Here is a 56307-nt window from a genome sequence, read left to right as displayed (position 1 = left end):
GAATAGCGGGAAGTGTTGTGGGGCTTGCGGTTGGCGATGCGTTGGGTGCGCCAGTAGAGTTTACACCAAGGGGCCAGTTTCCCTTCGTGCAGGGCTACCAGGCGGGAGGTCGGTTCAACCTTCCAGCCGGAGCATGGACTGATGACACAGCAATGGCACTTTGTTTGGCAGATAGCCTTATTGCAAATGGCGGCTTCGACCCTGCCGATCTACTTCAGCGTTTTTGCAACTGGGCTGAGCATGGTGACAATACAAGCACAGGCGTCACAGTAGGAATAGGGCAAAACACCCTTCGAGCCCTGGGCGACTATCGGCGCACGGGGCGCTTAATGGCTGAACCTTTCGGGGCGAAAAATGACGGTAACGGTTCGCTCATGCGCCTCTCACCTGCAGTGTGTTTTGCATCACATCATCTCGAAACAGCGATAGATTTTGCCGTTGAGCAGTCTCACACAACCCATGCTTCCCCCATAGCTGAAGAGTGCTGTAGGTTTACGGCTGCACTGATCTACAAGATTTTACGTGGAGCGGCTTACGGGTCGGCCAAAGAAGACAGCTTAGCGCTCGGCTGGAGTGATACGTTAATGTCAGCAGTCGCAGCACCCCTAGCAGGAGTTGATGATGCTCTCATCCCATCAGGTGGATATGTGCTCGACAGCCTGCGAGCCGCCCTTTGGTGCATCGAAAACACGAATTCGTTCGAGAACGCAGTTCTGCTTGCTGTGAACCTGGGCGATGACGCTGATACCACAGGCGCCATCACAGGACAGATCGCTGGTGCTATGTACGGCTACAGTTCAATCGATCCAGAACTGAAAAAGGGACTTTTTGGGGAGCGCCGCATCTACGTGACCTCCCAGTTCTTGGGTCGATCCTTCGCCGATTCACAGTGATCCAAGTTTATAACTGTTTATAACTTTTCGTTATGCACAAACCAGCAAGGTCGTGCATCATAAGGCCTTGAAAAATATGGGAAAACTGGTGAGCCCGACAGGATTCGAACCTGTGACCAATTGATTAAAAGTCAACTGCTCTACCAACTGAGCTACGGGCCCACTCAGGGGCGCCTACCTACGGACGGGCCGAAGACTCGTCAAGCCAAAAACCGGGGCGGGGGATTTCCATGTTTGCGCACCCGGCGTATATGGCGCGGATGATGGATAACACGCCCCTCTCCGGCCTGCCCTTTCTCAAGATGCATGGGCTTGGCAATGATTTCGTGGTGATCGATGCGCGCGTCACGGCGATGCCCGTGACGGCGGCACTTGCGCGCACGCTGGCTGACCGTCACCGCGGTGTGGGCTTCGACCAGTTGGCGGTGATCGAAGAGGATGCCGAGGCCGATCTCAGGCTGACCTTTTGGAATGCTGATGGCTCGCTCTCGGCGGCTTGCGGCAACGCCACGCGCTGCATTGCCCGCCACGAGATGGACCGGCGCGGGATCGCTGCGCTTCGCCTGCGCACCGAGCGGGGGATTTTGCACGCCTTCGATGCAGGCGGTGGGCTGACATCCGTGAACATGGGCCAACCGATGACAGATTGGGCCGATATCCCGCTCGCCCATGCGATGGATACACTGCACCTGCCCATCGCGGGCGATCCGGTCGCCACCGGCATGGGCAACCCGCATTGCAGCTTTTTCGTCGCTGATGCCTGCGCGGTCGATCTGGCCAAGATGGGCGCGCAGATGGAACATCATCCGCTTTTCCCCGCGCGCACCAATGTACAGTTTGCCCATCTGTTGGCACCCGACCATCTGCGCATGCGGGTCTGGGAACGCGGCGCTGGCGTCACGCTGGCCTCTGGCTCATCCTCTTGCGCCGTGGCGGTGGCCGCAGTTCGGCGGGGGCTGACGGGGCGCAAGGTCAAGATCACGCTTGATGGCGGCGATATCTGGATCGATTGGCGCGATGACGGTGTCTGGATGACCGGCCCCACGGCCACGGTGTTTTCCGGCGTGCTGACGCCCGAATGGCTGGCAGCGGTGCGATGAGCACCAAGCCGCCCGTTTTCCACACGCTGGGCTGCCGCCTCAACGCCTATGAGACCGAGGCGATGCGCGAGATGACAACAGCGGCGGGGCTGTCGGATCTGGTGATCGTCAACACCTGCGCCGTGACGGCCGAGGCGGTGCGCAAGGCGCGCCAAGACATCCGCCGCCTGCGCCGCCAGAACCCCGACGCCACGCTAATCGTCACCGGTTGCGCCGCCCAGACCGAACCCGAGACCTTCGCCGCCATGCCCGAGGTCGACCGGGTGATCGGCAATACCGAGAAAATGCAGGCCGGAACATGGGCCAGCATGGCCGCCGATTTTGTGGGCGAGACAGAGCGGGTGCAGGTCGATGACATCATGTCGGTTACGGAAACGGCGGGCCATCTAATCGACGGCTTCGGCACCCGTGCGCGCGCCTATGTGCAGGTGCAAAACGGCTGTGATCACCGCTGCACCTTTTGCATCATCCCCTTTGGTCGCGGCAATTCGCGGTCCGTGCCTGCCGGTGTCGTGGTCGATCAGATCAAGCGGCTGGTCGAACGCGGCTACAACGAGGTGGTGCTGACCGGCGTTGATCTGACAAGCTGGGGTGCCGACCTGCCCGGTGCGCCGCGCTTGGGCGATCTGGTGATGCGCATCTTGCGGCTGGTGCCGGATCTGGCGCGGCTGCGGATTTCCTCCATCGACTCCATCGAGGCCGACGAGAACCTGATGGCGGCGATTGCGACCGAGCCGCGTTTGATGCCGCATCTGCACCTGTCTTTGCAGCATGGCGATGATCTGATCCTCAAGCGGATGAAGCGCCGCCATTTGCGCGACGATGCGATCCGTTTCTGCGAAGAGGCGCGCCGCCTGCGCCCCGATATGGTCTTTGGGGCCGATATCATCGCGGGCTTCCCGACCGAGACGGAAGCCGCCTTTGAAAATTCCCTCAAGCTGGTCGAAGACTGCGGACTGACATGGCTGCATGTCTTTCCCTATTCGCCCCGGCCCGGCACCCCCGCCGCGCGGATGCCGCAAGTCGCGGGTGCCGCGATCAAGGACCGCGCCGCGCGGCTGCGCGATGCAGGGGCCGCCGCCGTGGCGGCGCACCTTGCCACGCAACAGGGCAAGACCCATCACATCTTGATGGAAAACCCGCGCATGGGCCGGACCGAGCAATTCACCGAAGTTGATTTCAGCACCGATCAGCCCGAGGGTGCGATCATCACCGCCCAGATCACCGGGCATGCAGGCGCGCGCCTGACGGCGTGAACAAGGGGATAACCGATGCATCCCAACCCAGCCTTTCGCGGCGAGGCCGAGGCGCTGAACATCGCCTTTGCGCGAACGCGCGGTTTTGGCACGCTCTGCGTCAACGGCGATCAGGGGCCGATGCTGGCGCATGTGCCGTTCTGGCTGAATGACGATGCCACGGGGGGCGAATTGCATCTGGTGCGTTCGAACCCCATCGCGCGCGCGGTCCTTGGGCCGACCCCTGTGGTGATCGCGGTGATGGGTCCAGATGGCTATATCTCGCCCGATTGGTATGGCGACCCGGCGCAGGTGCCGACATGGAATTATGTCGCCGTGCATCTGCGTGGGCAGCTGATGCCCGCCGATGCAGGCGATATGCGCCGTCATCTCGACCGCGTTTCCGCCCATTTCGAGGATCGCTTGGCACCGAAAAAGCCGTGGACCGTCGACAAGATGCCTGATGAGACGCTGGAGCGGATGATGCGGGGGATCTTGCCCTTTCGCTTCACGCTCGAAAGCGTCGCGGGCACATGGAAGCTAAACCAGAACAAGACCGAAGGCGCACGGCTTGGGGCCGCCGCACAGGTCCGCGCCTCGCAGATCGGGCATGAGGTCGAAACGCTGTCGCGGCTGATGGTCGATGGCCCGCCCGCGATGGACAGCGACACGCCCTTCCCCTATCTTTAAGCGGAATTCCAGCCGCAAGGGAGGTCGCAGCTTGGCTCTATCACTCGTCCCGATTGCAGGCCTCGTGTTGCGTTACGGCGCGGTCGCGGCCCTTGCCTATGCTGCGGCAACCCGCGCCCGGCCAAGGCGGCTTGATCCCGCCACCGAAGACGCGCTTGACCAGACGCCCGAGGGCGCAGCCATCGGTCATGCGCCGGGGCAGTTGAATGGCACCGCGCGTTGGTGCCGCAACATTCGCCTTGGGCCGAATGGCCCGGGCATGGAGATTGACCTATCCGCGCTGGCGCGGCTGCGCATAAGGAAAATCGCATGAGCATGGAACTCTTGGGTTCGCCCGCCTCCCCCTTTGTGCGCAAAGTTTGCGTGATGATCGCCGAGGCGGGGATTGTCGATGTCCCGCTGGTGCAGGTGGCCGCGTCACCGCTGGGCGGCGAGGATAGGCTAAACACGGCCAACCCTTTGGGCAAAATCCCGGCACTGATCCGTCCCGATGCGCCAACGCTTTACGACAGCCGCGTGATCACCCGCTATCTTGATGCCACCTACGGTGCAGGGTTCTACCCCGAGGCGCGGCTTTGGGATGTGCTGACGATTGAGGCGACCGCCGATGGCATTATGGATGCGGCCGTCAGCCTGACCTATGAAAGGCGCTTTCGCGCGCCCGAGATCCAGTTCGCACAATGGATGGATGGGCAGTGGACCAAGATCGCCCGCGCGCTCGATGCGCTGGAGGGGCTTTGGCTCAGCCATTTGAACGGGCCGCTTGATATGGGCCAGATCGCGGTGGGCAGCGCGCTGGGCTATCTTGATTTCCGCCATGATGATCGCGGCTGGCGCAATGGGCGCGACGGGCTTGCCGCATGGTATGCCGCCTTCGCCAACCGCCCCGCGATGCAGGCGACCCAGCCCGGATGAGAATAGCGAAAGCCGAGGACGAAACAGCACGCGCGGCGTGCTTTGCCGTGCGGCGCGCCGTGTTCATCGACGAGCAAAACATCCCCGAGGCCGAGGAATGGGATGAGGCCGACAAGACCTGCACCCATTTCTTGGCTGAGGACGACAGCGGCCCCATGGGCTGTGCGCGGCTGATCGCGCAGGGTGACACCGCCAAGATCGGCCGCGTCGCGGTCATGGCACCGGCGCGCGGCACGGGGCTGGGCCGCGCGATCATGGAACATGTGATGGCTTCCGCCCGCGCGGCGGGTTTCACCCATGCGCTGCTTGAGGCGCAGCTTTACGTCATCCCCTTTTACGAAGGCTTGGGCTTCATCGCCGAAGGGCCAGAATATGACGATGGATCGGGTATCTTGCACCGCGTGATGCGCCGCCAACTCTAGCGTGCAGCACCCGGCCTGCGGGCAGTGTGGCGCGCACCCTACCGCGTGGGTTGCGCCCTTTGCCCTTTTGGCCGGAAAATGCTGGTAAAGCTGCGACATTTCGGCGTAGATGCGCGCGTTTGTCCGCTGGACGCCTATAACCTTAACCCATAGACAGCGTGCCAGCCGGGCGTGGGGAAGATTCCCTTCGTCCTTTCGGGGTTTGAAGGTCCGGCAACCCACGGACCGAAAGCAAGGGGAGACGCGAAACCGTGTCACACGCCGAAGACCAAAGCGGTGATCGCCGCGATTTTCTATACTACGCAACGGCCGGCGTTGGTGCCGTCACCGTCGGTGCCGCTGTTTGGCCGCTGGTCAACCAGATGAACCCATCGGCGGATGTGCAAGCGGCCAGCCAGATGCGTGTTGATGTCTCTGGCGTGTCCGAAGGCACGCAGTTGACGGTGCTTTTCTTGGGCAAGCCGGTGTTTATCCGCCGCCGCACCGCCGACGAGATCGAAGCCGCGCGCGCCGTCGATCTGGCCGATCTGGTCGACCGCGACGCCCGCAACCCCAACATCGGCCCGATCGAGGCCGCCGATGAAAACCGGTCCATGCCGGATTATTCGGGCGAGAATACCGGCGAATGGCTGGTTCAGATCGGCGTTTGCACCCATCTGGGCTGCGTTCCCATCGGTGATGGCGCTGGCGATTTCGGTGGGTGGTTCTGCCCCTGCCACGGTTCGCATTACGACAGCTCGGGCCGCATCCGTCGCGGACCCGCACCCGAAAACCTGCCCATCCCCATGGCATCGTTCGTGGATGACACCACGATCCTGCTCGGCTGAACGAGGGAGATATAGATATGTCTGGAATTCCCCACGACCATTATGAGCCGAAAAGCAACGCTGAAAAGTGGTTGCATCGGCGTCTGCCCATCGTGTCGCTGATGTATGACACGCTGATGATCCCGACCCCCAAGAACCTCAACTGGATGTGGATCTGGGGCATCGTGCTGACAGTTTGCCTTGTGATGCAGATCGTGACCGGCATCATCCTCGTCATGCACTACACACCGCATGTCGACATGGCCTTTGCCAGCGTCGAGCATATCATGCGCAACGTAAATGGTGGCTGGGCGATCCGTTATATTCACCAAAACGGCGCATCGCTGTTCTTTATTGCCGTGTATCTGCACATCTTCCGCGGTCTTTACTACGGCTCGTACAAAGCCCCGCGCGAGATTACGTGGATCATCGGCATGCTCATCTACCTGATGATGATGGGCACGGCCTTCATGGGCTATGTGCTGCCTTGGGGTCAGATGTCGTTCTGGGGTGCCACCGTGATCACCGGCCTGTTTGGCGCGATCCCCTTCGTGGGCGATGCGATCCAGACATGGCTTTTGGGTGGACCTGCGGTCGATAACGCAACGCTCAACCGCTTCTTGTCGCTGCATTACCTGCTGCCCTTCGTGATCTTGGGCCTTGTGATCTTGCATATTTGGGCTTTCCACACGACCGGCAACAATAACCCCACGGGTGTTGAAGTACGCCGGACGTCGAAGAAAGACGCCGAAGCCGACACGCTCCCCTTCTGGCCCTATTTCGTGATCAAGGATCTGTTCGCGCTCGCCGTGATCATGGCCGCCTTCTTTGCGATTGTGGGTTTCATGCCGAACTTCCTCGGCCACCCCGATAACTACATCGAGGCGAACCCGCTGGTGACACCCGCATTCATCGTGCCGGAGTGGTATTTCCTGCCCTTCTACGCGATCTTGCGCGCCTTCGACGGTGAGGTTTGGCTGGTGATCTTGGTCGATTTCCTGACCGCGGGCATCGTTGACGCCAAGTTCTTCGGCGTTCTGGCGATGTTCGGTGCGATCGTCGTAATGGCGCTGGCACCGTGGCTTGACACATCATCGGTGCGCTCGGGCCGCTATCGCCCAATGTTCAAGTGGTGGTTCTGGATCTTCATCGTGAACTTCTTTGTTCTGATGTGGGCCGGGGCAATGCCCGCCGAAGGCATCTACCCGTATATCGCCCTGGTCGGTTCGGCCTATTGGTTCGCCTATTTCCTCGTGATCTTGCCGCTGTTGGGCGTGATCGAAAAGCCGCTGGCCCAGCCCGCGACCATCGAGGAAGACTTTAACGCGCACTACGGCAAAACCGGCGGGCAGGGCGGCGCGACTGCCCCCACCCCGGCCGAGTGAGAGAGAGGACACTGAGTATGCTCAGGAAACTTATCATCAACACGGCCATGGCGGCAGTGCTGGCCCTGTCGTCTGGCGTTGCCTTCGCAGCGGGTGGCGAACGCTATGTGGAAAACTACGCCTTCCCGCATGAGGGGCCATTTGGCCGCTTTGACCAGACCCAGCTTCAGCGCGGTCTGCAGGTCTACACCCAAGTCTGCGCCGCCTGTCACGGGCTGCGCTACGTGCCGCTGCGCACCCTCTCAGATGAGGGTGGCCCGGGCTTGAGCGAAGAAGAGGTACGCGCCTATATCGAGCAGAACTACATCGAAGTGTATGATGCAGAACTGCAAGACTGGCGCGCGGCCACACCAAACGACCATTTTCCGCAATCGTCGATGGAAAATGCCCCTGACCTCAGCCTGATGACCAAGGCGCGGGCCGGCTTCACCGGGCCCTACGGCCTTGCGCTGAACCCGCTGTTCAAGGGCATGGGCGGTTCGGAATATGTCGCCTCGCTTTTGACCCATTACACCGGGTCCGAGAAGGAAGAGTTCGGCGCAATCCTTTACGGCAACGAGACCTATGGCGGCTATTTCGCCATGTCCCCGCCGCTGTGGGATGGTGCCGTGGAATACGGCGATGGCACCGAGGCGACTGTTGAACAGATGGCGCTTGATGTGGCGTCTTTCCTGACATGGACAGCAGAGCCCAAGCTGATGGCACGCAAGCAGATGGGCTTTACCGCCGTGTTGATGCTGAGCTTGTTGGCCGTGCTGCTCTATCTGAGCAACAAGCGGCTTTGGGCACCGGTCAAGGCACGCGCCAAAGGCTACCCGGCCGAGTAATCTTGGCCTATCGCTAAGACAAAACGCGCCCCACGGGGCGCGTTTTTCGTTTGCGCCGATGATGGTGCGCCGTCACAGCCATGGCTGCAAGATAGGATCGGGCGCATCGCGCAAGCCCGCCATCGGCGTATCCAACACCAATTTGCCATCTTCCAAGAGCCAAAGCCGGTCGCACAACCGCTCGGCATCGCGCAGGTCATGACAGGCCATGAGAAGCGTCAGCCCGCGCCGCTCAGACATAGATTTGAGCAGCGCCAGCATCTCGGCCCGCAGACCGGGATCAAGGGCCGCAAAGGGTTCATCCAATAACGCCAATGGCCGGTCACGCAGCAGCATCCGCGCCAGACCCACCCGCGCCTGTTGCCCACCCGACAGCGTGGCGGGCCGCCTGTCGCCCATATCGCCCAAGCCCACATCGGTGAGGCTTTGGGCCACGCGGTCGCGCTGATCGGGCGATAGGCGCAGATCGGGGCGGAGCCCGAGCGACACATTGTCGAAGACACTCAGATGCGGAAACAGATTGCCGTCCTGAAACAGGATCGACATCGGCCGCGCGGCGACGAGCGCCTCGGTGATATCGGCACCATCCCACAAGATGCGTCCAAGGTCGGGCTGCAAAAAGCCCGCGATCAGTGACAAAAGCGTGCTCTTGCCACTTCCCGATGGGCCAAGAACCGCGACCCGCGTTGCCCGATCGACCACTGCCGAGAGCGATAGCGTAAAGCCATCTTGTGTCAGCGCCAGATTATCGAGTTGCAGCATCCAGCCGTCCCCCACGGTCAAACAACCAAAACAGCCCAAGCGTCAGCACCATGAGCAGCAGCGCCGCCCCTTGCGCGTCATCGGTGCGATAGGCCCCCATCAGCCGGTACATCTCAAGCGGAAGCGTGCCCTGCCCCGGCATGGAGAACAGCGCGATCACGCCAAGATCGCCCATCGAGAACGCCGCCGCCAACCCCGCGCCAAAGCCCAAGGGGCGCGCGAGACGCGGCAAGATCGCATGGCGGAGCCGCGCCAAGCCGCGCATGCCCAGCGCATCGGCCAAGCGGCCCTGCGTCGCCTCGGCCATGATCGCCGCAGGCACCAGCGCGCGCAGGATAAAGGGCAGCGCCACCAGCGCATTGACCAGCCCCGTGATGGGCAAGGCCAGCGCCACCGGATTGGCGATGGACCTGATCACGATGAAAAGCCCTGTTCCGATCACTAAAGGCGAGACCGCGATTGTTAGAAAGGCCAGCATCTCGACCAGCCCGGGCCGGGCCAGCCGCGCGGTCAAAAGCGCGATGGGCAGGGCCAGTGCCACCGCCAGCGCGGTCGAGGCCAGCGCCAAAAGGATAGACCGCAGCGCCGCCGCCCAAACCTGTGGCGGCAAGCTGGGCAGCGCGGGCAACCCCTTGAGCGCTACGGCCAGCATCGGCAAAAGCAAGAAAAGGGCTGCGGCTATGATCGCGGCCACATCAAACAGACGCGCCCATGCGCTGTCACCGGGCCAAGGCAATGCTGGCCGGTCAAGGCCCGCGCCCACCTCTTGGCGGCGGATCGCGCCGAAGGCCAGCGCGCCCGCTGTCACGCAGATCGCGACTTGGATCAGCCCCAAAAGCGCCGCGCGCCCAAGGTCGAAATCGAAGCGAAAGGCTTGGTAGATCGCAAGTTCGACCGTGGTGGCGCGCGGCCCGCCGCCAAGGATCAGCGCCACCGCAAAGCTCGTGGTGCAGATCAAAAAGATCAACAGCCCCGCCCCCGGCAGCACCGCGCGCAAAAGCGGGCGCTCGAAATGGCGGCGCATGTCGCGGGCGGAAAACCCCAGCGATGTGGCAAGCCGCATCCGTTCGGCGGGTATCACCTGCCAGCCCTGCAAGATGAGACGCACCGCCAAGGGCAGGTTCAGGAACACATGCGCCTGCACAACGCCCTGTAGCCCGTAAATGTCGACCCGCCCCAGCCCGATCCCCGCCAGCGCGTCATTCAACCATCCGGCGCGACCGAACACCGCCAAAAGGCCCAGCACCGCGACGATGACCGGCAAAAGAAACGGCGCGCCCATCAAGGTGACAAGCGCACCGCGCCCTGAGAACGACCGCCGCGCCAGCGCGCGCGCCACGGGGATGGCCAGCGCCACGCTGAACAGTGCCGACAGCGCGGCTTGCCAGAGCGTAAAGCGGATCGCGGCCAGATCGCCGGGGCCGAGCGCGGGGGGCCAATCGGCGCGCGCCATCACCGCGCCCAGCGGCACCAGCACGCAAAGCAAGACGAGCGCGACACTTGCCGCGCCCGCCCATTGGATCACGCTCAGCGGGCGAGCGCGGCTTGCCATATCGCCAAGGCCGCATCCCGCATCGCGGGGGCGTCATCCGGCGCCACCAGCAATGCCGTTTCGGGCTGGATCAAGGTATCAAACCCATCGGGGAGCGCTGCGGGGTCAAGGGCTGCGGGATACATCCAGTTGGTCGTTGGGATCACCTCTTGAAAGGCGGGCTGCAGCATGAACTCCAAGAAAGCCGTGGCAAGTTCCGGCTGGTCGCTGCCCGCAAGCATCCCGGCCACCTCGATCTGCATATAATGCCCCTCCTCGAAGTGGGCGGCGGCATAGCCTGCATCCTCTTCGGCGATCAGGTGATAGGCGGGCGATGTGGTATAGCTCAGCACCATATCGGCCTCGCCTTCCAGGAACAGGCCATAGGCCTCGGACCAGCCGGGGGTGACGGTGACGATATTGTCTGACAACCCCTCCCAGATCGCGGCGGCATTGTCGCCATGCGCGGCCTGCACCCACATCAAAAGCCCAAGGCCGGGGGTCGAGGATCGGGGGTCTTGGATCACGATGGAGATATCCGAGGCCGCAAGGGCGCCAAAGGATGTCGGCACATTGGCCAGATCAGCGCGGTGGACAAAGGCGAAATAGCCCCAATCAAAGGGCAGGAATTCGGCGTCATCCCAAGCAACCGGCAGGGTCAGGCCTGTGGGCGTAATGCCATGGGGGGCAAATAACCCCGTTTCGCGCGCGGCAGCCGTCAGGTTGGTATCAAGGCCCAGCACGATATCGGCCTCGGTGGCGTCGCCCTCCAGCCGCAACCGCGCCAAAAGTGCTGCGCCATCGCCTGCACCCACGAATTGCAGGTCACAGGCGCATTGCGCCTCGAACGCCGCCTCAATCGCGGGGCCGGGGCCCCAATCAGAGACGAAGCTGTCATAGGTGTAGACCGTCAGCACCGGGGATTGCGCGAACGCCGCCCCCGCAACAACAGACAGTCCCGCAGCCATGATGGTGTGTTTCATTTCTCACTCCTCCATTGCGACGGGCGAAGTGAGGTCGGTCATGTCGTCATGACCCGCAGACCTTCCCTCCGCCGGTCCTAACCGGTTCAGGTTCAACGGGTTCACGCAACGCGCGCATCTCAGGCCAAACAGGCCACCCCGAGGTGTGACAACATCTAGTCTTGGCCATGGACAGGTGCAAGCGGCTTGGCATTTTCTTCGCTTGCCGTTACGCCCTTTGACACGGCAGCAAGGGATGATCGCGCGATGAGCCTCAACAGTTTCGGCCACATGTTCCGTGTCACGACCTGGGGCGAAAGCCACGGGCCAGCACTGGGTGCGACGGTCGATGGCTGCCCGCCGGGCGTGCCAGTCGTGGCCGAGGCGATCCAGCATTGGCTGGACCGGCGCAAACCGGGGCAGAACAAATACACCACCCAGCGCCGCGAACCCGATGAGGTGGAGATCCTCTCGGGTGTCTATGAAGGGCAATCGACCGGAACGCCGATCCAACTGATGATCCGCAATACCGACCAGCGGTCCAAGGATTACAGCGAGATTGCCGAGAAATTTCGTCCGGGTCATGCCGATATCACCTATTGGCAAAAATATGGCATCCGCGATCCGCGCGGCGGTGGGCGGTCCAGCGCGCGCGAAACGGCGGCGCGCGTGGCCGCAGGTGGTGTGGCGCGCGCCGCACTGGCGCAGATGGTGCCGGGGCTGAGCATCACAGGCTATATGGTGCAGATGGGGCCGCACGGCATTGACCGCGCGCGTTTCGACTGGGACCAGATCGAGGAAAACCCGTTTTGGACACCCGATCCGCAAGCCGCCGCCGATTGGGCCGATTACCTTGATGGCTTGCGCAAATCCGGCGACAGCGTGGGCGCGGTGATCGAGGTTGTGGCGCGCGGCGTGCCCGCTGGGCTTGGCGCGCCGATCTATGGCAAGCTCGACAGCGATTTGGCATCCGCGATGATGTCGATCAACGCGGTCAAGGGTGTTGAAATCGGCGATGGCATGGCCGCGGCGGCCCTGACCGGCAGCGCCAATGCCGATGAGATCAGCATGGGTGCGGATGGGCCAATCTATCGCTCGAACCACGCGGGCGGCATTCTTGGTGGGATATCCACAGGCCAAGATGTCGTGGTGCGGTTCGCGGTCAAACCAACCTCATCCATCCTGACGCCGCGCCAGACCATCACCAAATCGGGCGATCCGGCTGAGATCGTCACCAAAGGCCGCCACGATCCTTGCGTGGGCATCCGCGCGGTCCCCGTGGGCGAGGCGATGATGGCCTGTGTTCTGCTCGACCACATGCTGTTGCATCGCGGGCAGGTCGGACAGAATCGTGGCAAGATCGGCTAGGATTGGGCGGGAATTCCGAATTCGAAAAAGCCGTTCTGCGATCAATCCCTCTGGGGTGGCGCGGATTGTCGGTGGGCTGAAAACACTGCTTTGAAAGCACCAAAGCCTTGCCCCTTTTTCGCCATACTTGGCCGCGATTGCGTCTTAGCTGGGGAAGAAGTTGGATGTTTGCTCATGGGGGTTTCGGTGCGCCCACGATATTTGCTGCGCGTGGTCAAACTTGACTGGCTGCTGGTCACAGTAGGGCTGATGGCTCTCGCGCTTTTGGTGGCGAGTTTGATCCGCAGTGCGCCAGCCTATCCGGTCACAGCGTTTGGTACCAAGATTGGCGGCCTGCGCGCCTTGGGCGCGACCGAGCGTTTGGTTCTTTTCGAAGATCTCAGCACTGGTCCCGCGCCCGATTGGTCGGGCGGAAAGCGCGATGACACGCAGGTCGGGCTTGGCGCGATCTGGTTGGCCACGCCCGGCGATGCACCGATGACGCGCCGGATCGCCCTTCCACCACAGACGCAGCGCAGCATCGTGACCATGGATCTGATCGCAATCGACGCTTGGGCGCTGGAGCGGCTGGAGCTTTCCGTGAATGGCGCACCGGTCTTGCGACAAAGCTTTTCCTCCCAACCCGATCTGATCGCAGCCCAGCATCGGGAGGTTTTGGCCCAAGATGGCATCACCTTGCGCAGCCGCTTGACAGGGCCGCAGGAATTGGGCTTTGCCGCTGGGCCGGGCCTTTTGGAAACCCGGCTATCGGTCGAAATGGCGATCACGACCACCGCGCCAGAGTTGCAGCTTTCGATCACGCCGCTGCCTGCGGCGGCGGGCATGGCCGATGGCGAACCGCCCCGTTGGGCGATTGACAATCTCGTGGTGATTGCCGTCACACCTTAGCGCGCGCAAAGCGCCGGTCAGCCAAGGGCGCGATCAAGCCGGACGCGCCCTTACCAATTGCACGGCCAAGATACCTGCTGCCACGATGGCCACGCCCAGCGCATCGACCCAGCTTAGCCCCTCGGCCAAAAGCAGGGCTGCGATGGCGACACCGAAGACCGGGTTGAGAAAGTGAAAGGTCGCGGCCCGCGTGGCCCCGATGCGGCGCACCAGCCAAAACCAGATCAGTGTCGCCACAAGCCCCGGCATCAAAGTGGTATAGCCAAAGGCCAGCACAAGCCGCGTGGACCAATCGACCGACCAGCTTTCGGTGAGCAGCGCAAATGGCGCAAGCGCCGCTGCACCCACCAGCATTTGCAGACCCACGACCATCAACAAATTGCCATTGCCCCCTGTCGCGCCTCGCATTGCCAAAGTGGCCACCGTCAGCGCCACCGCCGCGATCAGGCACAGCACGATACCCGTCGGATCGGCCCCGCCGCCCAAGCGCTGCGCCATGATCAAACCCACGCCACAAAAACCCGCCGCTAAGCCTACTACGCCCAGTAGCGGGAGCTTTTCGCGGAAAATCCCCCAATTCGCCGCCGCGACCAACAAGGGCATGGTCGAGGCGATGATCGCGGCAAGCGAGGCCTCGATCCATTGCATCGCAACGAAATTGAGCCCGAGGTAGAGCGCGTTCTGACAAATGCCAAAGATGATCACCGCGCGCCATTGGCCCGGCCCAAGGCGGAAGCTTTGACCCAAGGCCCGCGCGATGGCGATGCCGATCAACCCCGAGATCAAAAAGCGGATGGATAAGGCCGTGACCGGCGGCATGGCCTCGACGATCATCCGCGCCGAGGTAAAGGCGGACGACCAAATCAGGGCAAAGACGAGCCCGGCAAAAAATGCGCGGAAATCCATGGGGTCAGTCGGCCTCGGCCCAGAAAAGAGAAAGGGCCGCAGCCCATCTTGGGCGCGACCCTTTCACGAAAGCTGCATCAGGGCAATCAGCCGTTGACGCTGTCCTTGAGTGCCTTGGCAACGGTGACTTTCACCTGCTTGTCGGCATCTTTCTTGATCGTCTCGCCGGTGGCGGGGTTGCGCACCATGCGCACGGGGCGCTCGCGGCAGTAGATCTTGCCGATGCCGGGGAGGGTGACAGCGCCGCCTGCGGCGACTTCCTTGGTCACGATTGCGGAAACCGCATCGATCGCTGCTGCTGCGGTTTTCTTGTCCGCGCCCATTTCTTCCGCGAGTGCGGCGACGAGCTGGGTTTTGGTCATGGGTTTTTGTGCCATTGGTTTTTCTCTCCTGAATACTGCCCGAGCCCTAGGGCCGGTTGGCGCAAAAGTAACCGAATATTGTGGCTCCACACAACGCTTTGCGTGCAGAAAAAACCCAAAAACATGGCCGCGATGTCGTTTTTTTCCTCTAAAGAAAGGCCGTTTCCTCAAAAGATCGTAATTTCCGGCTGTGAAGGCGTTCCAGCGGCATATCACGCAGCGTTTCCATGGCGCGGATGCCGATGAGCAAATGCCGCGAAACTTGGGTTTTATAAAATTCCGACGCCATGCCGGGCAGTTTCAGCTCACCATGAAGCGGCTTATCGGACACGCACAGAAGCGTGCCGTAAGGCACCCGGAAGCGAAAACCATTGGCCGCGATGGTCGCACTTTCCATATCAAGCGCGATTGCGCGCGACTGGCTCAAGCGTTGCACGGGGCCGGTGTGGTCGCGCAATTCCCAATTGCGGTTATCAAGGCTGGCGACCGTGCCGGTGCGCATGATGCGTTTAAGCTCATAGCCCGCAAGCTCGGTCACATGGGCGACCGCGTTCTCAAGCGCCACCTGTATCTCGGCCAAGGCCGGCACCGGCACCCAAACGGGCAGATCATCGTCCAGCACCTTATCCTCGCGCAGATAGGCATGGGCCAAGACGAAATCGCCAAGCCGCTGGGAATTGCGCAAGCCCGCGCAATGGCCGACCATGATCCACGCATGCGGGCGCAAGACGGCAATATGGTCGGTCGCGGTTTTGGCATTCGACGGCCCCACCCCGATATTGACCAAGGTGATCCCGTTCCCATCCGCGCGCTTGAGGTGATAGGTCGGCATCTGCGGCATCTTTTGGGGATGGGCGATAGGGGCGGCGGGGTCGGTGATCTCGATATTGCCGGTGGCGACAAAGCTGGTGTAGCCGCTGGCCGGGTTGGCCAACATGGCGCGGGCATAGCCTTCGAACTCATCGACATAGAATTGGTAATTGGTGAACAGAACATGGTTCTGGAAATGCACCGGGTCGGTCGCGGTGTAATGGGCGATGCGCGCCAGTGAGTAATCCACCCGCTGCGCGGTAAAGGGGGCCAAAGGATGGGCGCCATCCTCATAGGTAAAGCCAAGCCCGTTGACGATATCGTCATGCGTCGTGGAAAGATCAGGCACATCGAAAACATCGCGCAGAATGAAATCACCCGCCCCTTCTTGCGGCACGGTGATCGCGCTGTTGCTTGCCACGGCGAAATGCACGGGCATCGGTGTCAAAGACGGGCCAACCTCGACCGGCACACCATGGTTCTTGATCAAAAGCCCGATCTGTTGGCGCAGGTAATTGGCGAAAAGATCGGGGCGCGTGATGGTGGTGGCATAGCTGCCCGGATCGGCCACATGGCCAAAGCTCAAGCGGCTATCGGTCAAGGCGTAGCTTGTCGTGGTGATGCGCAACTCGGGGTAAAAGGCGCGAAACCGCGTCTCATCAGGTGCGCCATCGCGCAGCGTCGCGCTGAACTGATCGCACAAGAACCGCACCGCTTGCGCATAAAGCGCCTGAAGATGGGCAACGGCGTCATCGGCGTTCTCAAACAGCTTGCGCTGCTTTTCTTGATCGGGGCTGACGATGCGGGCGGATTTGTTTTTCATCTCATGATCTTTATGTACAAGGGGCGCGCATGGGCAAGGCGCGCCGTTACGGCTTTTCCCCCACGACCAGATCGGTCAGGGCGAAACGGGTCACATCAACCAGCCCCAAATCGGAAATCCGCAAAGCGGGGATGACGACAAGCGCCAAGAGCGAGTGTTGCATATAGGCGTTGTTGAGCGTGCAGCCGCAGGCGGCCATCGCCGCGACCATGGCTTGGGCCTTGGCCGCCACCTCGGCTGCTGGGCTGTCGGACATCAGCCCGGCGATGGGCAATTCCACCAACGCCAACTCCACGCCATCGCGCCAGACCGTGACGCCGCCGCCCACTTCGGCCAGTCGGTTGGCGGCCTTGGCCATCATCGCGCGACAGGTGCCAACGACGATCATATGGTGGCTGTCATGGGCAACGGTCGCGGCCATCGCCATGCCGGGACCATAACCAAAGCCCGAGACAAAAGCATTAACCACCTGCCCCGTCCCGCGATGACGTTCGACCAGCGCGAGATGGGCCACATCGCCTTGCGCTGCGATCACGCCATCGACGACCGGCAATACGGCCTCAAGCGCCTCGGTCGGGGCTTGGTTCTCGACCACACCGATAACGCGGACCTTGACCGCCCCCGTAGCCAAGGGTGCCTTGGCCGCGAAATCATCGGCCACCAGCACCCGGCCAAGATGCACCGTGTCGCGCGCATCATCCGGCCAATCAAGATGCGGACAATCGACCAAGCAGCGCCCGCTTTCGGCCACCAGCCGCCCGCGCGCATAAACGGCCTCAATCGGCAGGCTGGCTAGATCAGAGGTCACGATCATATCGGCCCGCCGCCCCGGTGCGATCTGGCCGATCTCGCGTTCCAGCCCGAAATGGGTGGCGGTGTTGATCGTGGCCATTTGCAGCGCCACCAGCGGGTCGCAGCCGCAAGCAATCGCATGGCGCACCGCGCGGTTCATATGCCCTTCATGCACCAGCGTGCCGGAATGACAATCATCGGTGCAGATGATCATGTTGCGCGGATCAAGCCCGCGCTCGGTGATCGCGGTGATCTGTGCCTTGATATCGAACCAAGCCGAGCCGAGCCGGATCATCGACCGCATCCCTTGGCGCATGCGGGCCACGGCGTCATCCTCGGATGTGCCTTCGTGATCATCAGCGGGCCCACCGGCGGCATAGGCGTGAAACGCTGGCCCCAGATCGGGCGAGGCATAATGCCCGCCCACGGTCTTGCCCGCCTTTTGCGTCGCCGCAATCTCGGCCAGCATTTGCTGGCTGCCCGCCACCACGCCGGGGAAATTCATCATCTCGCCCAAGCCCACGATACCGGGCCAACCCATCGCCTCGGCCACGTCATCGGGGCCAATCTCGTAGCCCGTGGTTTCCAAACCGGGGGCGGAGGGGGCGCAGCTTGGCATCTGGGTCCAGATATTGACGGGCTGCATCAGCGCCTCGTCATGCATCAGCCGCACACCGCGCAGGCCAAGCACATTGGCGATCTCATGGGGATCGGTGAACATGGAGGTCGTGCCATGCGGGATCACGGCGCGCGCGAATTCCGCAGGCGTCAGCATGCCGGACTCGATATGCATATGCCCATCGCAAAGACCCGGGATCAGGTAGCGGCCGCCCAGATCCACCACCTCGGTCGCGGGGCCAATGCAATGGCTGGCATTGGGGCCGACATAGGCAAAGCGGCCATGACGCACGGCAACCTGCCAGCCCGCCATCACCTCGCGCGTTTGCACCAGAACGATACGGGCATTGGTCAACACCAGATCGGCGGGCGCGCGCCCCGCGGCTGTGGCGACCAGATCGGCGGCCACATCGGGCCAGCTTGGAAAAGGGATGGGCATTTGCATGGCCCAATCTTGCCCATTGCCGCCAAGCTGGCAAGTGACGCTTGGGTGACGGGGGCGTTAAAGCAGGTCTTCCTCGACATCGGTGATGTCGATGCCCATTGCTTCGGCACCCGCCTCGAGATGATCGGCGAAATGTGGGCTGCCCAGCAGGTAGTCGGCGGTGGGCGTCGTTGCCTCGGCCAATGCGGTTGCCACCGCCTCTTCCCAATCCTCGGGCTCGAAACTGCCGCGTCCGACCCAGTAAAGCGCCACCAGTTCGGCGCGCTCATCCTCGGGCATGGCGGCGATAAAGGCGCGCAGCTCGCCCTCGGCGCGGATCAGCTCATGGCCCATCAAGACGATCTGCGCCACATGTTGCGGTGTTAACTCCATGCCGAACCCTCCCTATCTGGGGCCATTGGGCATGGGTTTCGCGCTTGCGTCCTTGATCGACATCAACCTAGCGCTGGAAGAAGATCGCCTCGTAAAGACGCATTGGTAGCAAGCGCGAAAAGCGAAACAACAGGCCGAAGCCAAAGGGAAAGGCTTTGTGGAAGATATCGGTGTTCATCTGTTCAAACACCTCTTGCGCGGCTTTCTCGGGCGACATGATAAAGGGTTTGGCATGGGGGTTGTCATCTTGCATCCGCGTCTGAATATAGCCCGGATTGGCAAGCTGGACGCAGATATTGCTGTGCCGCAGATCGCCATGCATCGATTCCGCCAAGGCCATCAGCCCCGCCTTTGACGCGGAATAGCCGATCGATCCCGGCAGGCCGCGATAGGCCGAGAGCGAGCCGATCATCACGATATGGCCCGCATCCCGCGCCACCATCGGCCCGATCACCCGCCCGATCACCCGGGCCGCACCCGTCAGGTTGATATCCAACATCTGCTCGACCTTGTCGGTATCCCACTCCTGCGCCTTGAGAAGCGTGGCGATGCCCGCAAGAAACACCAACCCGTCGATCTCGCCCACCTCTTGGGCGGCCTTTTGCACGCTGTCGCGATCGGCAACATCCATCGCAACCACATGACAGCGCCCCGGCAATTCGGCGGCGAGCGCGGCAAGCCGTTCGGCAGAGCGCGCCGACAAGATCACCTCGGCCCCTGCACGGCTGAGCTTGAGGGCGAGCGCGCGCCCCAACCCCTCGGATGCGCCAACCAGCCAATAACGCTTACCTTTGAAATCCCGCATCACATCACCCCTTCAAATCGGATTGGCCACGCCTTGCGGCAACGGCGTGCTCGCCAGAACCGCCATCGCGCCCAGTTTCAGCACGCATGGCACCAGCGCATAAAGATAGGTCAAAAGATCAAGCGCGCCTTGCGGATTATCGCTGCCCGAGCGGAACCCGGCCAGATCAAGCGCGGGCAAAAGCACCACGGCGGCAAAGGCCAGCGTCAGCTTGGAGACAAAGGCCCAAAGGCCGAAACCCGCCGCAGCCTCGGGGGCGATCTGCTCTAGGCGGCGCGCGAAGAGCGCAGGCAAAAGGGCGAAATCCGCCCCCAGCGCCGCGCCTGAAATAAGACAGACCAGCGCGAATGCGACCGTGTCGCCCGGCCCCAAGAAAAGCACCCATGAAAAGGACGCAATCGCCAAGGCCATCGCGGCAAGCAGCATGGCGCGCGGACCGAACCGCACGGCTGCACGCGACCAGATGGGCGCAGTGGCGGCGGCGGCAAGGAAGAACAAGAGCAACAGCGGCCCCTCCATCCCCGGGGCCAACAGAACGCTTTCGACATAGAATAAAAACAGTGTCGATGACACGGCGACGGGGGCCGCATTCATCAGCGCCACCAGCAAGAGCCGCCGCGCCACAGCGTCGGCCAGCACGATGCGAAAGCCGCTGTCAGCGGGCACAAGGCTGGCCCCCCATTGCGCCCGCATCAGCCACAAGGCCAGCGCGCAAAGCCCGGCAAAGCCCAGCGCGAAATTGCCATAGGGATTTCCCGTCGCATCCAACAGCGTCGGCGCGACGGCGGCGGCGCAGACGCCGAGGAGCGCGCCCGTCTCACGCCATGCGGCCAGCCGCAGATAGCCTTGCGGGCCAAGCCGTGGGGCGGCGGCGACACCTTGGGCGTACATGCAGATGGTCAAGAATGAAAAGGCCGAGAAGAGCCCCGTCATCATCAGCGCAAACCACCAGATCGGCGCGATGGGCGGCGTCACCGCGAAAAGCCCGAACATGGAGGCCGCCAGCACCGCCACACCGCCCGCGACGGCCAAAGCCCGCGCGCCGCGCAAACGTTGCGCCAGCCAGCCCAAGACCGGGTCTTGCACCACATCGAACAGGCGCAGCGCGAACAAAACCCCCGCCAGCGCGGTCAGCCCGACACCGAACTCATCAACATAGACCTTGGGCGCGTGGATATAGATGGGCAGGCCAGCGGCCGCCAACATCGCGGCAAACACCGCATAACCCGGTCGCGAGGGGGCGGGTGCCATCTCAGGAAACATCTTGCTCCGGCGGGGTGGGGCGTCTGTGAAACGGCGCACCCTTCCACCAGAGCTTGAGCGCCTGCCAATGGATCAGCGCCAGCACACGGCGCGCGCCAAAGGGGCGGCGCAGCACCGAGCGCAAGATCGCCCCCGTGGACAGCGCGCGCCGCTTGCCGGTCAACGTCGCCAAAAGCCCCTCGCCATCGGTGGAATAGTCAATCCAGATGCCCAGCCGGTCGGCCCGGATATCGAAGCGAAAGCTGTAGCCGCCTTCGATGGGCTGAAAGGGCGAGACATGAAAGATTTTCTGTGCGCAGAGCGTGTCTTCGCGCGTGATGGGCCGCTGATCGGGATGGACACACAGATAGCTGTGCCTGTCGCCAAAGGTGTTCGAGACCTCGGCAATCACCGCGCGCAATTGGCCCGCATCATCATGGGCGAGCCAGAATGAGACCGGGTTGAACACATGCCCCAGCATGCGCGGCTGCGCCAAAAGCTGTAGGGTGCCGCCCGTCGCATCGGCAAGCCCGTGACTGTTCAAAACCTCGCGCGCCCAAGCCGCACCGCGCCCTTGCTTTGGCGGGCCACCATGATCGCTGTCATGCAGCGATGTCAGCCCGGCGCGGTTGCGCGCAAAAAGCCACGGCGCGCGCGGATGCGGGTCTTCGGCATCCACCAGCACATAGTCGATGGAATAGGTGAAAGCATTCTCCACCGCGCCACGGCGTCCGTGAAAGGTCGCGGCCGCGATATGCGCGACATGGCTCATGCCGCCATGCGCGCCCTATCGCGTGCCGCCATCGCGTCAACCACATCAAGCGCGCTTGCATATCCATCTTCGTGAAAGCCGTTCTTCATCCAAGCCCCACAGAACCATGTGTTGTTTTGACCGTTCATCGCCCGCACCGTGCCTTGGGCGGCCAGCGCTGCAAGATCATAGACCGGATGGCGGAAGGTGGCCGTGTCATAGATCAATGTCTCATCAATCGGCCCACGGCTGTTGAGCGTGACGAAAAGCGGGTCGCTTTCCGGGATCGGCTGAAGGCAATTCATCCAATAGGTCAGGTCAATCGGCCCACCCTCATAGCCGGGACGCTCGGTGTAATTCCATGATGACCATGTCACGCGCCGCTTGGGCATGGCGCTGGCATCGGCATGCAGCACGGCGGTATTGGGCTGGTAGCGCACGGCACCCAGCGCCGCGCTCTCGGTCGGTGTGGGGTCAGCCAGCATGGCAAGGCTATCATCGGAATGGGTGGCAAACACCACCTCGTCAAAGACATCCCAATGCCCTTCGCGCAAGACCTCAGCCCCAAGGGCACTCCGCTTGACCGTCGTGATCGGGGTGGCCACGCGGATATCGACACCCTTGACCAGCAAGGCTTGTTCAAGCCGGGTCACATATTCGATGGACCCACCCTGCACCGTCCACCATTGGTGCTGGCCTGTCGCCTGCATCAGGTGATGATTGCGGAAAAACCGCACGAGGGCCTGTGCCGGGAAATCCATGATCTCTTCTTTGGGGGTGGACCAGATCGCGCCCGAGATCGGGGTGAGGTAATAGTCGCGGAACCAGCGGCCCATCTGCATCTGGTCCATCAACTCGCCCAGTGTGATGGTGGCATCGGTCGCGACCTTTTCCGCCCCGGCGTTGAAGCGCAACAGGTCACGCACCATCCGCAAGAAAGCGGGGTTGGCCAGATTGCGCTTTTGCGCAAACAGCGCCGAAAGGCTGCGCAGCCCGTATTCGATCCGCCCACCGCCGATGGAGGCGGCAAAGCTCATATCCGATTTCGTCACCGGCACATCGAGGGCCGCGAAGAGCTTGGTCAGATTGGGATAGTTGGCGTAGTTGAACACGATAAAGCCGGTATCGACCGGCTGATCGCCATGTTTGCCCGCGACGATGGTCCGCGCATGCCCGCCAAGGCGCGGCTCGGCCTCGAACAAGGTGACATGATGCGAATCAGCGAGGTGATAAGCCGCGCCCATGCCCGAGATTCCGCCGCCGATCACGGCAATGCGTTTCGGCGCGGCGGCCGGTTGTTCGAATGGCATCGGCAATGTCCCCATAAAAGCATCGAAAAGCGCGTTAATTAGGTTACGCGTATCCGGTCTCGCTAGATCAAAGAAAATAGTTTTGATCCAGTCTAGGGATAATCCCGTAAACGCGCTATGCTGTCGTTGAACGACCACGCTGAACAGCCAGCTGACGCCCTGTGGGGATGGTACCGGCCATCTTTTTATGCGTCAGCGAGAAAGGCGTGACCCGACCGTGACGGCAATGGAAAAGACAGAAGCGCATTGGGTGGCCAGTATGACCTCCATCGCGCAACACAAGGATCAAAAGGCCTTTGCCGAAGTGTTTCGACACTTCGCCCCAAGGGTAAAAGCCTTCTTGATCAAATCGGGGGCGGACTACGCCCTTGCGGAGGAGTGTATGCAAGACGTGATGGCCACGCTCTGGCATAAAGCGCATCTTTACGACCCGTCGCGGGCATCCGTCGCGACGTGGATCTTTACGATTGCGCGCAACCGCAAGATCGACCTGTTGCGCCGCTATGCGCGCCCCGAGCCCGAGGATCTCCCTTGGGGGCCCGAGGATGCGCCCGATCAGGTTGACGCAATCGCTCTGCAACAAGAATCCACGAAACTTGTCGACGCCGTTCGCAAGCTTCCCCAAAAACAACGTGACCTGATCGAACGGGCCTATTTCGGCGACCTCACCCATAATGAAATCGCTGCCGAAACCGGATTACCCCTTGGCACGATCAAGTCTCGCATTAGGTTGGCGCTAGAAAGGTTGCGCCACGCAATGAATTGAGGAGGCCGGATGCCTGCCATTCGCCATCATGTTCCTGACGATCTCTTGATGGGCTACGCCGCTGGCGTATTGCCCCAAGCCTTCGATCTGGTCGTCGCAGCCCATGTCTCGCTCAATGATGACGCGCGTGTCCGCCTTGCGGGCTACGAGGAATTGGGCGGCGCGGTTCTGTCTGACCTCGGCGAGGCTGAACTGGCCCCTGATAGCCTTGAACAGACGCTTGCCAAGATCTCGCGCATGCAACCGACCGAGCGCAGCGCGCCGACGGGCGGCGTATTCCCCGCCCCCCTGCGTAAAATGATTGGCGGTGACGCCAGCGCGGTTAAATGGAAATCCATCGCGCGCGGCACCAAACAGGCGGTGCTTTGCGCCGATGGCGACGCGACCGCGCGGCTTTTGTATATCCCTGCCGGTCAAGCCATGCCGGAACATAGCCACCGTGGCACCGAGATGACGCTGGTGCTTCAGGGCGGGTATAGTTCGGAAGATGGGCATTTTCAGCGCGGCGATCTGGAAGTGGCGGGCCAGCAAACCCATCACACGCCCATCGCCGATGATGATGGTGAAGATTGCATCTGCTTGGTAGCGACCGATGGGCGGCTGCGCTTTGACGGGCTTTTGCCACGGATCGCGCAAGTCTTTTTGCGCATTTGACCCAGCGGCCATTGGCCGATGCCCAATCACAACAAATTTGGCCCTTCGCGCGGTGAGTTGAAGCTGCGACTTGCCATCAGCCTTGGCGGGATGGCGCTGTTGATCGGCGCCTATGCCACAAACGGCATCGGCGGCATTGCCTCGCTTGAAATCGGGATCATCGGCACGGCGTTTTTCGGCGGCTCCGCGATCTGGTGCGCCCTACGGCTGTTGCGCGACCGATAGCGGATGGACGGGCTGGCGGACGGGCCTTCCAAGGCCCGTGTCACGCGCGTTCCAACGCGCGTTTCCCTGCCCGGTTCAAGCAGCGCTTTGTGATGCGGCCTCTGCACTGCGCAAAAAGGCCGGTTTATCCGCCGTGCTAAGATCGGCGGCATAGGCATAACCGCCCAGATCGAAATCCAAAATCCCCGCCGGATCGGTCAGCCGCCGCTCGATGATAAAGCGCGCCATCGCGCCGCGCGCCTTTTTCGCATGAAAGCTGACGATCTTGGGGCCACCCGGCTTATCCTCAAGAAATTGCGGCGTGATCACCTGCAAGGACAGCGCGCCGCGATCAACGGCCGAGAAATACTCGACCGAGGCACAGTTGATCAGCGTCTCGCTTTTCATCGCGGCTGCTTGCGCGTTCAGCGCGCGAGCAATCTTGTCACCCCAATAGGCATAAAGATTTGCACCCTTCTCATTGGCCATGCGGCTCCCCATTTCAAGGCGGTAAGGCGCAATCGCATCAAGCGGGCGCAACAGGCCGTAAAGCCCTGACAAGATGCAAAGCCGATCTTGCGCAAAGCGCAGATCATCGGCGTCAAGGCTGCTCGCCTCAAGCCCCTGATAGGTGTCACCGGCAAAGGCAAGCGCTGCCGGGCGTAGGTCATCTTGCCCCTCATCGAAGCGCTGGAAGCGTTCGACATTCAGCGCGGCCAAGCTGGGTGAAATATCCATCAATGCGGCGAGATCCGCCGCGCTCAGGCCACGGGCGGTTTGCGCCAAGGCACGCGCATCGTCTTGAAAACGTGGCGTCGTCATCGCGACCGCGCGGGCGGCCCAGTCAAGGCGTTTGGCGGGGGAAATCACGATGAGCATAGGCCATCCTCCGGTTCACTCTGGGTCAGTGGTGGACCTAGCGCCATGGGCCGGGCGGGGCAACCCGCGCGGGCCGTATCAGCGCTTGTGATGGCCAGCCAAGGTTTCATCCGACCTCGCGCAGCACCTCGAGAAAGGCATCGCCAAAGCGTTCGGCGCGCCGGTCACCCAACAGGCGCACGATCCCTGATAGATCGGCAGGGCGTGCCTCGGCCAGCTTGGCCAATTGCGCCGAGGAACAGGTCACAGGCTTGTCGATGCCGCGTTCGCCGCGCGCCAGATCGGCCTGCACCGCCAAAAGCCGGTCATAAAGCGTGCCTGCATCGCGCCCCGCAAGCTTGCGCCGTGCCGGGTGCAACTCTGCGGGTGCATCGCCCGTGATCACGGCCAGAAACTGCGCGCCGTATTTTTCCAGCTTGCTGGCCCCCACACCGGTGATGCGCGCCATCTGGTCCAGCGTTTCGGGCCGGGTTTCGGCCATCTCGATCAGCGTGCGGTCGGTGAAAATGACATAGGCTGGCACGCGCGCGCCCTCGGCCAAGGCGCGGCGCTTGGCCTTGAGCGCCGACAACAGCGGCGCATCCTCTTCGCCCACCAGCATCTTGACCTGTGGGCGGCGGGGTGCCGCTTTGATCGTGTCATGGCGCAGCGTGATCCCCGCCTCGCCGCGCAGGATGGGGCGCGCGGCCTCGGTCATGCGCAGGGCACCGTGGCGGGCCGGGTCGGGGCGGACCAGATCATGGGCGGCCATCTGGCGAAACACCGCCTGCCAGCCGCGGGTGTCAAACTCGGTCCCGATGCCGAAAGTGGGCAGGGTGTCATGACCGCGTTCGCGCATCTTGTCGGTCAGATTGCCGGTCAGGATATCGATCAAATGCCCCGCGCCGAACCATTCGCCCGTGCGCAAGATCGCCGATAGCGCCTTGCGCACCGGGGTGGTCGCGTCAAAGGTTTCGGGCGGGGTCTGGCACAAATCGCAATTGCCGCAAGGCTGGGCCGCCTCGCCGAAATAGCCCAAAAGCACCTGACGCCGGCAGCCCAACGCCTCGGCCAGCCCCAACAGCGCGTTCAGCCGCGCGTGATCGGCGGCCTTGCGCTCGGGCGGGGCCAACCCCTCGTCGATTTGCGATCTGCGAAAGCGGATATCATCGGGACCATAGAGCGTCATCGTATCGGCGGGTGCGCCATCGCGGCCCGCGCGGCCGATTTCTTGATAATACCCCTCAATCGATTTTGGCAGATCGGCATGGGCCACCCAGCGGATATCGGGTTTGTCCACGCCCATGCCAAAGGCGATGGTGGCCACCACGATCAGCCCATCCTCGGTCGCAAAGCGCCCCTCGACGATGCGGCGATCCTCGGCCTCCATCCCGCCGTGATAGTGGCACGCGCTATGGCCTGCCTCGCGCAGTGCCGACGCCAATGTCTCGGTCTTGGCGCGGGTGCCGCAATAGACGATGCCCGACTGCCCCTTGCGCGCGGCGGCGAAGGACAGGATTTGCCCGCGCGGGTTTTGTTTCACCTCAAAGGCCAGCGCCAGATTGGGCCTGTCAAAGCCGCGCAGAAATGTCTCGGGCTGGGCACCGTCGAACAGCCGCGCGATGATTTCTTCCTGCGTCTCGGCATCCGCCGTGGCGGTAAAGGCGGCCAGCGGCACATCCAGCGCGCGGCGCAATTCGCCGATGCGCAGGTAATCGGGGCGGAAATCATGGCCCCATTGGCTGACGCAATGGGCCTCGTCCACGGCGATCAGCGACACGCCCGCACGCCTGAGCATACGCTCAGTGCCAGATGCCGCCAACCGCTCGGGTGCGATATACAATAGCTTAAGGCTGCCATCCTCAAGCGCGGCCCAAACCGCATCGGTTTCTTCCGCCGTGTTGCCGCTGGTCAGCGCGCCCGCGACCACACCCGCCTCGTGCAGACCGCGCACCTGATCGCGCATGAGCGCAATCAGCGGCGAGATGACCACCGTCACGCCCGCGCGCATCAGCGCAGGCAGTTGGAAACACAGCGATTTGCCCCCACCCGTCGGCATGATTGCGAGCACGTTGCGCCCCTTGGCCACGGCTTCCACAATCTCGGCCTGACCGGGGCGAAAGGCGGAAAAGCCAAAGACCGAGGATAAAAGCGCGTGCGCGTCCTGCATGGGGGTCGCCTGTCGGGTCACTCGAAAAATTTGCTCGATTTTTATGGACTCTCCCATGTTGAGGCGGGGTTAACAAGGGCTTGGGGCCAGATCAGGGGGCCGAATTTCGAACATCCACAGGATATTGTGGCGCACAAAGGCTTGCAGCGACCGCCAGAGTGGTTACATCGACGGCCTAAGCGCGACGGGGAACGAAACCCGCGCCTGTGTTCTGGGGGAAAGACCAAGATGCGTATTCTATCTGCCCTCTCCGGCGCGTTCTTTGGGCTGATGGCCGCGGTCGCCGCGACTGCGCAACAAGCCCAGCCCGAGGTGACGCTGCGCTTTCAGCATTTCGTCTCGCCCGCCAGTGCCAACCCCACGCATTTCATGCAGCCTTGGGCCGACGCGATCGAGGAACAATCGGCGGGCCGCATCAAGATCGAGATTTACCCCTTCATGCAGCTGGGCGGGTCGGCCACCGATCAATACGACCTGATCCGCGACGGTGTGATCGATGGCGGCTGGGTCATCCCCGGCTACCAGCCCGGCCGCTTCCCCGAGGCCGAGGCGCTAGAACTGCCCTTTATGACCACCAAATCGGCGGAAGAGGCCAGCCGCGCCGCTTGGCTTTTCACCCAACAAAACCTGATGGATGATTTCGCAGATGTGCATCTGATCGCGGTGCATATGCATGGGCGTGGGTTGGTCCATCTGCGCGGCGCACCGATCGAGGTGCTGTCCGATTTCAACGGTCTCCGCCTGCGCGGCCCCTCGCGGCCTGCGACGCTTTTGCTGGAACGGCTGGGTGCAACACCCGTGGGCATGCCTGTGCCCGCCTTCCCCGAAGCACTGTCGCGCGGTGTGGTCGATGGTGGCGTGATCACTTGGGAACAGGCCCCCTCGCTCGGCTTTGCCGATCTGATCGAAAGCCACACCGATGTGGCGGGCGATCAATCGCTCTATAACCTCTATTTCCTTTGGGCGATGAACCGTGGCGTCTATGAGGCGCTGCCACCCGATCTGCGCGCGGTGATTGATGCCAATTCCGGCCTCATGGCGTCTGCTTGGGCGGGGCGGGCGCATGACACGGGCGATGCCGAAGGGCGCATCGCGATGGAGGATGCAGGCAATACCATCGCCGAGATGTCCCCCGCATTGACCGCCGAGATTGCCACATTGGGCGAAGCGGTCATCGCCGATTGGATCGTGGAAATGGAGGCACGCGGGCTTGATGGCGCGGGTCTTGTCGATGCCGCACGCGCCGCTGTCGCCCTTGAGACCGGAAGCGCACCCGGCCCCTATGCCGACTGATCAGCCAAGGCCGCGCGCAACAGCGTGATGACCGTGCCGCCATAGCTGCGCTGGTCGATCAGATCGAACCCCGGCGGGGCAAACGGTGGCACGGCTTCTTCCCACACGATCAGCGCATTGGGTGCGACCCAGCCCCCAGCCTGCGCACTGACAAGCGCCCGCTCGCCCAGACCCTTGCCATAGGGCGGATCGAGGAAAATCAGATCAAAGGGCGCACCCGTGACTGGACCCAGATCGGTCGCATCGCGGCGTACAAGGGCGCTGGTCCCCTGTGCGGCACAAAGCGCAATGTTCTGGCGCAAAAGCGCCTGCGCGGATTTGCCGTCATCGACAAAACTGACATAGCCTGCGCCCCGGCTCAGCGCCTCGAGGCCCAAGGCCCCCGTGCCTGCGAACAGGTCCAGCACCCGCGCGCCCGTGATCGGGTCGCCATGCTTACCGCTGGCAATGATGTTAAACAGGTTCTCGCGCACCCGGTCGGTCGTGGGGCGCAAATGGGCGGCTGCGTCGCCCGCCCCGATCTCGGCCAATTTCTTGCCGCGCAAACGCCCCGCGATGATGCGCATCGCCCTATCCCTGCAACAACGGTTTGAGGTCTTGGGCCGGGTTGGCCACTACGACAGGGTCAGGCGATATCCCCGCCGCGATCAAGCGCTTGCCGATCATATAGCCGCGCGGATCGTTCATCGCATCGACCGCCAAAAGCCTGTCACCGGCATAATACCAATGCGACCGCGCCGCGCCCGCGTCGCGCACGACGACACGATCATAGCCCGTGTTCAGCCCCGCGATCTGGAGTTTGACGTCATATTGATCCGACCAAAACCAAGGCTCGGGGTGATAATCCAGCCCAGCGCCAAGGATGTTCTTGGCCACCATCTCGGCCTGATCGATGGCGTTTTGCACCGATTCCAACCGGATGCGCCCACCCCGATAGGGAAAGCTTGCGCAATCGCCTGCCGCCCAGATCGCGGGGTCGCTGGTGCGGCCCTGTTCATCGGTCGCGATGCCGTTGTCGATCATCAGCCCCGCCGCCTCGGCCAGTGCGGTATCAGGGGCGATGCCGATCCCGACGATCACCATGTCACAAGGCAATTCCACCCCATCCGACAAGATGGCCCCCGTGACATGACCCGCACCGATAAGCCGGGTCAGCCCCACGCTTTCGCGGATATCCACGCCATGGGCGCTGTGCAGCGCGCGGAAAAAGTCCGAGGTCTCGGGGGCTGCCACCCGTTGCAAGATGCGCGGCGCCATTTCGATCAGCGTGACCGCCATGCCGCGTTTGCGGGCGACCGCCGCCGCCTCCAGCCCGATATAGCCGCCCCCCACGATCAGCGCGCGCCGCCCCGGTTGCATGCCCGGTGCCATGGCATCGACATCGCCAAGGCCGCGCACCACATGCACGCCGCCAAGATCGCCGCCGATGGCCGCAGGCAGGCGGCGCGGCACCGATCCAGTCGCCAGCACCAACGCGTCATAGGCGATGGTTTGGCCGCCCATGATAATCTGCCGGGCCAAGGGATTGATCGCCTGCACCGCAGCGCCCAGCATCAGGTCGATCCCCGCCTCGCGGTAATAGCTTTCAGGGCGCAACAAGAGCCGATCCAAGGTCATCTCGCCCAGCAAATACGCCTTGGACAGGGGCGGGCGCTGATAGGGCGGCACGGCTTCTGCACCGATCAAGGTGATCGCACCTGCAAACCCCTCGGTGCGCAGCTTGGCGACACAAGCCGCCCCGGCCTGACCCGCGCCAACCACCACGATCTTTTCCATCAAGCGTAACCTTTCGCGTTGGCCGGCGGACGCAGTCAGACTATATGGCGGGGCAACGCAACCACAAGCCAAGGGACCGCACCCATGACCATTTCCATAGGCGATACACTGCCCGATGCCACGCTTTTGATCTTTGGTGCCAATGGCCCCGAAGCGGTCAAAATGGCCGACAAAACCCGTGGCCGCAAGGTCGTGATCTTTGGCCTGCCGGGTGCCTATACGCGCACCTGCACCGCCGCCCATGTGCCGAGCTTCATTCGCACCAAAGGCGATTTCGATGCCAAGGGCGTGGACGAGATCATCTGCGTCTCGGTCAACGATCCCTTCGTCATGGCCGCTTGGGCCAAGGATACCGGCGCGGCCGAGGCTGGGCTGACATTCTTGGGCGATGCGGGTGCAGAGTTCACCAAGGCCATCGGCATGAACTGGACGGCGGCACCAGCGGGTTTCTACGACCGCTCACGCCGCTACGCGCTTTACGCCGAGGATGGCGTGATCAAGGCGCTCAATATCGAAGAAGGTCCGGGCGTGTGCGAATTATCAGCCGGTGAAACGCTGCTCGGCCAGATCTGAGGCAGGCAAAACTGCAGTTTTGCCGAACGAAAAACTGAAGTTTTTCGGAGCGGAAAACCCGGGTTTTCCGCTCCCTTTTATTGGGCGAAAAGATCCATCTTTTCGGCCAGCTTCACATCCAGATCGCTGAGGCCACCTACATCATGGGTGGCCAGCGTCACATCGACGGTCTTGTAAACATTTAACCATTCCGGGTGGTGGTTCATCTTTTCAGCGACCAGCGCGACCCGTGTCATCCATGAAAAAGCAGCCGTGAAATCGGCAAAGACAAAGCGTTTGCTCACCGCTTCGCGGCCATCGACCAGCGCCCATCCGGCTTGGGTCAGGGCGGCAAGGGCCGCGTCCCGCGCGGCACCGTCTAGCTTTATGGCTGGCATCAATCTTGCTCCTCTACATGGGCGCGCTTGAACGGGCCGTAGCCTGTCAGCACCTCAATCTCTTCGCTTACCGCCGCGCGCTCGGCCACAAGATAGCGCGCAATCGCATCGGCAAAGCCCGCATCGCGCACCCAGTGTAGCGAATGAGTTTCCACCGGCAGATAGCCGCGCGCAAGCTTGTGTTCACCTTGCGCCCCCGCCTCGACACGGGCCAAACCATGGGCGATGGCGAAATCGATGGCCTGATAATAGCACAATTCGAAATGCAAACAGGGGTGATGTTCACTACACCCCCAGTAACGCCCGTATAGCACATCGCGCCCGATGAAATTGAGCGCGCCCGCCACGGGCCGCCCATCGCGCAGCGCCAGCACCATCAGCATATCGTCGCGCAGCATCTCATGGGCGCGGTCGAAAAAGGCGCGCGTCAGATAGGGCTGGCCCCATTTGCGCGCGCCTGTGTCTTGGTAAAAATTCCAAAACGCATCCCAATGCGCAGGCTGAATCGCATCGCCCGTCAGCGCCACGATCTGTCCGCCGAAACCCTGCGCCTCGGCGCGTTCCTTGCGGATCGTCTTGCGTTTGCGTGAACTCAGCGCGCCCAAGAACCCGTCGAAATCGGCGTATTGGTCGTTTTCCCAATGAAACTGTTGGCTTACCCGCGCCATCAGGCCCATTTGCGCGCCCAATGCGGCCTCATCTTCGGTGCAAAAGGTAATATGCAGCGAACTTAGCCCGTTTTCCTCGGTCAGGCGCACGGCCCCTTGCACCAGTGCGGCAACACCCGTGTCGCGCCAACCCGGCCGAGTCAGGAAACGCCGCCCCGTGGCGGGGGTAAAAGGCACGGCCATTTGCAGCTTGGGGTAATAGCGCCCACCCGCGCGCTCATAGGCCTGCGCCCAGTTGTGATCGAAGATATATTCGCCTTGGCTATGGCCCTTGGCGTAAAGCGGCGCGACCGCGATCACCTCGCCCGCGCTGCGCGCGACCAGATGGCGGGGCGCCCAGCCTGTGCCGGTGCCGACCGAGCGCGACGCCTCGAGCGCCGCAAGAAACCTATGCGTGGTGAAGGGATCAAAGGGGCGGCCACCATCCGCCACCTCGGAACAAGCGCAGGCATCCCAAAGGGCGGCGTCGATCTCGGTGATCGCGCCCAGAACTTCGATCTCGATGGGGTGGCTGCCGTCCAAATGCCATCTCCTGCCGTTCTGGCCACGCGCTTGAGATGGGGCATGCGCCCAAGGCGTCAATCATCGATCAGGCGCGATAGCCTTCAAAGGTGATTTGATCGGCGATCCCGCGCGCAATCTGTTCCACCTCGGGCGATTTCACCGTCCAACATAGGATTGGCACGCCGCGCGCCTTAAGCTCGGCCACGCGCGCCCGGCCCAGATCGCGCCAATCATGGCTGATGAAACTGGCACCCACGGTATCGAAGCTGCCGATCTCGGCCAGCATCGCGCAGGTCTCGGGCGAAAGCGTCGTCCATTCCGCCGGATCAAAGCCGCAGCTGGTGATCCCGCGCGGCAAATCAGGGGCAAGATCGGCCATTGCCCCCATCATCGCCGGGTTGAACGACATCACCGCAACATCGCCGCGATACCCGGCAAGCGTCGCGGCGACCGCCTGTTCCAGATCGTGACCCGCAACGCCAAGACCGCCTGATTGATCCTTTAACTCGATCAACAGCGGTACTTTGCCCGCGACCTGTTCCAGCACGGCGGCAAGCGTCGGGATGCGGTCGCCCGTCTGCGATCCCGTCAGCGCGATTTGGCCCAGCGCTGCGGCTTCACGCGCGCGCACCGGGCCAGTTTCACCCGTCAGCCGGTCAAGGCTGTCATCATGAAACACCATCGCCACGCCATCGCGGCTGAGTTGCAGATCAAGCTCGATCCCATAACCCGCGGCGATAGCAGCGGCGAAAGCCGCGGGGCTATTTTCGATCACGCCCGCCGCCCGATCATGCAACCCACGATGGGCGATAGGCCTGGCGATAAGGCTTGCAGGAAGCTTGGACATTCTTGCGCCTCAGGCCGGTTGGATCTGGAAAATCCCCTCGACCTCGACCGCGCAGCCAAAGGGAAGGCCACCCGCGCTGACGGCCGAGCGGCTATGCCGCCCCTTGTCGCCCAGCACTTCGACCAAAAGGTCAGAGGCACCATTGACCACCTTGGGCTGATCGCCAAACTCTGGTGGCGCGTTGACGAAACCGGTCAGCTTGACCACCCGCACCAGCCGATCCAGATCGCCCCCACAGGCGGATTTGAGCTGTGCCAAAAGGTTGATCGCGCAAAGCCGCGCGGCAGCCGCACCCGCAGCGATATCAAGATCAACACCGACACGGCCTTTGATCAGCGTCTCAAGCCCGGCCGCCGTCATCGGGATCTGACCCGAGACAAAGACCAGATCGCCGGCCACGACATAAGGCACGTAGTTGGCCGCAGGGGCCGGCGGCGGCCCAGCCAATTCGATGCCCATTTCGGCAAGGCGCGCTTCGATGATTCCAGCCATATCGGTATCTCCCACCCAGATGTTTGGCCGGAAGCTAGCCGCCCGCGCCCCAAAGGAAAAGGGGCCTTGCGCCCGCCCGTCAGCTTTCGCGCATGGCGCGGGTGAAATAGATGCGGATGGGTTCCAGCAGATAGGTCAGCGGGCTGCGCGCGGTGGTGCGGATATAAGCCTCGACTGGCATGCCGGGCACAAGCACGCGCGGTGCAAGGCGCGCCAATTCACCGTCATCAAGCACGATCTCGGCCCGGTAATGGGCCGCCCCCGTGCGCTCATCGACAAAGGCATCGGCCGAAAGCTGTGTCACCTGCCCGGTCAGATCGGGGATATTGCGCAGATCGAGCGCGGGAAACAAAAGCGTGGCGGCCTGTCCGACAAAGACCTGATCGACATGGATCGCCGGCACTTCGGCGGTGATGATCAAGGGGCGACCCTCGGGCACGAGAAAGGCGATGGGTGCGCCCGCGCCAAGCACCGATTGCGGGCCAAACACCTGTAGCCCCATGATCCGGCCCGTAACCGGCGCGCGCAGGTCAAGCGCGTCCACCCGGCGGTCGAAATCGGCCAAACTCTGGCGCAATTCTTCCTCCGCAACGCGTATCTCGCGCAGCTCGGCGATGGCGGCTTCGCGCCGGGTCGTGCCCAGTTGCAAAATCGCAAGCTCGGTCTCGATCACACGCTCGGCCGCCTCGGCCTTGCGGGCCTCAACCTCGCCCAGCGATCCGCGCAGTTGCGCGGCGTCGCGTTGCAGACGCAAAACCGGGTCAGATTGGATCAAGCCGCGCGCCAAAAGCCCCTCTTGCCGCGCCAGATCAGCGGTGACGAGGGCCAATTGTTCAATGAGTGCCGCCTCCTGCGCGGCCAGCGCCGCGATCTGGGCGGCGATTTGGTCGATCCGGCCGCGCAGCTGCGCGATTTCACGGGTCAGCGTATCGCGGCGGGCGGCAAAGAGCGTCTCTTGCCCCCGCAAGAGATCGGCAAACTCGATATCAACGGCTGCCTCTTGCAACAGCGCGGCAGGGAAAGCGACCTGTGCGGTATCATCGCGCTCGGCCTCGAGCCGGGCGCGGCGAACGCGCACCTCAAAGAGCCGCGCGGCGGTCACGCCCCTGTCGCGGGCAAGCTGGCCGGGTTCGAGCCGCAAGATCACATCACCCGCGGCCACGCGCGCGCCCTCTTCGACATGGATCGCGGCCACCACGCCACCTTCGGGATGTTGGATCGCTTGGCGGTTGCGCGCCACCTCGATCCGGCCCGAGGCAACGACAGCGCCCGATAATTCGCTGGTCACCGCCCAGCCGCCGAAACCGCCGAACAGCAAAACCATGCCCAAGAGGCCGATCAACAAAGGGCCGCGCACCGACCATGATTGTTCAGGGGCAAGCGGCGCGCTCATGTCACGCCCCCGACGGCGGTAGCCTTGATATCGGCATAGTTGACCAGCGTCTTTTGCAACACCTCTTGTGTCGGGCCAAACATCACGGTGGTTCCACCCGAAAGCACCAAAAGCTTGTCACATTCCCGGATGGCCGAAGGGCGATGGGCCATGATCAGCACCGCGCGGCCATCGGCCTTGATCGCCTGCACCGCGTTATTCAGCGCAAGCGAGCCGTCATTGTCGAGCGCGGCATTGGGTTCATCCAAAACCACAAGCACGGGTGCCCCGTAAAGCGCGCGGGCCAGACCGATACGCTGTATCTGGCCACCTGACAGCCGCGCACCAAGCCCAGAGACGAGCGTCTCGTAACCATCAGGCAAGGCCAAGATCATCTCATGCGCACCTGCCATGCGTGCGGCCGCCACGACCTTTTGCGTATCGGGTGTGGCCGACAGTCGGGCGATATTCTCGGCGATGGTGCCGGCAAAAAGCGTCACGGATTGCGGCAGATAGCCGATGTAATGGCCAAGCGCGTCAGGGTCATATTGATCAAGCGTCGCCCCATCGAGGCGGATCTGCCCAACCGCTGGCTGCCAAACAGCAGTCATGGCGCGCGCTAGCGTTGATTTGCCCGCGCCCGATGGGCCGATGATGCCGACCGCCTCGCCGGGGGCGATGGCAAAGCTGACACCGCGCAAAGTGGGGACTTGCGCGCCGGGGGGGATGACGGAAAGCTGGCTGACCTCGATCCGCGCCTTGGGCTGCGGCAGGGGCATACGCGGGGCTGCGGCAACCTCGTCGCGCAACAATGCGCGCAGGCGTTGCCATGACTGACCCGCCTCGGCGATGGCGTTCCATTGGCCGATCACCATATCGATGGGGGCCAAGGCGCGGCCAAGCAGGATTGAACCCGCAATCATCGCGCCCGCCGTCATCTCGGCTTGCAGGACAAGATAGGCGCCAAGCCCAAGGATCGCCGATTGCATCAACAACCGGAGGCTGCGCGTCGTGGCCGAAAAGCCACCGACCAGATCGCTGGCGCGCATCCCTTCGGCCAAGGCGATGCGGCGCTGCCTGTGCCAGCGCGCAAAGGCATTGCCCTGCATGCCAAGGGCGCGGATCAACTCGGCCTCGCCCTGCATCTCGGCACCGACCCGGTCAGCACTTTGCGCGGCCATGGCCGCATCGGCAATCGGCCCATGGCTGCGCGCGCGGTTGACCAAAGCCAGCACGATCAGCAAGGCCATCCCCACCACGGCAAGCGCGCCAAGCCATGGGTGAAACAACAAAATCGCCGCGATAAAAAGCGGCGTCCACGGCAGATCGAAAAGCGCCATGAACACCGGCGAGGCGGCCAAGCGCTGCACGGCGGCCAAATCTTGCAAGGCGGTTTGCCCCTCGCCCGTGCGCTGCGCGCGCGTCAAAGCCGCCGCGAAAATGCGGGTATCAAGCGCATCTTGCAATCTTGCCCCATAGCGCGCGGCCACGCGGCCCCGTGCGAAATCAAGGACCGCCATCATGGCAAAAAGGAAAAGAATCAGCACGCTTAGCGCAAGCAACGTCTCGGCAGAGCGCGAGCCAAGCACCCGGTCATACACCTGTAGCATATAAAGCGGGCCGGTCAGCATCAGCGCGTTCACCGCCATGCTGAACAGGCCAACAGACCATAACAGCCAAGCATTGCGCCGCCGAAACACCGTCAGCTCGTCGGGACCAGCCCGGTTAGTTCGCGACATCTGGGCCATATGATCCACTCAAAACCCCGGATGCCGGGGCCAACTCTTGACTCTGCCTTGTGCAGACCCCTTTAACCAAATCTACGGTCGCATGGCTAGATGCTGTCCGATCCCTTTAAATTCGGTTTCGCCCGGCTAGGTTTCCAGGTGAAAATTGTCAGACCGGTGGATGCTGCCCTTGCCAAACGTGTTTTCATATCAGCGCCCTGTCGCGGCACTTGGCGTTTTGGGCCTTTTGGTGCTTGGCGCATGTGGCCCTGCAACGCTGCCGCAAGGTGATCGGATCGCCGATGTGGACGAGGCGCAGAACCGCGCCGTGCATCGCTTTAACCTTGCACTCGATCGGGCGGTGGTCGGGCCAACCGCACGCGGCTATGGCACGATTGTACCAGACCCGCTGCGCGAAGGGGTCGATAATTTTGCCGCGAACCTGTCGCAGCCCTCCTATATTCTGAACAACCTGTTGCAGGTTCGGATCGGGCAGGCCACGCAGAATGTTGTGCGCTTCATGATCAACTCCACCATCGGCATCGGCGGCATTTTCGATCCGGCCACGGCCATAGGTGTGCCTGCGGCGCGGACGGATTTTGGCCAAACCCTGCATATCTGGGGCGTGCCCGAGGGTGATTTCGTCATGCTGCCGGGCTTTGGCCCGTCCACCACGCGCGACACGGTCGGCTTGATCGTGGATATGGCCACCAACCCGGTGCGTCAGGTCGTGCCTGCGGGTGATGGCCATTACGTCACGGGGGTGCAGCTTCTTGATCTGTTGGGTGATCGCTACGAGGTTGATGATGTGCTCGACGATCTGATCTATGGCAGTGCCGATAGCTATGCGCAGCTGCGCTCGCTTTACTTGCAAAGCCGGCGCTTTGAGCTTGGTGGCCCAACGGCCGGGCTGGACGACGCGGTTGATGATATCTACGCCGATCCCTATATCGATCCGTATTGAAGCCTGAGGGGTTTTGACATGTCTTGCATGCCTCATCCAACACGACGCACGATTATCTTGACGGGCCTTGCCACGGCGGGTGCCAGCCTTTTTCCGGGTGCTGCGGTGGCATTAGACACGACGCAAGCCAGCGCTTTGGTCATGCAAGTCGCCGATGAGATCACGCGCATTATCAATTCGGGCCAATCCGAAAACGCGATGATCCGCGACTTTGAGCGGATGATGGTGCGCTATGGCGATATGCCGACCATCGCGCAATCGGTGCTGGGACCGCCCGCGCGCAGCGCCAGCGCTGGCCAGATTTCCGCCTTTGCCGAAGCATTCCAAGGCTATATGGCGCGCAAATATGGCCGCCGTTTCCGCGAATTTGTGGGCGGCACCGTCACCGTGACAGGCGCGCAAGATACCGGCCGCTATGTCGAGGTCTTGTCGACAGTCAGCATGCCAAGCCAAGGTCCGTTCGAGGTGCGCTTTCGCGTCTGGGATCGGTCGGGGCGGCCCTTGTTTATCGATCTGCTGATCGAGGGCGTCTCGCTCGTGATCTCGGAACGCGCCGAGATCGGATCGCTGCTTGATCGCAACGGCGGCTCGGTCGATGCAACCACCGCCGCCTTGCGTAATCTGGGCTAAGCGACGCCGCACGCCCGGCGGGCGCGCGGCAGGCGCTTAGAAATCAAGGTTCTCGACGCTGAGCGCGTTGGCTTGGATGAACTCGCGCCGTGGTTCGACGACATCGCCCATCAGCTTGGTAAAGATATCATCCGCCTCGGCCAGATCATCGACTTTGACCTGCAACAGGGTGCGCGCCTCGGGGTCGAGGGTGGTTTCCCAGAGCTGGCTGGGGTTCATCTCGCCCAGACCCTTGTAGCGCTGGAGTTGCAGGCCCTTTTGCCCCTCCTCCAAGATCGCATTCAGCAATTCGGTCGGCCCATGGATCAGCTGCTCACGCTCTTTGCGCGAGAGCTTGGCAGGATCGCGATACACCTCGCGGCTGTCGCGGCTGACCTCGGAAAGCTTGCGCGCCTCGCCCGAGCGGAGCACCGCACCATCAAGCGTGCGGATTTCCTCGACGCCACGCAACACGCGCGACAGGCGAATACCATGCTCTTGGGTGATCCGCCCGCTCCAGCCGCGCTCATACTCGGCGGCGACCAGATCAAGACGGTTCGCCACATCATCGGCCACGCGCTGAAGGTCGCCATCGGCACGGCCCGGATCAAAGGCACCGGCAATCGCGGCCTGTTCCAGAATGTGGCGGGGGTAATGGGTTGGGAAAGCGTCAAGAATACGCTTGAAGCTGCGCGCACCCTCGACCACGCGGGTTAGATCGGCACCGGCAATCTCTTCGCCCTTGGGCAGGCGCAGCACTGCCCCTTCGGTGCCTTGCTGGATCAGGTAATCCTCAAGCGCGCCTTGATCCTTGATATAGACCTCGGATTTGCCACGGCTGACCTTGTAAAGCGGCGGTTGCGCAATGAACAAATGCCCCCCTTCGATCAGTTGCGGCATCTGCCGGAAGAAGAAGGTCAGCAAAAGCGTGCGGATATGCGCGCCATCGACATCGGCGTCGGTCATGATCACGATCTTGTGGTAACGCAGCTTTTTCAGATCGAACTCGTCCCGCCCGATCCCGGTGCCAAGGGCTGTGATCAGCGTGCCAATCTCTTGGCTGCCCAGCATCCGGTCAAACCGCGCGCGCTCGACGTTCAAGATCTTGCCACGCAGGGGGAGCACCGCTTGGTTATGGCGCGAACGGCCCTGTTTGGCCGATCCACCCGCGCTGTCACCCTCGACCAAGAAAAGTTCAGACTTGGCCGGGTCTTTTTCCTGACAATCGGCCAGCTTGCCCGGAAGGCTTGCCACATCCATCGCGGTTTTGCGCCGGGTCAATTCGCGCGCCTTGCGCGCTGCCTCGCGCGCAAGTGCGGCTTCGATGATTTTGCCGACGATCTGGCGCGCCTCTTGCGGATGTTCTTCGAACCATTCGCCCAGCTTTTCATTCATCAGGTTCTCGACCGCCGGACGCACCTCGGATGAGACGAGCTTATCCTTGGTCTGGCTCGAGAATTTCGGATCAGGCACCTTGACCGACAGCACGCATGTCAGCCCCTCGCGCGCGTCATCGCCGGTGAAATTCACCTTTTCGCGCTTGGCGATGCCCGATGACTGGGCATAAAGGTTGATCGAGCGTGTCAGCGCGCCGCGAAAGCCCGCCATATGCGTGCCGCCATCGCGCTGCGGGATGTTGTTGGTAAAGGGCAGCACCATCTCGTTGTAGCTGTCGTTCCACCACATCGCGACTTCGACGCCGATGCCATCCTTTTCGCCCGAGATATAGATCGGCTCGGACATCACGGATGTCTTGGAACGGTCGAGGTAACGGACGAATTCGCGCACGCCACCCTCATAGACCATCTCAACGCGCACAGGCTCGGCATGGCGCAGATCTTCGAGCACGATCTTGACGCCGGAATTGAGAAATGCCAGTTCGCGCAGCCGGTTTTCCAGCGTCTTGAAGCTGTACTCGAGGTTAGAAAAGGTGGTGGTCGAGGCTAAAAAGCGCACCTCTGTCCCCGTCTCGCCATCACTGTCGCCCACGACCTCCAGATGCTTGACGGTATCGCCGCGTTCAAAGCGGGCGTAGTGCTCTTTGCCATCGCGCCAGATGCGCAGGTCAAGCCAATCGGACAGCGCGTTGACGACCGAAACCCCCACACCGTGCAGACCGCCCGATACCTTGTAGGAATTCTGGTCGAATTTGCCCCCGGCATGAAGCTGGGTCATGATGACTTCGGCGGCGGAAACACCCTCTTCCTCGTGGATGCCGACGGGAATGCCACGACCATTGTCGCGCACCGAGACGCTATCATCAGGGTGCAAAATAACCGTCACCGCATCGGCATAGCCCCCCAAGGCCTCGTCAATACCGTTGTCGACGACTTCATAGACCATGTGATGGAGACCCGAGCCATCGTCGGTGTCACCGATATACATGCCGGGGCGCTTGCGGACAGCGTCTAAGCCTTTGAGAACCTTGATAGAATCTGCGCCGTATTCGCTCGACGCCTGGGCGTTGTCTGCCATTGGGATCTCTGCCTGTTCTGTTTGATGTTTTATACCCAACGGGCCGGGGAATGTCACGCTGCAGACACAATATTTAGATGTTTTGCGCGGGCTTACCGCGAAACCCTATGGCCCGTCAGACAAAGGGGATGGCCACGCCCACCAAGATCAGCAAGACACCCGAGCCGATGTTCAGCCTGCGGATCGCGCGCGGGCTTTGCAGCAAGCGCCGCGCACGATCAAGAAACAGCGCCAGCCCCAGATTGCCGATCAAAGGCACCACCGCCGAGATCGCAAGGATGGCAACGATATCAGGCACAGCAATCTGCGTCAGATCGAAGAATCCGGGCAAAAAACCCATGTAGAACAAGATCGCCTTGGGGTTGCCGATCACGGCGGCGACGCCCACGGAAAACCCCGCCCAAAGGCCGGGCCGCGTCATCCGGCTATCGGTGCCGGGTGCCTTGGCGGGTGCGCGAAACAAGAGGAGCCCCATGCCGATAAAGACTAAGGCCGCGATCCAGCGCATCACGGCAAGCGCATCGCCGTAAAGCGACAGCACCCAAGCCAATCCAAGAATTGCGCAAAGCGGCCAGATCAGATCGCCCAGCGCCACACCCACGGCCAAGGGCCAAGCCCCTGCCATGCCGCCCGACAGCGCGCGCGCGGTCAGCGCGACCCAAACAGGGCCGGGAATGATCCACAACCCTGCCATCGCGGCGGCATAGAGGGCCAATTGTTCAAATGTGACGGTCATGATGGGGCTTCATCGCAAAATCGGGCCTCGCTTGCCCCGCCTTGGTCTGTGACGCTCAGATGTTGGGCGCGCGCGCCCAGTTCGGTGAAAAGCTCTGGCCCCGTGCCGGTCATGAAGGCCTGCGCGTCAAGCTGGCAAATCTCGTCAAAAAGTGCCGCACGGCGGCCTGAATCCAGATGTGCCGCGACCTCGTCAAGCAGCACCAAGGGCGCGCTGCCTGTCTCGGCCTTAAGCGCGCGGGCATTGGCCAGCACCAGCGAAATCAGCAGCGCCTTTTGTTCGCCGGTCGAACATTGCGCCGCTGGCATCGCTTTCTCGCTGTAGATCGCGGATAGATCCGCCCGGTGCGGGCCGATTAAGCTGCGCCCTGCGGCCATGTCGCGGGAACGGCTTTCAGAAAGGGCCGCGGCAAAATCGGCAGGCGTGGCCAGATCATCCATCTCAAGCGCAAGGGCCGCAGTCGGAAAGGCCGTGACCGCACCCTCTTGGGCTGCGATGATCCGCGCAATAGCATCGCGGCGATGGGCGGTCAGCCGCGCACCCGCATCAGCCATCTGCCCCTCGAGCGCACCATACCAGCGCGCATCTTGCACCCCATCCTTGAGCAAGCGGTTGCGTTCGCGCATCGCTTTTTCATAGCTCAACACCGCCTCGGCATGTTCGGGGAAAAAACTCAGCGCGATGCGGTCGAGAAAGCGCCGCCGCCCATCGGCCCCTTCGATCCAAAGCCGGTCTTGTGCGGGCACCAGCCAGATGATGCGCAAAAGCCGCGCAAGGGCCGTTTGCGCCGCCGTCTTGCCGTCGATCTGGGTCAGGCGCGGATGATTGGGTTCAGCGCTCAGCACCACCTCATGATCGGGGCCGCCGCCGGTGATCTGGGCTGTCACCTTCCAGCCGATCGCCTCGGGGCGGCGGATGATCTCATCGGCCCCCGCGCGCCGCAGGCCACGACCGGGCGACAAGAGCGAAACCGCCTCGATCAGGTTGGTCTTGCCCGCGCCATTGCGGCCAAAGATCGCCACTGGCCGCCCATCAAATGCCAGATTGGCGCGGCGATGGCTGCGGAAATGCGACAGGGCAAGGCGCGCGACGAATGGGCTCAAAGCGTTTTCCTCGAGGAAAACGCGTGGGAAATCCCGGGATTTCCCACGCGCAAAACCCGGGTTTTGCGGTGCGGAAAACGCGCGTTTTCCGCCCCCGTCAGACCCGCATCGGCATCACGACATAGATCGCGCTGGTATCGTTACCTTCACGCATCAGCGTCGGCTCACCGGGGCTTGAGAACATGAATACCGCGTTCTCACGATCCACTTGGCTGGCAATCTCGAGCAGGTATTTCGCGTTAAACCCGATCTCGAGCCGCTCATCGCCATAGGCCACGGCCAATTCCTCTTCGGCATTGCCCGCATCGGGGGCATTGACCGAGAGCACAAGCCGATCCTCATCCAGCGCCATCTTGACCGCGCGCGAGCGCTCGGACGAGACGGTTGCCACACGATCTACGGCCTTGGCGAAATCGGCGGCGTCCACCTCCATCCGGCGGGTATTGTTCAGCGGGATGACGCGCGCGTAATCGGGGAAGGTGCCATCGATCACCTTAGAGGTGAGCGTGATCTCGGGCGTGGCAAAGCGGATCTTGGTCTCGCTCACCGACACCGCGATCTGTGCATCATCGTCGTCAAGCAGCTTGCGCATCTCGCCCACGGTTTTGCGCGGCACGATCACGCCGGGCATGCCCTGTGCGCCGCTGGGCAGATCGGCATCGATCCGGGCCAGACGATGCCCATCGGTCGCGACCGCGCGCAGCACCGGGCCACCCTCGCTTTCAGAGACATGGAAATAGACGCCATTGAGGTAATAGCGGGTCTCTTCGGTTGAGATGGCGAATTTCGACTTGTCGAACAGGCGGCGCAAAACCGGCGCAGGGCATGAGAAATTCGCGCTGTACTCGGTCGTGGACATGACCGGGAAATCTTCCTTGGGCAGGGTCGCAAGCTGAAAGGTCGAGCGACCCGCCTGCACCGTAAGCCGCCCATTCGTGGGATCATCGGCCAAGGTGACCAAGGCCCCATCGGACAGCTTGCGCACGATCTCATGCAAGGTGACGGCTGACACGGTGGTCGCACCCGCGCGTTCGACCATGGCATGGGCGCGGTCGACCACTTCAATATCAAGATCGGTGGCGCGGAAGCTGACGGTATCGCCCTCGGCCTCGATCAAGACATTGGCAAGGATCGGAATGGTGTTGCGGCGTTCGACAACGGACTGTGCCTGAGAGACAGCCCGCAACAAGGTGGCGCGCTCGATCGAGAATTTCATGGCCCTGGCTCCGACAAATGCGGGGGATGCGAGCCTCGCCGCCTCCCCCGTGTGCATAAGCATTTATTTAAGGAGTGTCGCGCGCGGGCGCGGGCGTCAAGCCCCATAGGGACCGGACAGCTTAATGTCGTGCAATCAAGCCTCAAGCATCCGGCGCAAAATCTCGGCATCCTCGGCGATTTGGCTATCCACGGCCATCAGCTCTTCGATCTTGCGCACACCGTAAAGAACGGTGGTGTGATCGCGGCCACCTAGCTTGCGGGCAATCTCGGGGTAGCTGCGGCTGGTCAGTGTTTTGGACAGGAACATCGCCATCTGGCGCGGACGGGCCACCGCGCGCGCGCGGCTAGAGCCGGTGATATCGGCTTGGCGAATATTGTAGTATTCGCAGGTCGTCTTGATGATCTGATCCAGCGTCACCTTGCGGTCGGTCGAGCGCAGGATGTCGGACAAGCAGTCTTGGACCATCTCGATCGTCACTTCGCGGCGCACCAGATCGGCAAAGGCGAACAGGCGCGTCAACGCCCCTTCGACGACGCGGATGTTGGTCGAGATGCGCTGCGCCATGAATTCGAGCACACCCTCGGCCAGCTTGATCTGGGGATTGCGCGCCAATGCCTGCTCGGCCTTGTGCTGCAAAACGCCCAAACGCAATTCGTAATCGGTAGGGTGCAGATCGACGACCAAACCGCACTGCAACCGCGAGGCGATACGGGTATCAAGCGCTTCCATATCGACGGGGGCGCGATCACCGGAAATGATGATCTGCTTGCCCTCTTCGACCAAGGCATTGAAGGTATGAAAGAATTCTTCCTGCGTCGAGGTTTTGCCGGCGATGAACTGCACATCATCGACCATCAGCACATCGACCGAGCGGAAGATCTGCTTGAAGGTCATGGTGTCTTGCTCGCGTAGCGCGCGCACAAAGCGATACATGAATTGTTCGGCCGAGAGATACAGGATGCGCGCCTCGGGAAAGCGGGTGCGCAACTCCCATGCGATGGCATGCATCAAGTGGGTCTTACCCAAGCCAACGCCGCCATAAAGAAACAGCGGGTTAAAGGTGACATCGCGCCCTTCGGCCACGCGGCGCGCGGCGGCATGGGCCAGCTCATTGGGTTTGCCGACGATGAAGTTATCAAAGGTATAGCCGGGGTTAAGCGTCGCACCGGGAAGATCATCTGTCCCGGTCTTGAGCCCAGTTCCCTGCGCGCGGAGCGATGGGCGTGGGGTCGCAACCGGGGCGGCATTGGCGTTATCGGCCCGCGCCGCATTGGCGGGGCAGACGGAAAATTCAACGCGATCCACACCGATCCCGGCAGAATTCAAATGGCGCAAAATCACATCGCGGAAATTCTGCGAGACCCAGCTGCCGAAGAAATTGGTGGGCACATGGAACCGCGCGGTGCGGTCTTCCAGACGATCGAAAACGATGGGGTCAATCCAGGCGGTAAAGTTGTTTTCGCCAACGGCTTTGCGCAGCTCAACACGGACCCGGCCCCAAGTCTCGTTCGTCATTATCGTCCCATCCTCGTTTCTTGTTTTCAGACGCCTTGCGACGCCCATTGCTTCAATCGCACCCCCGCGGATGCGAAGCGATTCTTTTGATGGTCATTGGAACTTGCCCAGACCTCCATTCCACACCCAACAGGGCGTACCACATACAACAGGTCCGGTGCTTAAGGGCGGCGGACACCGAATTTACAAATATGACGCGAAGGTCAGTCGCTCGGTGCCGGATCGATGCGGAATAACGAGAAATCAAAGCGGATCAATGATCCGCGTGAAACCACCCGTCATGCTTGAGCATCAACTTTACGCCGACACGCAGGGCCAGATGGGCGCAACCCCAAGCCGGCTTTCCAAGCACTCACTATCCCCTTCGACCTGCCCCCCAGAGCAGTTGAATCGCTCAGTCAAGCTAGCGGATTGCGCAAGGGCGCTGCAACGACTCTTCGAACTTGACACTCAACTCTTTGTCTCCCGAATCTCCCGCAAAGCGATAGCGGGTTCTGACTCCACGAAATTTTTCTCAGAAAAAAAGCGCCCCGCAGTGCGGAGCGCTTTTTGGATCACAACCCTAACGGGACGTGCTGTCGCGATTTCAGACCTTGAGGGCCTTCACACGCGCAGACAGGCGCGAGATTTTGCGCGACACGGTGTTCTTGTGCAAAACACCTTTGGTCACGCCGCGCATCAGCTCGGGCTGTGCATCGCGCAGCGCGGTTTCGGCGACGGCGTAATCGCCACCGGCGATCGCTTCCTCGACCTTGCGCAGGAATGTGCGGATGCGCGAACGACGCGCCTTGTTCACGATGGTGCGGCGCTCGGCTTGGCGGGCGCGCTTTTTTGCCTGGGGCGAATTTGCCATGCTGTCTCTCTTTCGTCTCGTCGGATCTCAAATATGCAATAGCGCGGGAGATCCCGAGCCCAGTTCAGCAACCGGGCGACTCTGGCCAAGGCGGGCCTCACACGCATGTCTGACGCGCCTATAGATGCTTTTGTTGTCGTTGCAAAGCCCTAAGCACAAACGCCGCGATATCCTAAAGAGACGCGTGCCGCCTATTTATCGCGGAACTGCGGCTCGCGCTTTTCGAGGAAGGCGGCCATGCCCTCTTTCTGGTCTTCGGTCGCAAACAGCCCGTGGAACAGGCGGCGCTCGAACAACAACCCTTCGCGCAGCGTGGTCTCATAGCTGCGATTGACCGCCTCTTTCACGGCCATCGCGGCGAGCATGGATTTCTCGGCAATTTTGGCGGCGGCGGCCATCGCCTCATCCATCAACTTTTTGGCGGGCACAACACGGCTGACAAGGCCCGAGCGTTCGGCCTCTTCGGCGGTCATGAAGCGACCGGTCAGATGCATATCCATCGATTTCGACTTGCCGACGAATCGCGTCAACCGCTGCGAGCCGCCCATACCGGCCATGACGCCCAAATTGATCTCGGGCTGGCCGAACTTCGCCGTATCGGCGGCGATGATGAAATCGCACATCATCGCCAATTCGCAACCACCGCCCAGCGCATAGCCTGCAACGGCCGCGATGATCGGCTTGCGCACGCGCAGCATGTCTTCGGCATCGGGGCCGAACATGTCGTTTGCGAAGACATCGACAAAGCTTTGCTCGCTCATCTCGCGGATATCGGCACCGGCGGCAAAGGCCTTTTCGCTGCCCGTCAAAACGATGCAGCGCACCTTGTCATTGGCATCCGCCGCCTTGAGCGCCGCCGACAACTCACCCAACAAGGTGGAGTTGAGGGCGTTCAGCGCATCGGGGCGGTTCAGCTTGATCAGCGCGATGTGATCTTCGATCTCGACGATCAGGGTCTCATAGGCCATGGGTCAGGCTCTCGGGCTATGGGTGCCACTGGGGCTTGGGGGCGGAGGGTTAGCACCATCGCCCGTGGTTTCAAGCTATCTTTGACAGTCAGGGCAATAGAAGCTCGACCGCCCCGATTGCACAACACGGCGGATTATCCCTTGGCAATCGGGGGTTAGGCAGGGCTCGCCCTCGCGGCCATAGGCGCGGAATCTGTGTTGAAAATACCCCAACTCACCATCGGCCTGACGGTAGTCGCGCAAGCTGGAACCACCGGCCTCGATCGCTTCGGACAGCACATCGCGGATGATGGGGATCATCGCGGCGATACGCGCGGGCGCGATCCGGCCTGCGTGGCGCAAGGGCGAAATGGCCGCACGGTGCAACACCTCGCAGACATAGATATTGCCCAGCCCCGCCACGATCCGTTGATCGAGCAGCGCGGTTTTGACCGGGCTGCGCTTGCCCTTGAACGCCGCGATCAGGTGATTGGCGTGAAAGGCGTTGCCCAAAGGTTCGGGGCCAATCCCCTTGATCAGCCAATGATCATCGACCGCATTGGTGGGGCACAGATCCATCGCCCCGAACCGACGCGCATCGTTAAAGGTAACGCGCGCACCCTGATCGGTGTCGATCACCACATGGTCATGCTTTTCAGGCGCGGGATGCAAATGGTGAAACTGCGCCAGCATATCGCGCGCACCCTCAGGCGCCGAGACGATCATCCGCCCCGACATGCCCAAATGCACGATCAAGGTCTCACCAGTATCGAGATCGGCCAGAATATACTTCGACCGCCGCCGAAGTGCTGTGATCGCGGCCCCTGTCAGCCGCGCGGCCATGTTTTCGGGAAAAGGCCAGCGCAGATCAGGGCGATTGACCAAAGCTTGCGCGATGCGCGCGCCCTCCAACACGGGGGCAAGCCCGCGACGGACTGTCTCGACTTCTGGAAGTTCGGGCAAAGCGGGCTTTCCTATATCACGGGCGGCGTTGTAACGCGCTGATGTGCCTCTATAAGAAGAAGCGGGTAAGAAAAAGGACAAGCCACGATGGCCGAAGACAGCACAGGTCGCACGACCCATTTCGGCTTTCGGGATGTGGCCGAGGATGACAAGGCCGGGATGGTCCATGGTGTTTTCACCAATGTCGCCTCGAAATACGACATCATGAACGATGTGATGAGCATGGGCATCCACCGCGTCTGGAAAGATGCGCTGATGGATTGGCTGGTGCCGCGCGATGGGCAACGCCTGCTTGATGTGGCGGGCGGCACGGGCGATGTTGCGTTCCGCTTTCTGGGCCGCGCACCCGGTGCCAGCGCCACCGTGCTCGACATGACCGAATCCATGCTGATCGAGGGGCAAAAGCGCGCCGAAGCGAGCCAGATGGCCGAGAAACTCGACTGGATCGTGGGCGATGCGATGGCCCTGCCCTTTGAAGACAACACATTCGACCGCTACACGATCAGTTTCGGCATCCGCAACGTGACCCGCATCCCCGATGCGCTGGCCGAGGCATTTCGCGTGCTCAAACCCGGTGGGCGGCTGATAGTGCTGGAATTCAGCCAATTGCCAAATGACGGGCTGCAAAAGCTATATGATCTGTACTCCTTCAACGTGATCCCGCGCATGGGCCAGCTGATCGCGGGGGATCGCGACAGCTATCAGTACCTTGTCGAATCGATCCGCCGCTTTCCCGACCAAGAGACATTCGCCGCGATGATCCGCGATGCAGGCTTTGAACAGGTGAGCTATCGTAACCTGTCGATGGGGATCGCAGCGCTTCATTCGGGGTGGAAAATCTGAGGTGAAGGGCCCCCATAACATCTGGCGGTTGATCCGCACCGGCGCCACCTTCGAGCGGACAGGTGCGATGAGCGCTGTGCTCGAGGCCGTGGACGCCCCGCGCACGATTCGCGTGGCCGCGCGCGTCTTGGGCTGGCCGTTCAAGTTCTTGGGGCTGCGCGGTGATCCCAGCGTGCCGCCCGTGCCGCGCGCGCTGACCGCCCTTGGCCCTGCCTATATCAAGTTCGGCCAGATCCTTTCGACCCGCCCCGATGTGGTGGGGGCCGAGATGGCGCTGCAATTGCAGGTGTTGCAAGACAAGCTGCCGCCCTTTCCCTTGGCCGAGGCAAAGCGCGTCGTGGCGCAAGAGATGGAAAAGCCGCTGGATGCGCTGTTTTCCGAATTCTCGGAACCTGTCGCCGCCGCCTCCATCGCGCAGGTGCATCGCGCAAGGCTGGTGGGGGATGGGCGCGAAGTGGCGGTCAAGATCCTGCGCCCCGGCATCGAGCGTGCCTTTCGCAAGGATATCGACGCCTTTTACCTGATCGCATGGTTTGTCGAGACACTCTCGCCCGCCTCGCGCCGGTTGCGGCCACGCGATGTCATCACCCATTTCGAAGGTGTGGTGATGCAGGAGCTTGACCTGCGGATCGAGGCCTCGGCCTGTGGTGAGTTTCACGCCAATACCAAGAACGACGCCGGTTTCGTCGTACCACAGGTGGAATGGTTCTTGTCCTCGCGCCGGATGATGACGCTGGGCTGGGTCACGGGCACAACGCTTTCGGATCTGGAAACCATCGACGCCAATGGGGTCGACCGGCGCGCGATGGGCGCACGCGTGTTGCAGATGTTTTTGCGCCATGCGCTGCGCGACGGGTTCTTTCATGCCGATATGCATCACGGCAACCTCAAGATCGCGCCCAATGGCGATCTGGTGGCGCTGGATTTCGGGATCATGGGCCGCCTCGATGCCTATACCCGCCGCGTCTATGCCGAGATCTTGATGGGCTTTATCCGCAAGGATTACCGCCGCGTGGCCGAGGTGCATTTCGAAGCGGGCTATGTGCCCGCCGACCGCGATATCGACGAGTTTGCCCAAGCGCTCCGTTCCGTGGGCGAGCCGATCTTTGGCATGGATGCCAGCCGCATCTCGATGGCGCGGCTTTTGGCCTATCTTTTCGAAGTGACCGAGCGTTTCGGGATGGAAACGCGGACCGAGCTGATCTTGCTGCAACGCACCATGGTGGTGGTCGAGGGCGTGGCCCGCTCGCTTGATCCAGAGATCAATATCTGGACCGTCGCGCGCCCCGTGGTCGAGGAATATATCCGCGAGAATATCGGCCCCAAGGCCGCGCTGCGCGATCTGGTGGCGACCGCGCGCGTTCTGGCGCGCTTTGGCCCACGCCTGCCTGCCTTGGCCGAGCGGGCCCTCTTGGCACAGGCGAACCCACCGCGCGTTGCACGCCGCAGCCCTTGGCCCGAGCGATTGGGGATCGCTGCCGCCGGGTTGATCCTTGGGGCGGGGGCGGTTGCGATCTTGGCCTATCTGACCTGAGCCTTAGCTCCCCGGCCGGCCTAGCCCCAAAAGATCACCTGCGGGAATGCCCACCCCCCCCTCCATCGACAGCCAAACCTCTTGGTCGACCATCGCGACCTCTTGGATGATGCCATAGACCATCGCGCCGCGTTCCTCGATCATCGCTTCGCCTGACCAATTCTGGACCGAAAAACTGTAAATCCCATGCGGCAGGACGTTGCCATCCAGCCCAGCAGCATTCCATGCAAAGCTGTCATCGCTGAGCGGAATGGGCAGTTGTTGCACCACCTCGCCCGCCTGATCGCGCACGATCAATTCCATCCGGTCGGCCAGCACATGGCGCGCTCCCGCCAGCGTCACGCTTTGCCCTTCGAAATTGACGGGCATTTCGGCACGCGCCTGCATCCCGATCCATGATCCGATCTGCCCCATGCCCAATGTTTGCAGCCCGGCCTGTAAGCCCTCCAGCAATTCATTGCTGCGCACCTGCTGTTCCACGGCCGAGAATTGCGCAAGCTGGCTTGCAAACTCGGTCGATTCCATCGGGTTGAGCGGATCTTGATTCTGCATCTGGGTGGTCAAAATCCGCAAGAATGTTTCGAAGTCCGAGGTGATGACACCCGCCTTGCTTGCCGATGCCCCCGTTTTGGGGTTCGCGCCAAAGCTTTGGTTGGTTTGAAAAATCTCCATCATGCTCTCCTTGCTAGAGCCGCAGATCAAGGCCGCTTGCCGCCATCGGCGCGGCCTTTTCAGCCGATGGGCCGGTGGGGCGTAGGCTTGGCTGATCTTGCGCGTCAAACGGCAGGCGCGGGCCCTCTTCGCGTGGATGGCGGCCACCTTGACCACCGCCCGAAATATCGACCGAAGGCGCATCAAGGCCTTGGCGGGCAAAAGCATCAGCCAAAAGTGCCAGATTGCGGCGCATTAGATCGGCGGTCTCAGGGCGTTCGGCGGTGATCGACAGGGTCATCGTGCCCGCCACCTCGACAAGGCTAAGGCGGACGCGCCCAAGCTCGGGCGGGTCAAGCGCGATATCGACAGCCCCACCCGGCGCGGCCGAAAGCTGCGCCGCCCCGGTCGCGATCTGCTGGCTTGTGTTGTGGGCAAGGCTGGGCAAATCGGCGGTGACGGGGCCAAAACGCGCCGCCAACGGCGTTGCTGCGGCATCCGCCAAACCCAAGCCAAAGCCCAAGGCCAGATCGCCGGGATCGCCCAAGGGCATCGCCACCGGCGCGGGTGGGGCTTGGGTAGGCGCGACCGGCATGTCGGGCAAGCTTGGCATCGGGATTGGCGCCAAGGCTGGTTTGGGCATGTGATCCGCAACCTGCGGCAGTCCGTTTTCACCCGTGGCCAAGGGCATCACAGATGCGCCCGTAACTTGGGCTGCAACGCTCAGCGGTGCGGCAACCGCAACCGCCCCTGAGGGCGTTGTTGCAGGATCAGGGGTAGCAGGGCGAGGCAAGGCGGCAACCGCGCCTAAGACCTTCTGTGGCGGGACCGGCCCGTCCTGCTTCATCGCTGGGGCCAGACGCGGCTGATCCGAGAATCTGGGGGCCAGTGGCGCGGCTTGGAGGGGTGGCTGCACCGGCGTCGCGGGCAATTCCACGGGGGCTGCGGCCGTCACCACGACGGGCAAAGTCGGGGCGACGGCGAGGGGGAGGGGTTCAAGACGGGCTGCCAAATTGTTGGACGGTGACAATGCTACCAAGGCTGGTGTCGCATGGGGCGGGGTCAAAGCTGACTGCATCTGCATCGGTATTGGCACGATTGGCGTGGGCAAATTCGCTTGCATGGGCATGGGCATGGGCATGGGCATCGGCACAGGTGACGACGAGAGCGGCAATAGCACAGGCTGCGGCATCATCTTGACCTGCGCCGGGGTGGAAATGTCAGGTATTCTCATCACCATCGCCTCAGCGACGACAGGGCGCGGAGGTAATTCTTTTATAAGATCTAGCGCCGCCGCCGCATCCTTTGGCAGGGCTTTGGGTGTGGCCAAGGCAGCCCCCGCCCCGGGTGCAAGAAGTTGCTGCGCAATAGGCTGGGCCAAGCTCTGAGCCATGGTCTGTTCGCCTTGCGGCGGCGCAGCTGCGGGCAAAGCGACAGGCGCGGCCTTTTTGGCCACCTGCTGTTCTGGCAAAACCTTAAGCGGCGGGGGCGTGTCATCCGCCGACGGGTCAGACATCTTGCCAATGGCATCAGTTGGCTTTGGCATCACATCGGTGGGGTGAAGGGCGGGCGCGCGTCGCGTCGCGCGCATTGCTGCCGGGTGATCCGCCATCGGCATGACATCGGGCATGATACCCGGTGACGCGACCAGCGCCGTTTCGGGCGGAACCAACGGCGGAACTTCCGGTGAGATTGCCACATCAAACTTGCGCATCTCCGGCGCAGCTATATGCGGCATCGGCCTGACCTGCGGCGCATCCGCCATCGCGACCACCCGCTGCCCACTTTCAGGCAAAGCATCCGCCAAAGGGCCAGCGAAAGCCCCAAGTGGCGGCACCATCGGCGCGGCCTTTGGCGCAATCGGTGGCGTGCTCATAACATGACCGCCAAGATCAAGGGCTTGATCCATCGACAGCTTTTCCACCCCCTGATCCGGGCTGGTAAAGGCCGCCATAAACGCGGCCTCTTGCCCGATCTCCGGCAAGCTCTGTCTTGGGCGGCTGATCCGGTCGGACAAGGCCGCAAGGCCATGGAGCAGGTCATCCATTCTGGCTGTCCCTTGTTGCGTTCTCATCCGCTTATGCGCCCAAAGCTCCTTACGAATTCTTTACGCCCCGCTGTCAGCTTACCGCCAATTCGCGACAATCCGAGGTAAGCCATGACCGCCCCGATCACAGCCAGCGCCCACGCGATCACGCCCCCGCCAAGCCACGATCAAACCGCCGCGCTGCGGCAAGTCGCGCAAGAGCTTGAGGCCAGTTTTCTGGCGGAAATGCTGAAACATGCGGGCTTTGGCCAATCGCGCGAGAGTTTCGGCGGCGGCGTGGGCGAGGCGCAGTTTGCCTCGCTTCTGCGGGCTGAGCATGCGCGCGCCTTGGTCGAACGCGGCGGCATCGGTCTGGCGCAATCGCTTTACGCCTCACTCGTCGCGCGCAGCGATCAAGACGGCGGGGCGGCGCAATGACGGGCGATAGCGATTCGGTGGGGGCCGTGGCGCGCTTGCTTGACCAACAGCGTGCCGCACTGTTGCAAGGCGATATCGCGACGCTCGCCAAACTGCCCGAACGGCTGGACCAGGCCATGCGCCGGCTCGCCCGCGCGCGTGTCGATCCGGTGGCCCTTGCAGATCTGGCGCAGATCGCCGCGCGCAATGCGCGCCTTGTGTTATCCGCGCGCGCAGGGCTGGCGCGCGCCACGCATGACCGCGCGCCCGCGACGGCTTTGACAACCTATAACGCGCAAGGCCGCAAAGCCGCCGCCTGTCTGCCCGGCCAAATGATCTCACGGCGCTGAGGCCGTTAAAATCCGCTGCAAATCGCGGGCCGAATTAGGCGGCTGTTTAGACCTGATGGCTGAATTTGCCCCTGCACCCGATTGGGTGGCGCATCCCCAAGCGATGGGGTGCAGGTGTCAAGATGACGCTTCGCCGGGGCCGATGACGGCCTTGAATTTCATGGCGCCAAAGCGCGCCGCGATCGAAAACTGGAAGGGCAAATCATGTCCAGCATTCTCACCAACAACAGCGCCATGGTCGCGCTGCAAACGCTCAAATCCGTCAACGCGAACCTCCAGAAAACCCAATCCGAAATCTCGACCGGGAAATCCGTGGCCAGCGCGCGCGACAATTCGACAGTCTGGATGATCTTGGCATTCGAGGAATAGGCGCGCTGCGTCTGGATCAGCTGGGTCAATTCACCCGCGACATCGGTGGTCGATTCCTCGCGCGCATAGCCCACCATTTCACCCGTGGGCCCATCGCCCGCATCCCATAGGAAGAACTGTCCCGAATCCGGCGAGATCAAATAGGTCTGGTTATCGCCCGTGGTCAGCCCGCTCAGGTTGGGCACATCGACAATCGGGATCTGGTAGATCACCCTTGTGATGCCATTGTCGTAGATCGCGTGAAGATTGCCATTTGCATCCACCTCCACCCGGCTAAGATCACCGACGGGTGAGCCGTTCTTGATCACCGGGGCGCGGGCAAATGTATCGGACAGCTGCGTCAGCCCGCCTGGTAGGCCGGGACCACCGATCACAAGGTCAAGCGGCCCCGCATCGACATTCAGCGCCAGCGTACCGGTCGTGGCATCATGGGCCCCCCCCGAGATCGGGGTGATCGCGGCCAAGTTGCCGCCATTGCCGCGCGCATCATCAAAGGCCAGCCCATATTCCCCGACCACGCCACCGCCACTGGCGCTGTCGCGCACCACCATGGTCCAATTATGGCTCATCCCGGCGGCAGGGATTTGGGGGGTAAAGGTGATTTCAAGATATTGGGAGGTACCAAGATTATCGTAATATTCCGCCGACATGACGAATGGCTCACCGCTGCTGCTTGCGTCGGTCTGGGTCGCGGGTAGGTTGACGGAAAGCTGCATCCGCGTGGTGGGGTCGCCGGTAAACTGGTTCGAATTGATCTGGATCGGTTGCAACCCGTCAAAGGAATCGCGCGGGAAATTGGGAATGGTGCCATCAGGATTGGCAGGCCAACCCATCAGCACCTCACCCGTCTGGGTGCGCAAAATCCCCTCCGCGTCGGGGCGGAAAGACCCGGTGGTCAGCAACCGGATGGGAAGGTTCCCGCCCGGCCCGTCAAGTGCTGCCTCTGATGTCACCGCCATCAAGCCGCGCCCGCCAATGGCCAGATCGGTGGGATTGCCGGTTGTGACAAGCGTACCGCGCTGGTCGATCATCCGCGACGTTGAGGCGCGCACACCACCCGCAGAATAGCTGCCATCGCTTTGCATGATCACGAGGGAATGAAAATCGGCGACCGCTCGCTTGTAGCCATAGGTGCCAGCATTGGCGATATTATCGGCGATGGTGGCAAGGCGGCTTGCATTCACCTGAAGACCGGCCACGCCGGAATTGAGCGAAGAGGAAATGGTCATCTCATGCGCCTTTCTGCTGCATCTGGGACATGGCCACCCTTGGCAGACGCCACTTAACAGGGGCCTAACACTTCAAATTCGAGGTATTTCCGCGACCGGCCTAGCGGTCGGCCCGCAACAAAATGATCTCTAGCCGTTCGTTGCGCGGCGACATCGGGTTCTCGCTGACCGCTTCGCGATCGCCATGGCCCGTCACACGCATG

Annotated in this window: 57 protein-coding genes, 1 tRNA gene, 1 pseudogene and 1 riboswitch (2 of these 60 cut by a window edge); of the genes and pseudogenes, 24 read left to right on the top strand and 35 right to left on the bottom strand. The window is 62.2% G+C overall.

What is annotated here, in order from left to right; all coding sequences use genetic code 11:
- On the top strand, positions 1-893 hold the 3' portion of the coding sequence (locus KG698_RS07700; protein ID WP_213684973.1) for an ADP-ribosylglycohydrolase family protein. 502 nt of this gene lie to the left of the window's left edge; the window shows 893 of its 1395 coding nt (coding positions 503-1395); its start codon lies off the left edge, out of view; it ends in the stop codon at positions 891-893.
- An 86-nt stretch (positions 894-979) separates the two neighbouring features.
- Here the strand turns inward: KG698_RS07700 and KG698_RS07695 are convergent.
- Positions 980-1055: transfer RNA gene (locus KG698_RS07695), tRNA-Lys, on the bottom strand.
- Positions 1056-1156: 101 nt separating this feature from the next.
- Between KG698_RS07695 and dapF the strand changes: the two genes are divergently transcribed.
- The 9 genes from dapF (at position 1157) to KG698_RS07650 (ending at position 8273) form a co-directional block, all read left to right on the top strand.
- Positions 1157-1993 carry a diaminopimelate epimerase gene (gene dapF / locus KG698_RS07690; RefSeq protein WP_300983197.1) on the top strand — a complete coding sequence of 279 codons (837 nt, stop codon included), beginning with the start codon at positions 1157-1159 and terminating at the stop codon, positions 1991-1993.
- Entirely contained in the window at positions 1990-3249 is a 1260-nt protein-coding gene (gene mtaB, locus KG698_RS07685; protein WP_213684972.1) for a tRNA (N(6)-L-threonylcarbamoyladenosine(37)-C(2))-methylthiotransferase MtaB, read from the top strand. The genes dapF and mtaB overlap by 4 nt, the downstream gene beginning before the upstream one ends.
- A gap of 15 nt (positions 3250-3264) precedes the next feature.
- Positions 3265-3918 (top strand): FMN-binding negative transcriptional regulator, encoded by a 654-nt coding sequence (locus tag KG698_RS07680; protein ID WP_213684971.1) that lies wholly within the window; start codon positions 3265-3267, stop codon positions 3916-3918.
- 31 nt (positions 3919-3949) lie between these two features.
- On the top strand, positions 3950-4231 hold the full coding sequence (locus KG698_RS07675) for a hypothetical protein (RefSeq protein WP_213684970.1): 282 nt from the start codon (positions 3950-3952) through the stop codon (positions 4229-4231).
- 2 nt (positions 4232-4233) lie between these two features.
- Positions 4234-4833 (top strand): glutathione S-transferase, encoded by a 600-nt coding sequence (locus KG698_RS07670; protein ID WP_213685015.1) that lies wholly within the window; start codon positions 4234-4236, stop codon positions 4831-4833.
- On the top strand, positions 4830-5255 hold the full coding sequence (locus tag KG698_RS07665) for a GNAT family N-acetyltransferase (RefSeq protein WP_213684969.1): 426 nt from the start codon (positions 4830-4832) through the stop codon (positions 5253-5255). The genes KG698_RS07670 and KG698_RS07665 overlap by 4 nt, the downstream gene beginning before the upstream one ends.
- A 251-nt stretch (positions 5256-5506) precedes the next feature.
- Positions 5507-6082, top strand: a complete 576-nt coding sequence (petA, locus tag KG698_RS07660; RefSeq protein WP_213684968.1) for a ubiquinol-cytochrome c reductase iron-sulfur subunit — start codon at positions 5507-5509, stop codon at positions 6080-6082.
- A 17-nt stretch (positions 6083-6099) separates the two neighbouring features.
- Positions 6100-7446, top strand: coding sequence for a cytochrome b N-terminal domain-containing protein (locus KG698_RS07655; RefSeq protein ID WP_213684967.1), 1347 nt, complete (start codon positions 6100-6102; stop codon positions 7444-7446).
- 17 nt (positions 7447-7463) lie between these two features.
- Positions 7464-8273, top strand: coding sequence for a cytochrome c1 (locus KG698_RS07650; protein WP_213684966.1), 810 nt, complete (start codon positions 7464-7466; stop codon positions 8271-8273).
- A 72-nt stretch (positions 8274-8345) separates the two neighbouring features.
- Here KG698_RS07650 and KG698_RS07645 read toward each other — a convergent pair whose 3' ends face one another.
- From KG698_RS07645 to thiB, 3 genes are read right to left on the bottom strand one after another with little or no spacing between them, the layout of a single operon-like run.
- Positions 8346-9035, bottom strand: coding sequence for an ATP-binding cassette domain-containing protein (locus tag KG698_RS07645; protein ID WP_213684965.1), 690 nt, complete (start codon positions 9033-9035; stop codon positions 8346-8348).
- Entirely contained in the window at positions 9019-10587 is a 1569-nt protein-coding gene (locus KG698_RS07640) for an ABC transporter permease subunit (RefSeq protein WP_213684964.1), read from the bottom strand. Before KG698_RS07640 ends, KG698_RS07645 begins: the two co-directional genes overlap by 17 nt.
- Complete coding sequence (gene thiB, locus KG698_RS07635) at positions 10563-11549, bottom strand: thiamine ABC transporter substrate binding subunit (RefSeq protein ID WP_213684963.1); 987 nt, start codon at positions 11547-11549, stop codon at positions 10563-10565. The genes KG698_RS07640 and thiB overlap by 25 nt, the downstream gene beginning before the upstream one ends.
- A gap of 46 nt (positions 11550-11595) precedes the next feature.
- Positions 11596-11700: riboswitch (TPP riboswitch) on the bottom strand.
- 95 nt (positions 11701-11795) lie between these two features.
- Between thiB and aroC the strand changes: the two genes are divergently transcribed.
- Positions 11796-12896: a chorismate synthase gene (aroC, locus tag KG698_RS07630; protein WP_213684962.1), complete on the top strand. Its 1101-nt coding sequence runs from the start codon at positions 11796-11798 to the stop codon at positions 12894-12896.
- 249 nt (positions 12897-13145) lie between these two features.
- Positions 13146-13784 (top strand): hypothetical protein, encoded by a 639-nt coding sequence (locus KG698_RS07625; protein WP_213684961.1) that lies wholly within the window; start codon positions 13146-13148, stop codon positions 13782-13784.
- A gap of 33 nt (positions 13785-13817) precedes the next feature.
- On the opposite strand, the gene KG698_RS07620 is transcribed toward KG698_RS07625, so the two are convergent.
- The 9 genes from KG698_RS07620 to KG698_RS07580 form a co-directional block, all read right to left on the bottom strand.
- Positions 13818-14690, bottom strand: a complete 873-nt coding sequence (locus KG698_RS07620) for a DMT family transporter (protein WP_213684960.1) — start codon at positions 14688-14690, stop codon at positions 13818-13820.
- 86 nt (positions 14691-14776) lie between these two features.
- Positions 14777-15067: an HU family DNA-binding protein gene (locus tag KG698_RS07615; RefSeq protein ID WP_213684959.1), complete on the bottom strand. Its 291-nt coding sequence runs from the start codon at positions 15065-15067 to the stop codon at positions 14777-14779.
- A gap of 133 nt (positions 15068-15200) precedes the next feature.
- Positions 15201-16685: an AMP nucleosidase gene (locus KG698_RS07610; RefSeq protein ID WP_213684958.1), complete on the bottom strand. Its 1485-nt coding sequence runs from the start codon at positions 16683-16685 to the stop codon at positions 15201-15203.
- A 46-nt stretch (positions 16686-16731) separates the two neighbouring features.
- Complete coding sequence (locus KG698_RS07605) at positions 16732-18540, bottom strand: adenine deaminase (protein WP_213684957.1); 1809 nt, start codon at positions 18538-18540, stop codon at positions 16732-16734.
- Positions 18541-18597: 57 nt separating this feature from the next.
- Positions 18598-18912 carry a DUF3775 domain-containing protein gene (locus KG698_RS07600; RefSeq protein ID WP_213684956.1) on the bottom strand — a complete coding sequence of 105 codons (315 nt, stop codon included), beginning with the start codon at positions 18910-18912 and terminating at the stop codon, positions 18598-18600.
- A 67-nt stretch (positions 18913-18979) separates the two neighbouring features.
- Positions 18980-19717: an SDR family oxidoreductase gene (locus KG698_RS07595; protein ID WP_213684955.1), complete on the bottom strand. Its 738-nt coding sequence runs from the start codon at positions 19715-19717 to the stop codon at positions 18980-18982.
- A gap of 12 nt (positions 19718-19729) precedes the next feature.
- Positions 19730-20980 (bottom strand): MFS transporter, encoded by a 1251-nt coding sequence (locus KG698_RS07590; RefSeq protein WP_300983187.1) that lies wholly within the window; start codon positions 20978-20980, stop codon positions 19730-19732.
- The gene (locus KG698_RS07585; RefSeq protein ID WP_213684954.1) at positions 20970-21731 is read right to left on the bottom strand and encodes a DUF1365 domain-containing protein; all 762 of its coding nucleotides are present in this window, start codon (positions 21729-21731) and stop codon (positions 20970-20972) included. Before KG698_RS07585 ends, KG698_RS07590 begins: the two co-directional genes overlap by 11 nt.
- The gene (locus tag KG698_RS07580; protein WP_213684953.1) at positions 21728-23020 is read right to left on the bottom strand and encodes an NAD(P)/FAD-dependent oxidoreductase; all 1293 of its coding nucleotides are present in this window, start codon (positions 23018-23020) and stop codon (positions 21728-21730) included. The genes KG698_RS07585 and KG698_RS07580 overlap by 4 nt, the downstream gene beginning before the upstream one ends.
- 226 nt (positions 23021-23246) lie before the next feature.
- Between KG698_RS07580 and KG698_RS07575 the strand changes: the two genes are divergently transcribed.
- The 3 genes from KG698_RS07575 to KG698_RS07565 are packed head-to-tail and all read left to right on the top strand — an operon-like array spanning position 23247 to position 24665.
- On the top strand, positions 23247-23786 hold the full coding sequence (locus KG698_RS07575; RefSeq protein WP_213684952.1) for a sigma-70 family RNA polymerase sigma factor: 540 nt from the start codon (positions 23247-23249) through the stop codon (positions 23784-23786).
- 9 nt (positions 23787-23795) lie between these two features.
- Positions 23796-24440 (top strand): ChrR family anti-sigma-E factor, encoded by a 645-nt coding sequence (locus tag KG698_RS07570; RefSeq protein ID WP_213684951.1) that lies wholly within the window; start codon positions 23796-23798, stop codon positions 24438-24440.
- 18 nt (positions 24441-24458) lie between these two features.
- Complete coding sequence (locus KG698_RS07565; protein WP_213684950.1) at positions 24459-24665, top strand: hypothetical protein; 207 nt, start codon at positions 24459-24461, stop codon at positions 24663-24665.
- Positions 24666-24740: 75 nt separating this feature from the next.
- Here the strand turns inward: KG698_RS07565 and yaaA are convergent, their stop codons facing one another.
- Both yaaA and recQ read right to left on the bottom strand, forming a co-directional pair.
- Positions 24741-25523 (bottom strand): peroxide stress protein YaaA, encoded by a 783-nt coding sequence (yaaA, locus tag KG698_RS07560; protein WP_213684949.1) that lies wholly within the window; start codon positions 25521-25523, stop codon positions 24741-24743.
- A gap of 106 nt (positions 25524-25629) precedes the next feature.
- Entirely contained in the window at positions 25630-27672 is a 2043-nt protein-coding gene (gene recQ / locus KG698_RS07555) for a DNA helicase RecQ (RefSeq protein ID WP_213684948.1), read from the bottom strand.
- Between the two features lie 228 nt (positions 27673-27900).
- Here recQ and KG698_RS07550 point away from each other — a divergent pair, with 228 nt between their 5' ends.
- Positions 27901-28965, top strand: a complete 1065-nt coding sequence (locus KG698_RS07550) for a TRAP transporter substrate-binding protein (RefSeq protein WP_213684947.1) — start codon at positions 27901-27903, stop codon at positions 28963-28965.
- Here KG698_RS07550 and rsmD read toward each other — a convergent pair.
- Together rsmD and KG698_RS07540 are read right to left on the bottom strand one after the other, a co-directional pair.
- The gene (gene rsmD / locus KG698_RS07545) at positions 28953-29531 is read right to left on the bottom strand and encodes a 16S rRNA (guanine(966)-N(2))-methyltransferase RsmD (RefSeq protein WP_213684946.1); all 579 of its coding nucleotides are present in this window, start codon (positions 29529-29531) and stop codon (positions 28953-28955) included. The two genes, KG698_RS07550 and rsmD, sit on opposite strands and share 13 nt — an antisense overlap.
- Before the next feature lie 4 nt (positions 29532-29535).
- On the bottom strand, positions 29536-30741 hold the full coding sequence (locus KG698_RS07540) for an FAD-dependent oxidoreductase (RefSeq protein WP_213684945.1): 1206 nt from the start codon (positions 30739-30741) through the stop codon (positions 29536-29538).
- Positions 30742-30825: 84 nt separating this feature from the next.
- Between KG698_RS07540 and KG698_RS07535 the strand changes: the two genes are divergently transcribed.
- Complete coding sequence (locus KG698_RS07535; protein WP_213684944.1) at positions 30826-31314, top strand: peroxiredoxin; 489 nt, start codon at positions 30826-30828, stop codon at positions 31312-31314.
- Between the two features lie 77 nt (positions 31315-31391).
- Here the strand turns inward: KG698_RS07535 and KG698_RS07530 are convergent, their stop codons facing one another.
- The 6 genes from KG698_RS07530 to KG698_RS07505 all read right to left on the bottom strand — a co-directional run bounded on the left by KG698_RS07530 (position 31392) and on the right by KG698_RS07505 (position 37313).
- Positions 31392-31691 carry a 4a-hydroxytetrahydrobiopterin dehydratase gene (locus tag KG698_RS07530; RefSeq protein WP_213684943.1) on the bottom strand — a complete coding sequence of 100 codons (300 nt, stop codon included), beginning with the start codon at positions 31689-31691 and terminating at the stop codon, positions 31392-31394.
- A complete protein-coding gene (locus KG698_RS07525) occupies positions 31691-32881 on the bottom strand; it encodes a GNAT family N-acetyltransferase (RefSeq protein ID WP_213684942.1) in 1191 nt (396 codons plus the stop codon). Before KG698_RS07525 ends, KG698_RS07530 begins: the two co-directional genes overlap by 1 nt.
- A gap of 67 nt (positions 32882-32948) precedes the next feature.
- A complete protein-coding gene (locus KG698_RS07520) occupies positions 32949-33710 on the bottom strand; it encodes a glycerophosphodiester phosphodiesterase family protein (protein WP_213684941.1) in 762 nt (253 codons plus the stop codon).
- Positions 33711-33719: 9 nt separating this feature from the next.
- Complete coding sequence (locus KG698_RS07515) at positions 33720-34202, bottom strand: RidA family protein (RefSeq protein WP_213684940.1); 483 nt, start codon at positions 34200-34202, stop codon at positions 33720-33722.
- A gap of 79 nt (positions 34203-34281) precedes the next feature.
- A complete protein-coding gene (locus KG698_RS07510; RefSeq protein ID WP_213684939.1) occupies positions 34282-35595 on the bottom strand; it encodes an HlyD family type I secretion periplasmic adaptor subunit in 1314 nt (437 codons plus the stop codon).
- A complete protein-coding gene (locus KG698_RS07505) occupies positions 35592-37313 on the bottom strand; it encodes a type I secretion system permease/ATPase (protein ID WP_213684938.1) in 1722 nt (573 codons plus the stop codon). Before KG698_RS07505 ends, KG698_RS07510 begins: the two co-directional genes overlap by 4 nt.
- A gap of 187 nt (positions 37314-37500) precedes the next feature.
- Here KG698_RS07505 and KG698_RS07500 point away from each other — a divergent pair, with 187 nt between their 5' ends.
- Positions 37501-38265 carry a VacJ family lipoprotein gene (locus KG698_RS07500; RefSeq protein WP_367114057.1) on the top strand — a complete coding sequence of 255 codons (765 nt, stop codon included), beginning with the start codon at positions 37501-37503 and terminating at the stop codon, positions 38263-38265.
- A gap of 27 nt (positions 38266-38292) precedes the next feature.
- Complete coding sequence (locus tag KG698_RS07495; RefSeq protein WP_213684936.1) at positions 38293-38895, top strand: phospholipid-binding protein MlaC; 603 nt, start codon at positions 38293-38295, stop codon at positions 38893-38895.
- Positions 38896-38931: 36 nt separating this feature from the next.
- Here the strand turns inward: KG698_RS07495 and gyrB are convergent, their stop codons facing one another.
- The 8 genes from gyrB to mutM form a co-directional block, all read right to left on the bottom strand.
- The gene (gene gyrB, locus KG698_RS07490) at positions 38932-41349 is read right to left on the bottom strand and encodes a DNA topoisomerase (ATP-hydrolyzing) subunit B (RefSeq protein WP_213684935.1); all 2418 of its coding nucleotides are present in this window, start codon (positions 41347-41349) and stop codon (positions 38932-38934) included.
- A 115-nt stretch (positions 41350-41464) separates the two neighbouring features.
- Positions 41465-42085 carry a LysE family translocator gene (locus KG698_RS07485; RefSeq protein WP_213684934.1) on the bottom strand — a complete coding sequence of 207 codons (621 nt, stop codon included), beginning with the start codon at positions 42083-42085 and terminating at the stop codon, positions 41465-41467.
- Positions 42082-43188: a DNA replication/repair protein RecF gene (recF, locus tag KG698_RS07480; RefSeq protein ID WP_213684933.1), complete on the bottom strand. Its 1107-nt coding sequence runs from the start codon at positions 43186-43188 to the stop codon at positions 42082-42084. Before recF ends, KG698_RS07485 begins: the two co-directional genes overlap by 4 nt.
- Positions 43189-43285: 97 nt before the next feature.
- Positions 43286-44404, bottom strand: coding sequence for a DNA polymerase III subunit beta (gene dnaN / locus KG698_RS07475; RefSeq protein ID WP_213684932.1), 1119 nt, complete (start codon positions 44402-44404; stop codon positions 43286-43288).
- A gap of 135 nt (positions 44405-44539) precedes the next feature.
- Positions 44540-45922, bottom strand: coding sequence for a chromosomal replication initiator protein DnaA (gene dnaA / locus KG698_RS07470; RefSeq protein WP_213684931.1), 1383 nt, complete (start codon positions 45920-45922; stop codon positions 44540-44542).
- A 586-nt stretch (positions 45923-46508) separates the two neighbouring features.
- On the bottom strand, positions 46509-46775 hold the full coding sequence (gene rpsT, locus KG698_RS07465) for a 30S ribosomal protein S20 (protein WP_213684930.1): 267 nt from the start codon (positions 46773-46775) through the stop codon (positions 46509-46511).
- A 191-nt stretch (positions 46776-46966) separates the two neighbouring features.
- Positions 46967-47743 (bottom strand): enoyl-CoA hydratase, encoded by a 777-nt coding sequence (locus KG698_RS07460; RefSeq protein ID WP_213684929.1) that lies wholly within the window; start codon positions 47741-47743, stop codon positions 46967-46969.
- 75 nt (positions 47744-47818) lie between these two features.
- Positions 47819-48685, bottom strand: a complete 867-nt coding sequence (mutM, locus tag KG698_RS07455) for a bifunctional DNA-formamidopyrimidine glycosylase/DNA-(apurinic or apyrimidinic site) lyase (protein ID WP_213684928.1) — start codon at positions 48683-48685, stop codon at positions 47819-47821.
- Positions 48686-48772: 87 nt separating this feature from the next.
- On the opposite strand from mutM, the gene ubiE reads away from it, so the two are divergent.
- A complete protein-coding gene (gene ubiE, locus KG698_RS07450; RefSeq protein WP_213684927.1) occupies positions 48773-49528 on the top strand; it encodes a bifunctional demethylmenaquinone methyltransferase/2-methoxy-6-polyprenyl-1,4-benzoquinol methylase UbiE in 756 nt (251 codons plus the stop codon).
- Between the two features lies 1 nt (position 49529).
- Positions 49530-51062 carry a 2-polyprenylphenol 6-hydroxylase gene (gene ubiB, locus KG698_RS07445; protein WP_213684926.1) on the top strand — a complete coding sequence of 511 codons (1533 nt, stop codon included), beginning with the start codon at positions 49530-49532 and terminating at the stop codon, positions 51060-51062.
- A 3-nt stretch (positions 51063-51065) separates the two neighbouring features.
- Here ubiB and KG698_RS07440 read toward each other — a convergent pair whose 3' ends face one another.
- Complete coding sequence (locus tag KG698_RS07440) at positions 51066-51734, bottom strand: flagellar hook capping FlgD N-terminal domain-containing protein (RefSeq protein WP_213684925.1); 669 nt, start codon at positions 51732-51734, stop codon at positions 51066-51068.
- Positions 51735-51747: 13 nt separating this feature from the next.
- Positions 51748-53760, bottom strand: a complete 2013-nt coding sequence (locus tag KG698_RS07435; protein ID WP_213684924.1) for a flagellar hook-length control protein FliK — start codon at positions 53758-53760, stop codon at positions 51748-51750.
- A 111-nt stretch (positions 53761-53871) separates the two neighbouring features.
- Here KG698_RS07435 and KG698_RS07430 point away from each other — a divergent pair, with 111 nt between their 5' ends.
- From KG698_RS07430 to KG698_RS15560, 3 genes are all read left to right on the top strand, one after another.
- Positions 53872-54177 carry a rod-binding protein gene (locus KG698_RS07430; protein ID WP_213684923.1) on the top strand — a complete coding sequence of 102 codons (306 nt, stop codon included), beginning with the start codon at positions 53872-53874 and terminating at the stop codon, positions 54175-54177.
- The gene (locus tag KG698_RS07425; RefSeq protein WP_213684922.1) at positions 54174-54506 is read left to right on the top strand and encodes a hypothetical protein; all 333 of its coding nucleotides are present in this window, start codon (positions 54174-54176) and stop codon (positions 54504-54506) included. The genes KG698_RS07430 and KG698_RS07425 overlap by 4 nt, the downstream gene beginning before the upstream one ends.
- A 204-nt stretch (positions 54507-54710) precedes the next feature.
- Entirely contained in the window at positions 54711-54875 is a 165-nt protein-coding gene (locus KG698_RS15560) for a hypothetical protein (RefSeq protein ID WP_367114060.1), read from the top strand.
- On the opposite strand, the pseudogene KG698_RS07420 reads toward KG698_RS15560, so the two are convergent.
- Positions 54875-56104 (bottom strand): annotated as a pseudogene (locus tag KG698_RS07420) (flagellar hook protein FlgE); the annotation flags it as partial. The gene KG698_RS15560 and the pseudogene KG698_RS07420 overlap by 1 nt on opposite strands.
- Before the next feature lie 100 nt (positions 56105-56204).
- Positions 56205-56307 carry the 3' end of a flagellar motor protein MotB gene (locus tag KG698_RS07415; RefSeq protein ID WP_213684920.1) on the bottom strand. 743 nt of this gene lie beyond the right edge of the window, so the window shows 103 of its 846 coding nt (coding positions 744-846); its start codon lies off the right edge, out of view; the stop codon is at positions 56205-56207.

The sequence above is a fragment of the Roseicyclus sp. genome, assembly GCF_018402035.1.
In the GTDB taxonomy this organism is placed as follows: Bacteria; Pseudomonadota; Alphaproteobacteria; order Rhodobacterales; family Rhodobacteraceae; genus Roseicyclus.
The sequence above is the reverse complement of the archived record's forward strand: the minus strand, read 5'-3'. Positions and strand labels throughout refer to the sequence as shown.

Coding starts and splice junctions, on each gene's coding strand:
- KG698_RS07625 (WP_213684961.1), top strand. CDS start 13,146: ATGGCTCTCGCGCTTTTGGTGGCGAGTTTGATCCGCAGTGCGCCAGCC.
- yaaA (WP_213684949.1), bottom strand. CDS start 25,523: ATGCTCATCGTGATTTCCCCCGCCAAACGCCTTGACTGGGCCGCCCGC.
- dnaA (WP_213684931.1), bottom strand. CDS start 45,922: ATGACGAACGAGACTTGGGGCCGGGTCCGTGTTGAGCTGCGCAAAGCC.
- KG698_RS07590 (WP_300983187.1), bottom strand. CDS start 20,980: ATGTTTCCTGAGATGGCACCCGCCCCCTCGCGACCGGGTTATGCGGTG.
- KG698_RS15560 (WP_367114060.1), top strand. CDS start 54,711: ATGTCCAGCATTCTCACCAACAACAGCGCCATGGTCGCGCTGCAAACG.
- KG698_RS07585 (WP_213684954.1), bottom strand. CDS start 21,731: ATGAGCCATGTCGCGCATATCGCGGCCGCGACCTTTCACGGACGCCGT.
- KG698_RS07425 (WP_213684922.1), top strand. CDS start 54,174: ATGACGGGCGATAGCGATTCGGTGGGGGCCGTGGCGCGCTTGCTTGAC.
- recQ (WP_213684948.1), bottom strand. CDS start 27,672: ATGCAGGACGCGCACGCGCTTTTATCCTCGGTCTTTGGCTTTTCCGCC.
- KG698_RS07505 (WP_213684938.1), bottom strand. CDS start 37,313: ATGTCGCGAACTAACCGGGCTGGTCCCGACGAGCTGACGGTGTTTCGG.
- KG698_RS07510 (WP_213684939.1), bottom strand. CDS start 35,595: ATGAGCGCGCCGCTTGCCCCTGAACAATCATGGTCGGTGCGCGGCCCT.
- dapF (WP_300983197.1), top strand. CDS start 1,157: ATGGATAACACGCCCCTCTCCGGCCTGCCCTTTCTCAAGATGCATGGG.
- dnaN (WP_213684932.1), bottom strand. CDS start 44,404: ATGAAATTCTCGATCGAGCGCGCCACCTTGTTGCGGGCTGTCTCTCAG.
- KG698_RS07645 (WP_213684965.1), bottom strand. CDS start 9,035: ATGCTGCAACTCGATAATCTGGCGCTGACACAAGATGGCTTTACGCTA.
- KG698_RS07515 (WP_213684940.1), bottom strand. CDS start 34,202: ATGGCTGGAATCATCGAAGCGCGCCTTGCCGAAATGGGCATCGAATTG.
- KG698_RS07430 (WP_213684923.1), top strand. CDS start 53,872: ATGACCGCCCCGATCACAGCCAGCGCCCACGCGATCACGCCCCCGCCA.
- KG698_RS07565 (WP_213684950.1), top strand. CDS start 24,459: ATGCCCAATCACAACAAATTTGGCCCTTCGCGCGGTGAGTTGAAGCTG.
- aroC (WP_213684962.1), top strand. CDS start 11,796: ATGAGCCTCAACAGTTTCGGCCACATGTTCCGTGTCACGACCTGGGGC.
- KG698_RS07655 (WP_213684967.1), top strand. CDS start 6,100: ATGTCTGGAATTCCCCACGACCATTATGAGCCGAAAAGCAACGCTGAA.
- KG698_RS07650 (WP_213684966.1), top strand. CDS start 7,464: ATGCTCAGGAAACTTATCATCAACACGGCCATGGCGGCAGTGCTGGCC.
- KG698_RS07610 (WP_213684958.1), bottom strand. CDS start 16,685: ATGAAAAACAAATCCGCCCGCATCGTCAGCCCCGATCAAGAAAAGCAG.
- KG698_RS07485 (WP_213684934.1), bottom strand. CDS start 42,085: ATGACCGTCACATTTGAACAATTGGCCCTCTATGCCGCCGCGATGGCA.
- KG698_RS07495 (WP_213684936.1), top strand. CDS start 38,293: ATGCCTCATCCAACACGACGCACGATTATCTTGACGGGCCTTGCCACG.
- ubiE (WP_213684927.1), top strand. CDS start 48,773: ATGGCCGAAGACAGCACAGGTCGCACGACCCATTTCGGCTTTCGGGAT.
- KG698_RS07680 (WP_213684971.1), top strand. CDS start 3,265: ATGCATCCCAACCCAGCCTTTCGCGGCGAGGCCGAGGCGCTGAACATC.
- KG698_RS07435 (WP_213684924.1), bottom strand. CDS start 53,760: ATGGATGACCTGCTCCATGGCCTTGCGGCCTTGTCCGACCGGATCAGC.
- KG698_RS07620 (WP_213684960.1), bottom strand. CDS start 14,690: ATGGATTTCCGCGCATTTTTTGCCGGGCTCGTCTTTGCCCTGATTTGG.
- KG698_RS07580 (WP_213684953.1), bottom strand. CDS start 23,020: ATGCCATTCGAACAACCGGCCGCCGCGCCGAAACGCATTGCCGTGATC.
- KG698_RS07615 (WP_213684959.1), bottom strand. CDS start 15,067: ATGGCACAAAAACCCATGACCAAAACCCAGCTCGTCGCCGCACTCGCG.
- KG698_RS07605 (WP_213684957.1), bottom strand. CDS start 18,540: ATGCAAATGCCCATCCCTTTTCCAAGCTGGCCCGATGTGGCCGCCGAT.
- KG698_RS07520 (WP_213684941.1), bottom strand. CDS start 33,710: ATGTCCAAGCTTCCTGCAAGCCTTATCGCCAGGCCTATCGCCCATCGT.
- KG698_RS07460 (WP_213684929.1), bottom strand. CDS start 47,743: ATGGCCTATGAGACCCTGATCGTCGAGATCGAAGATCACATCGCGCTG.
- KG698_RS07540 (WP_213684945.1), bottom strand. CDS start 30,741: ATGGAAAAGATCGTGGTGGTTGGCGCGGGTCAGGCCGGGGCGGCTTGT.
- KG698_RS07535 (WP_213684944.1), top strand. CDS start 30,826: ATGACCATTTCCATAGGCGATACACTGCCCGATGCCACGCTTTTGATC.
- KG698_RS07575 (WP_213684952.1), top strand. CDS start 23,247: ATGGAAAAGACAGAAGCGCATTGGGTGGCCAGTATGACCTCCATCGCG.
- KG698_RS07595 (WP_213684955.1), bottom strand. CDS start 19,717: ATGCGGGATTTCAAAGGTAAGCGTTATTGGCTGGTTGGCGCATCCGAG.
- KG698_RS07670 (WP_213685015.1), top strand. CDS start 4,234: ATGGAACTCTTGGGTTCGCCCGCCTCCCCCTTTGTGCGCAAAGTTTGC.
- thiB (WP_213684963.1), bottom strand. CDS start 11,549: ATGAAACACACCATCATGGCTGCGGGACTGTCTGTTGTTGCGGGGGCG.
- KG698_RS07570 (WP_213684951.1), top strand. CDS start 23,796: ATGCCTGCCATTCGCCATCATGTTCCTGACGATCTCTTGATGGGCTAC.
- rpsT (WP_213684930.1), bottom strand. CDS start 46,775: ATGGCAAATTCGCCCCAGGCAAAAAAGCGCGCCCGCCAAGCCGAGCGC.
- KG698_RS07530 (WP_213684943.1), bottom strand. CDS start 31,691: ATGCCAGCCATAAAGCTAGACGGTGCCGCGCGGGACGCGGCCCTTGCC.
- KG698_RS07600 (WP_213684956.1), bottom strand. CDS start 18,912: ATGGAGTTAACACCGCAACATGTGGCGCAGATCGTCTTGATGGGCCAT.
- KG698_RS07550 (WP_213684947.1), top strand. CDS start 27,901: ATGCGTATTCTATCTGCCCTCTCCGGCGCGTTCTTTGGGCTGATGGCC.
- KG698_RS07665 (WP_213684969.1), top strand. CDS start 4,830: ATGAGAATAGCGAAAGCCGAGGACGAAACAGCACGCGCGGCGTGCTTT.
- KG698_RS07640 (WP_213684964.1), bottom strand. CDS start 10,587: ATGGCAAGCCGCGCTCGCCCGCTGAGCGTGATCCAATGGGCGGGCGCG.
- KG698_RS07440 (WP_213684925.1), bottom strand. CDS start 51,734: ATGGAGATTTTTCAAACCAACCAAAGCTTTGGCGCGAACCCCAAAACG.
- gyrB (WP_213684935.1), bottom strand. CDS start 41,349: ATGGCAGACAACGCCCAGGCGTCGAGCGAATACGGCGCAGATTCTATC.
- rsmD (WP_213684946.1), bottom strand. CDS start 29,531: ATGCGCATCATCGCGGGGCGTTTGCGCGGCAAGAAATTGGCCGAGATC.
- mtaB (WP_213684972.1), top strand. CDS start 1,990: ATGAGCACCAAGCCGCCCGTTTTCCACACGCTGGGCTGCCGCCTCAAC.